This is a genomic window from Streptomyces sp. NPDC086989 (assembly GCF_044745505.1).
Lineage (GTDB): Bacteria > Actinomycetota > Actinomycetes > Streptomycetales > Streptomycetaceae > Streptomyces.
In genome coordinates this window covers 65499-122325 of sequence record NZ_JBIVAL010000019.1, presented here as the reverse complement: position 1 = coordinate 122325, position 56827 = coordinate 65499, and the positions used below count along the sequence as shown (strand labels likewise).

Genomic DNA, 56827 nt, shown 5'->3' with positions numbered 1-56827 from the left:
GGGAGGGCTTTCGTCATTCCGACTCAGACTTCTGGGAGTCCGTGGCGTCGGACGCGTCGGACGCGCCCGTGGCGTCGGCGACGTCGGGGCCCGCCGCGCGGACCTGCTGGACCTTGGCCAGGGAGTCGCGGAGTTCGGTGAGCCACTCGTCCGTGTTGCGCCCGACGAGTCGGACGCACCAGGCGAGGGCGTCGGCCCGGCTGCGGGCGACGCCGCCCGCGACCAGGGTGTCGAGTACCTGGCGCTCCGGCTGGCGCAGACGCGTCATGACCGGGACCGCCAGGTGCGTGAACAGGATGCGGTCGTCGCCGGACTGGACGGCCCAGGCGACCTTGCGGCGGTAGAGCTCCTCCGCCTCCCGTGCGACCTCGATGCGCTGTTCGCGGGTGCGTTCGCGGAACTCCTTGACCGACTCGGTCGCCGGGATGGCGCCGACGACCGTGATCTCCTCGCGGTCGACCGTCACGTCGATCAGGGACTCGTACACGTCCACCGGGAGGCGGTCCGCGAACCACGTGCGAAGCTGCTCGCTCTGCTCGGCTGTAATCATGTAATCAACGTTGCATCCGGCCCCCGCTTGATCGCAAGGGAATCGTGTTCGCTCTCAGCCCATCGAGCGGTACCGGTGGATCAACGAGACCGCCATCGCGCCCTCGCCGACGCCCGACGCCACGCGCTTGACCGAGTGGGCCCGGACGTCTCCGGCCGCGAAGACGCCCGGGACGCTGGTCTCCAGCGGGTACGGGGCGCGCTCCAGGCTCCACTCCGCCGGGAGTTCGCCGCCGTTCGCGATCAGGTCGGACCCGGTGAGGACGAAGCCGTACTCGTCCCGCTCGACCACGCCCGACAGCCAGTCGGTGTGCGGGCGGGCGCCGATGAAGGTGAACATGAAGCGGGCCGGCACCCGGGTGTCCTCACCCGTCGTCGCGTCGTGCAGGGTCAGCTCCTCCAGGTGCTCCCCGCCGTCCAGCCTGACCACCGTCGTGCGGACCTTGACCTCGATGTTCGGGGTGCGGTCGATCTCGTCGATCAGGTAGCGGGACATGCTCGCGTCCAGCGATTCGGCGCGGACCAGGATGGTCACGCGGGCAGCGTACTTGGCGAAGTGCACCGCCGCCTGCCCGGCCGAGTTGGCGCCGCCCACGATGAACACGTGCTGCGAGATGCACGCCGAGCTCTCCGTCGTCGCCGCGCCGTAGTAGAGCCCCGCGCCCTCGAAGCGGTCCGCGCCCGGGGCCTCCAGGCGGTTGTACGAGACCCCGGTGGCCAGCAGCACCGTCTCGGCGCTGATCTCCGTGCCGTCGGCCAGGGTCAGGATCTTCGCCGGGTCGTCCCGGGTCAGCGAGACCACCTCCACCGGGTGCAGGATCTCGGCGCCGAACCGGGAGGCCTGGATGGTGGCGCGCCGGGTCAGGTCGCCGCCGGACAGGCCCGAGGGGAAGCCGAGGTAGTTCTCGATCAGGCTGGAGGTGCCGGCCTGGCCGCCCGGGGCGCGGGAGTCCAGCATCAGCGTCGACAGGCCCTCCGAAGCCGCGTAGACACCGGCCGCCAGGCCCGCGGGGCCCGCTCCGACGATGACGCACTCGTAGTGCGGGCGCGAGGCGGTGGTGGCCAGCCCGAGGCGCTGGGCGAGCTCGGTGTCGGACGGCGCGGAGAGCACCGCCCCGTCCGGGAAGCGGACGAGGGGGAGGGCCGCGTCGGGCTGGGCGGCGATCAGGGTCAGGGCCTCGGGGTCGCGCTCGACGTTGAGGAAGCGGAACGGCTGGCCGTTGCGGGTGAAGAAGTCCCGGACGGCGTGGGTGCCGGGGGCGACGAGGTGGCCGGCGACGATGATGCCGTCGTAGGCGGGGCGGTAGGTGGCCAGCCAGTCGGAGAGCAGGTCGTCCAGGACGGGGAAGAGCCGCTCGTGCGGCGGGTCCCACGGCTTGAGCAGGTAGTAGTCCAGCCGGACCCGGTTGATGGCGGTGATCGCCGCGTCCGTCTCCGCGTACGCCGTGAGCAGGACGCGGCGGGCGTCCGGGAAGCGGCTGACGGCCTCCAGGAGGAACTCCACGCCGGTCACGTCGGGCATCCGCTGGTCCACGAGGAACAGCGCCGGGTCGTGGCCGCGCTCGTCGAGGGAGTCCAGGATCTTGAGCGCGTCGGCGGCGGAGGACGCGCCGAGCACGCGGTAGCGGTCGCCGTACGCGCTGCGCAGGTCGCGGCGGACCGCCCGCAGCACCTGCGGATCGTCGTCCACGGCCAGGATGACGGGCTTCCTGCTCTCGGCGCGCTCGGCCGCGGCCGCCGTGGCGGGGGCGGTGGCGCTCTCCGGGGCCGCGCTCACGCCGCGTCCAGCATCAGCTTGTCGGCGTAGCACCAGGCCCAGGTCTCGCCGGGCTCGTGCGAGGCGGCGATGGGGTGCTCGGTGGTGCGGTAGTGCTTCGTGGCGTGGCGGTTCTTGGAGGAGTCGCAGCATCCGACGTGCCCACAGCTCAGGCACATCCTCAGGTGCACCCAGGTGTCGCCGAGGACGAGGCACTCCTCGCAGCCCTCGGTGCCCGGCTTCACCGGACGTATCTGATCGGTGTGTGTGCACAACAGGTCCGTCGTCATCGTCCCCGTCCCTCTCCTCGGTCCTTCGCGCACCCGTGATTCACGGCGCGTCCAGACCATAGGGCGGGGCCCCCGTAATGGTTCAGCGATTCGGCCGAAGTCATGAAGTCTCGCGGCTACTTCATGACCTCCGGAAGTGACTACCTGAGGTGCCCCTGCGACCTGCCCGCCTACCTCACGAAGTCGCGTACGGGCGCTTTGACGGAGCCCTCGGGCACAAGCAGTGTGGTGGACGCCAACGACAACAGGCGGCGCCTGGAGGAATCCGTGAGCAGAAAGATTCTGGTCATTGTCTCCGAACACGGTTACTGGGCCGAAGAACTGATAGGCCCCGTATCGAAGTTCGATGAGCGGGGCTACGAAGTCGTATTCGCCACGCCGACCGGAAAGCGTGCGCACGCTCTTCCGCCGAGCCTCGACGCGAACTTCATCGACCCTCCACTGGGACGCTCGGTCACCACCGAGGAGAACGCCCGGCTGGGGCGGGAGTTCGAGCAGTCGAGCCGGCTGGACTCGCCGCTCGACATCGAGGCGTGGGTCCCGGAGCGCCCGTACACGAGCGACGAGGGCTATCTGCGCAAGCTGGAGCAGTACCACCGTGATCTGGACAAGCTGGAGTCGGACATCGCCGGCTACGACGCGGTCCTGATCGTCGGCGGCAGCGGCCCCATCGTCGACCTCGCCAACAACGAGCGGGTGCACGCCCTCATCCTGGCCTTCAAGAAGGCCGGCAAGGTCGTGGCGGCCGAGTGCTACGGCGTGGCCTGCCTGGCCTTCGCCCGGGACTGGGGCGACCGCAGGAGCATCATCTGGGGCAAGCACGTCACCGGGCACTGCAAGGAGTACGACTACAAGGACGGCACCGGATTCCTCGGTACCGACTTCAACATGGGCCCGCCGCCGTACCCGCTGGAGTACATCCTGCGCGATGCCACCGGGCCGCGCGGGGCGTACCACGGGAATTTCGGTCACCCGCTTTCGGTGATCGTCGACTACCCGTTCGTGACCGGCCGTTCCACCCCCGATTCGTATCTCACGGGGCAGAAGATCGTGGAAGTCCTGGAGGAAGGCCTCACCCGCTACGGGTGGTGATCCAAAAACCCGTGGAAACGAGGGGGATTTCGATGAGTTCCGAAGCCACTCCCGGACGGGAAAGGCTGATCGAGCAGTTCAAGGCCGACGGCCTGAATGTGATGTTCGGAAATCCGGGGACGGTGGAACAGGGATTCCTCGACGCGGTGGACGCGGCGGAGGACTTCCATTACGTCCTCGCCCTCCAGGAGACGGTGGCCGCCGGCATCGCCGACGGCTACGCCCGGGCCACCGGCGGCGCGGCCCTGCTCCAGCTGCACTCCGGAGTGGGGCTGGGCAACGGCATCGGGATGCTCTACCAGTCCCTGCGCGGCCACACCCCGCTCGTCGTGGTCGCCGGTGACGCCGGCGTCCGCTACGACGCGATGGACGCGCAGATGGCGTCCGACCTGGTGGCCATGGCGAAGCCGGTGACGAAGTACGCGACGCGGGTCACCGACCGGCACTCCGTACTGCGCACCATCCGGCGGGCCGTCAAGATCGCCCTGACGCCGCCGCGCGGTCCGGTCTTCGTGGCGCTGCCGATGGACGTGCTGGACGAGCTGAACTCCGAGCCCGTCCTGCCCGCCGCGGTGCCGCTCACGGACGTGGCGCCCTCGCCGGCCTCGGTGGGGCGGGCGGCCGAGCTGCTGGCCTCCGCGGAGCGGCCCGTGGTCCTCGTCGGGGACGGGGTCTCCCTCTCCGGGGCCCAGCGCGAACTGGCCGCCGTCGCCGAGCTGCTGGGCGCCGACGTGTACGAGGTGGACTCCTCCGAGGTGAACATCGCGGCCTCGCACCCGCTGCGCCGCGGTCAGACGGGGCACATGTTCGGCCCGCACAGCAGGGAGCTCGTCGCCGCGGCGGACGGGGTGCTGATCGTCGGCACCTATGTCTTCCCCGAGGTGTTCCCCGAGCTGGAGAGCCCCTTCCGGGCCGGTGCCAAGGTCGTCCACATCGACCTGAACGCCTACGAGATCGCCAAGAACCACCCGGTCGACCTGGGGCTGGCCGCCGACCCCCGGCAGGCGCTGCACGCCCTGGCCCCCGTGCTCGAGCGGCTGCTGACCCCGCAGCGGCGGGCGGCCGCGGCCGCCCGGCTCGACGCCCGCACCCGGGAGCGGGCGCTGTCCGCCCGGTCCGGGGAGGCCGACCAGGACGGCACGCCGATGGCCGTCTTCCTACGGACCCTGGCCGAGCGGACCGGCGGGGACCTGATCGTCTTCGACGAGGCGCTGACCACCTCGCCGCTGGTCACCCGGTATCTGCCGCCCGAGCGGCCCGGGGACTACCACCTCACCCGCGGCGGTTCGCTCGGCGTGGGCTTCCCGGGGGCGGTCGGGGCCAAGCTGGCCCGTCCGGACCGCCTCGTCGTCGGCTTCGCGGGCGACGGCGGGTCGATGTACACGTACCAGGCGCTGTGGACCGCGGTCCGGCACGGCATCGACGCCAAGTTCGTGGTCTGCAACAACCGCAAGTACCGGCTGCTGGACGACAACATCGCCCAGTACTGGCGGGAGCGGGACATTCCGCAGCACGGCTTCCCGGGTTCCTTCGACCTCTCCCACCCCGAGATCGACTTCGCCGGGCTGGCGCGGGCGCTCGGCGCCGAGGGGGTGCGGGTGGAGAAGCCGGACGAGGCGGTCGCCGCCGTGGCCCGGATGCTGGAGCACCCCGGACCGTTCCTCGTCGACGTACAGATCTGACGCACCGCACCGCACACCACCACGGACAGGAGGAGACCGCATGCCCGCCGAGCGGCTGACCGAGGACGCGATCCGCACCTTCGCGGAGAACTGGTACGTGGCCCTGGACCAGCACCTGCCGCAGGAGCAGGTGCTCGCCCTCATCACCGAGGACCTGGAGTTCAAGGTCCCCGAGGACACCTTCCTCGGACACCAGGGCTTCGGCCGCTGGTACACCGCCGTCACGAACCGCTTCTTCGACGAGGTCCACACCGTCACGAAGGTGGAGCCCGTCATCGAGGGCGACCGGGCGATCGTCCGGGTCCTCGTCAACTGGCAGGCCAAGATCTGGGACCCGCCGGCCGCCCGCAGCCAGTGGCTCGGCTTCGACGCCGACCAGACCTGGACGGTCGTGGCCGGCCCCGACGGACCGCTGATCAAGCAGTACACCGTCAACGACCTGGCTCCGATGCCCGGTTCCGCCTCGCTCTGAGCGCCGGCGAAGGAGAAGCGACGATGACCGAAGTGACACGGGAGCGGGTCGAGGCGGCCTACGCCGCCCTCGGCTCCGGCGACCGGGCCCGCATCCTGGAGTACTACTCCGAGGACCTGCGCTGGCTGGTGCCGGGCAACCACCCGCTGGCGGGCTGGTACGAGAGCCTGGACGCCTTCCTGGAGCTGATGGGCCAGACGCACAAGCTCACGGGCGGCACCTTCCGCATGGACATCCAGGCCGTGCTCGTCGGCGAGGACTGCAGCGCCGACGTGTGCCGCAACGTCGCCGTGCGGGACGGCGCGGACGAGGCGAGCGGGTCCCCGTACGAGCGGATGGACTACCCCGTCTTCCACTTCATGCGGTGGCGGGACGGCCGGATCATCGAGGGCCGCGACGGGCTCTTCGGGGACTCGGCGACCGCCTTCAGCCAGTTCTGGGCGCCGTTCGCGCCGGACGGAACGCGCAGGGACCGATAGGGGGAGGAGCGCGATGAGCGCTGTGGACGCACGACAGATCCTTGAGAAGTACTACGAGTACGCCAACGCCGGGGACTGGGACCGCTGGTGCGACCTGTTCGCCGACGACCAGGTCATGGACGAGCAGCTCGCCGGCCACATCGAGGGCCTGGAGGTCCTGCGCTCGATGATGAAGGGCATGGGCACGATGTACCGGGTCTTCCGAAACGAGCCCGTGCACTTCCTCGTCGACGGGGAGAAGGCCGCGGCCGTCTCCCACCTCAGCGCCGTCAGCGCCTCCGGCGAGGCGATCGAGGCCGAGGTCATGAACTTCTTCAAGATCGTGGACGGAAAGATCGCCTACATGGCGAACTACCACGACACCGTCCCCTTCCAGGTGCTGGGCCAGGGCTGAGGGGGCCGGGACGTGGCGATCGCAGAGAGAGAAGAGTACGACTACGTCATCGTGGGATCCGGCACCGCGGGCAGCGTCCTCGCGAACCGGCTCTCCGCGGACCCGGACGTCTCCGTCCTGGTCCTGGAGGCGGGCGGCAACCGCATCCCGCCCGAGGTGGACGACCCGTCCTCCTGGTACAAGCTGCTCGGCGGGCCCGTCGACTGGGGCTACACCAGCGTCCCGCAGCCCGGGCTCGACGGCCGCCGAACGTACGAACCGCGCGGCAAGGCCCCCGGCGGCAGCAGCAACCTGTACATCATGATGCACATCCGGGGCCACGCCTCGGACTTCGACAACTGGGCCTACCAGGGCGCCGCCGGCTGGGCGTACGAGGACGTCCTGCCGTACTTCGCGCTCCTGGAGGGCCAGGAGGACGCCACCGCCGCCACCACCGGCACCCGCGGACCGCAGCGCATTACCAACGCCGGGCAGCACGGCCCGAACCCGGTCTCCCGCGCCTTCATCGACGCGGCGGTCGAGCTCGGCCACCAGGAGATCGCCGACTTCAACACCGACGGGCCCCGGCGCGGCCTCTTCGGCACCGGCTGGCACCACATCGACGTCGCCGACGGACGCCGCCAGGGCACGCTGGCCGCCTATCTGGAGCCGGCCCTGGACCGCCCCAACCTGACGCTGCGCACCAGCGCGCAGAGCACCCGGCTGCTGTTCGACGGCGACACCTGCACGGGCGTGGAGTACGTGCAGTCGGCGCCGCCGGCCGAGTTCCCCGGCCGGACCGTGCGCGACGGCCACAGCGCGAGCGCCGAGCCGGGGCCGCACTCCGTACGGGCCCGCCGCGAGGTGGTCGTGGCGGCCGGGGCGATCGAGTCCCCGAAGCTGCTGCTGCTCTCGGGCATCGGCAACCCCCAGCAGCTGCGCGAGCACGGCATCGAGACGGTCGCGGCGCTGCCCGGCGTCGGCGAGAACTTCCACAACCACGTCCTGACCGGGCTGATGGCCGAGGTCACCCAGGAGCTCCCGCCCCCGGCGCAGAACCTGTCGGAGAGCGCTCTGTTCCTGTCCTCGCAGCCGGGCCTGCCCGCCCCCGACCTGCAGATCGCCTTCGTCCACGTGCCGTTCGACGTGATCGTCGGCAAGGACCACCCGAACACGGTGAGCATCCTGCCCGGCGTCGTGCGGCCCGTCTCGCGCGGCTGGATCAGGCTCGCCAGCGCCGACCCGCTGGCCCACCCGCTGATCAACCCGAACTACCTGGGCGACCGCTGGGACCTGGAGCGGATGGTGCAGGGCATCAAGCTGGCCCGGGAGATCTTCGCGACCTCGGCCTTCTCGCCCTGGTACAAGCAGGAGCTCCAGCCCGGTCCCGGCTTCGTCTCCGACGAGGACCTGCGGACCTTCGCGAGGCAGAAGTCGGAGAGCTACCACCACCAGGCCGGCTCCTGCCGCATGGGCATCGACGACCTCGCCGTCGTCGACCCCGAGCTGCGGGTGCACGGCGTACGCAACCTGCGCGTCGTCGACGCGAGCGTGATGCCCGCCGTCCCGTCGGGCAACTGCCACACCGCCATCGCGATGATCGCCGAGCGCGCGGCGGACTTCCTGAGGGGGGTGTCCCGTGCCTGACGCCGTGCTGCGCGAGGGTGCGCTGAGCGGGACCCGGATCGCGGTCCTCGTCGAGAGCGACTTCTACGAGCCGGAGATCTTCTACTACCAGCACCGCTTCGCCGAGGAGGGCGCCGAGGTCGACTTCCTGACCCGGTTGTGGGGCAATGACTCCATCACCTTCTCCGGCCACGAGTACCGGGCGCCGTTCACCGCCGACAAGTCCCTGGAGGGGCTGAGCGACGAGGAGCTGCGCCGGTACGCCGCGATCATCGTGCCCTCGGGCATGGTGGCCGACCGGCTGCGCTACACCGAGGACGTGGACGTGCTGGCTCCGGCGACGGAGCTGCTGCGGCGGGCCTTCGAGGAGCCGACGGTCCTGAAGGGGATCATCTGCCACGGCATGTGGCTGGCCTCCTCGATCCCGGACAAGATCCGGGGCCGCAAGGTGGTCTGTCACAACAACCTCATCGGCGACGTCCGCAACATGGGCGCCGAGTACGTCAACGAGGACGTGGTGGTCGACGGCGACCTGGTCACCGGGCGTACCGGAGCCCACCACCACCTCTTCGCACGCCGGATCATCGAGCTGGTCGCGGCGGGGCGGGGCCGGGGGGCCGGCTGATGCCCGGCGCCGGGGAGCGCGCGATGGTCTGGTCGCACGTGGGCCTGAACTGCACGGACCAGAAGACGACCGAGGAGTTCTACACCCGGTACTTCGGCTTCACCCGGGCCCGGGTGGTCGACCTCGGGGAGTCGCAGATCGTGTTCCTGCGCAAGGGGGACGCGTACCTGGAGCTCTTCGCGGCCGGCACCGAGCCGGCCCGTACCGCGCACGACGACGGGCCACAGGCCCCGGGCCGGATGCGCCACCTGGCCTTCCAGACCGACAGCGTGGACGCGTTCCTGGCCGAGCTGGGCGACGCGGCCGAAGTGACCCTGGGGCCGCTGGACTTCGACGACTTCATCTGCGGCTGGCGGACCGTGTGGGTCCGCGATCCCGACGGGGTGATCGTCGAGGTCAGTCAGGGATTCGAGGACGACCGCTCACACGACAAGGACGGTGCATGACATGGCGGACGCCGTGAGCTTCTCCTTCTCCGACACCATCGCGGGCTACGTCGGCCGCTTCGACTCCGGGTCCCGCCTGCTGCGGCTGAAGACCTCGGACGGCCGCGAGTTCGACGTCTCCCTCGCCGGGGACCCGAGCGCCGAGCTGGTCCGCAACCTGGACGAGCCGTACATCGACGCCTCCGGGCACATCGACGAGATGCTCTCGCCGGGCCGGTTCCTCTTCGTCTACGGCGTGCACTACCCGGAGCACGGCGGGCGCTTCGACGCCAAGCGCCTGGTGTTCCTGGGCCGCGGCGCCGAGGACTACCGCTTCGAGGAGCCCAGCTGGTGGGTCAAGCAGATCGAGTCGCTGGCCGACTTCTACAAGCGGGCGCAGTTCGGCGAGGGCCCGGTGGACTTCTCCGAGTACCGCACCGAGATCCGGCTCGGCGGCGACAAGACCGCCAGCCACGTCCAGGAGACCGACACGATCTCCCGGCTGGTCTACGGCATGGCCTCGGCCTACCTGCTGACCGGCAAGGACGAGTACCTGGAGGTCGCCGAGCGCGGCACCGAGTACCTGCGCAAGCACATGCGGGTCGTGGACAGCGAGGAGGACGTGGTCTTCTGGTACCACGGCATCAGCGTCGACGGGGACAGCGAGCGCAAGCTGTTCACCTCGGAGTTCTCCGACGACTACGACGCGATCCCGATGTACGAGCAGATCTACGCGCTGGCCGGCCCGATCCAGACCTACCGCGTCACCGGTGACGTCCGGATCAAGAACGACGCGGACGCCACGATCCGGCTGTTCGACAAGTTCTTCCTGGACCGCGAGCAGGGCGGCTACTACTCGCACATCGACCCGATCCTGTTCAGCGCGGACCACGAGTCCCTCGGCGAGAACGCCGAGCGCAAGAACTGGAACTCGGTCGGCGACCACGCCCCCGCGTACCTGATCAACCTGTACCTGGCGACCGGCGAGCAGAAGTACGCCGATTTCCTCGAGTACACCTTCGACACCATCGCGGACAAGTTCCCGGACTACAAGAACAGCCCCTTCGTCCAGGAGCGCTTCTTCCGCGACTGGTCGCACGACACCGCGCACAGCTGGCAGCAGAACCGCGCGGTGGTCGGGCACAACCTGAAGATCGCCTGGAACCTGATGCGGATGAATTCGCTGAAGCCGAAGCCGGCCTACGAGGAGCTCGCCCGCAAGATCGGCGAGATCATGCCGGCCGTCGGCAGCGACGTGCAGCGCGGCGGCTGGTACGACGTGGTCGAGCGGGTCAAGGAAGGCGACCAGGAGACGTATCGTTTCGCCTGGCACGACCGCAAGGCCTGGTGGCAGCAGGAGCAGGCGATCCTGGCCTACCTCATCCTGAACGGCACGGTCGGCGGCGACGCCTTCCTGCGCGAGGCCCGGCAGGCGCAGGCCTTCTACAACACGTTCTTCCTCGACCACGACGAGGGAGCCGTCTACTTCAACGTGCTCGCCAGCGGTACGCCGTACCTGCTCGGCACGGAGCGGCTCAAGGGCAGCCACTCGATGTCCATGTACCACTCGGCGGAGCTCTGCTACCTGTCCGCCGTCTACAACAACCTGCTCATCAACGGGCGGGAGATGGACTTCCACTTCAAGCCCGACCCGACCAACCTGCCCGACCGCGTGCTGCGCGTCTCGCCCGACCTGCTGCCCGCGGGATCGGTGCAGATCGCGTCCGTCGAGATCGACGAGAAGCCGTACCGGGACTTCGACGCGGACGGTCTGACCGTCAAGCTGCCGGACGTCCAGGGGCGGGTCAAGGTCAAGGTCCGGCTGCGCCCGGTGACTTCATAGCGCTCAACGGGGGGCGCCCCGACTAGAGGGGAAAGCAATGTCTCTGAACGTCAAGGAACGCCGCAACAAGGGCGGTACCGTCCTCGTCGCCACCGGCGAGATCAACAGTGAGACCTCCGGACAGCTGCTGCAGGCCCTGCTGCCGCTGGTCCGCGAGGGCCGGCCGCTGCGCATCGACCTCACGGCCGTCACGTACGTGTCCAGCGCGGGCCTGCGCACCCTGCTCGTCGTCTACCGCGAGGCCCAGCACGCCGGGGTCGCGGTCACCCTGTACGGGGTGAGCGAGGAAGTCCGGTTCGTCATGTCGGCCACCGGCTTCCTCGACTTCTTCGAGACGGGCGAGGCGGCGGCCGCCGAGGCCAAGTCGCGGCCCAGGCAGACGGCGAAGGCCGGCTCCGTCGCCGGCGTGGTCGCACCATGACCGAGGCCCGCTCCGAGCAGGTCCTGCGCGTCGACGCGTACCCGACCCACGAAGTGGGCGGGTACCGCGTCCGCGCCGGCAAACCGTTCCCGTTCGGGGCCAACGTGGTCCCCGGCGGGGTCAGCTTCTCCGTCTACTCCGACCAGGCGACCTCCATGACCCTGGTCATCTTCAAGCGCGGAGAGCCCGAGCCGATGGCCGAGCTGGAATTCCCCGAGGAGTTCCGCACCGGCAGCGTCTTCGCCATGACGGTCTTCGGCCTCGACCACGAGAACATCGAGTACGGGTACCGGGCCGACGGCCCGTACGACCCCGTCACCGGCCACCGCTTCGACGCCCGGCAGGTCCTGTCCGACCCGTACGCCCGGCTGATCGCCGGCCGCGACGTGTGGGGCGTGGAGCCGGACCGCAGCCGCGGCTACCAGTACCGCTCGCGCGTCTGCCTCCAGGACTTCGACTGGGGCGACGACACCCCGCTGCGGCTGCCCGCCGAGGACCTCGTCGTGTACGAGACCCACGTGCGCGGCTTCACCCGGCACCCCTCCTCCGGGGTCACGGCCCCCGGCACGTTCGCGGGGCTGCGGGAGAAGATCCCGTACCTGAAGGAGCTCGGGGTCAACTGCATCGAGCTGCTCCCGGTGTTCGAGTTCGACGAGAGCGACAACATGCGCTCCAACCCGGAGACGGGCGAGCACCTCTACGACTACTGGGGCTACAACACCATCTCGTTCTTCGCGCCCAAGGCCGGCTACGCGGCCACCGGACGCTACGGGATGCAGGGCGACGAGTTCCGCACCCTGATCAAGGACCTGCACGCGGCCGGCATCGAGGTCATCCTCGACGTCGTCTTCAACCACACCGCCGAGGGCAACGAGCAGGGCCCGACGATCTCCTTCAAGGGGCTCGACAACGCCACGTACTACATGCTCACGCCCGAGGGGTACTACTTCAACTTCAGCGGCACGGGCAACACGGTCAACTGCAACCACCCCGTCGTGCGCAACTTCGTGCTCGACTGCCTGCGCCACTGGGTCGCCGATTACCACATCGACGGCTTCCGCTTCGACCTCGCGGCCATCCTCGGCCGGGACCTGGACGGCACTCCGCTGCCCAACCCGCCGCTGCTGGAGATGCTCGCCTACGACCCGGTCCTGAGGCACACCAAGCTCATCGCCGAGGCCTGGGACGCGGGCGGCCTCTACGAGGTCGGCAACTTCCCGGCGTACGGCCGCTGGGCGGAGTGGAACGGGAAGTACCGCGACACCGTGCGCAGCTTCCTCAAGGGCGACCCCGGGGTGACCGGGGACCTGGCCACCCGGATCGCCGGCTCGCCCGACCTGTACTCCACCCGCGGCACCTCCGCCTCGGTCAACTTCCTCACCGCCCACGACGGCTTCACCCTGGCCGACCTCGTCTCGTACAACGACAAGCACAACGAGGCGAACGGCGAGGGCAACAACGACGGGGCCAACGACAACAACAGCTGGAACTGCGGTGCGGAGGGGCCGACCGACGACCCCGAGGTCAACAGGCTGCGCCTGCGGCAGATGAAGAACGCCCTGGCGATCCTGTTCACCAGCCAGGGCATCCCGATGCTGCTCGCCGGCGACGAGGTGGCCCGCACCCAGCAGGGCAACAACAACACCTACTGTCAGGACAACGAACTCTCCTGGTTCGACTGGGACCAGGTCGACGAAAACGCCGAACTGCTCCGGTTCACGCGGGAGATGATCGCTTTCCGCGGGCGCCACCGCGAACTGCGCTCCACCTCCCACCCCACCGGTCAGGTCCGCGAGATCCTCGGCCTGCCGGACATCAGCTGGCACGGGGAGCGGGCCTGGCAGCCCGACTGGTCGGCGGACAGCCGGCTGCTGGCCGTGGCCCGCTGCGGCACCGGTGACGACGACGTGGTGTACGTGGCCATGAACGCGCACTGGGAGGCGCACGACCTGGAGCTGCCCGTGCTGCCGCACGGGCGCAGCTGGCACCTGTTCGCGGACACCGGGGCCGAGGCCCCGCACGACATCCGCACCCCGGGCGGTGAGACCGAGCTGGACAACGCCGGCAAGTACCTGATCGGGCCGCGCTCGGTCGTGATCCTGGTCGGCCGGACGCCCGATCCCGAGCTCTAGGAGCACCTGCCCGACCGAACGCCCCAACCGAACGGCCGAAGGAGACCTCACATGCCGCTTTCCGTGTCCCTGAGCATCGAGGGCGACACCACCGTGATCGAGCTGGCGGGCGAGCTGGACGCCAACACCGCTCCGGACTTCCACCAGACCATCGAGAAGGCCGCCGGGCACGGCACCGGCACGGTCGAGATCAGGATGGCCGGTGTCGGCTACATGGCCAGCGCCGGACTGCGGTCCCTGGTCTTCGCCCAGCAGAAGGTGGCGAACCACGTGACCATCAAGGTGGTCGGCGCGATCGAGCCCGTGTCCCGGACCATCCGGACGGCCGGGCTGGACCGCAGCATCGTGCTCTCCGATGAGTGAATCGCATGAGTGAGATGGTCGAACTGGCGAGGACGCCCGCCGAGCTGGAGGTGCCCGCCACGCTGGGGGCACTGGGCGACATCGCCTCGTTCGTCCTGCGGCTGACCGGCATGGCGGGGCTGGGCAAGGGCCCCTCGTACCGGATCCGGCTGGCCGTGGACGAGCTGGCCACGAACATCGTGATGCACGGGTACCGGGGCGGCAACGGGCGGATCACCGTCCGCGGCCGCTCCGGTCCCGGCCGGGTGCAGATCTCCATAGCGGACTCCGCGCCGGCCTTCGACCCCGTCGAAGGCTGTCTGCCCCCCGCCCCCGGGACTCCACCCGAGCGGCGCAGGGTCGGCGGACTCGGCATCCACCTGGCGCTGACCAGCGTGGACGAATTCAGCTACGTACGCAGGGACGGCCGCAACATCAGCACGCTGACTGTGAACGCCGAGGGGACGGACCCATGCCCTCCACGACCGTGATCATCCTTGACGAGTACCCGCCACCGCCGCTCGAGCTGCTCGACGCGCTGCGGTCGATGGACGCGGAGCTCGTCACCCGCACCCTGAGCGAGCTGCGGAGCGGCCCGCTGGACGGGCTGCCCGTCGCGGACGTACTGCTCGTCCCGGCCGAGGCCGACGGCGAGTCGGTGCGCCTCGCGGTGCGGCGGCTGCGCCGCTGGGCCGGGGCACCCATCGTGGTCGTCTGGACGGTGACGGAGTTCGCCGCGCTGGAGGCGCACGTCCGGCTCGGCCACGACTACCTCGTACCGCCCTTCCTGCCCACCCTCGTCGGGGCCCGGCTGCACAGCTGCTCGGAGCGCGCCGGACTCGGCCGCAACCTGCGCGAAGCCGATGCCCGCGCCGAACTCATGGGCTATGAAAAGGAGTTGGAGATCGGCCGGGAGATCCAGGCGGGCTTCCTGCCCGAATCGCTGCCGGTCCCCGAAGGCTGGGAGATCGACGTCCGGTTCCGGCCCGCCCGGCAGGTCGCCGGGGACTTCTACGACGTCTTCGAGATCTCCCGCGGGCGCCGCATCGCCTTCGTCGTCGCCGACGTCTGCGACAAGGGGGTCGGCGCCGCGCTGTTCATGGCGCTGATCCGCTCGCTGCTGCGGCACACCGCGGAGAACAGCGGGCTCCAGCACCTGGTGGCCGCCGGACGGGCGGGCGGCAGCCGGCGGATCCCGGTGGTGGGCGCGACACCGCTGCTGAACGCGGTCACCGCCACCAACGGCTACCTGACCCGCAACCACCTGAGGCAGGGCTACTTCGCCACCCTCTTCTTCGGCGTGCTCGACCCGCTGACCGGCAGCGTCGTGTACATCAACGGGGGCCACAACGCACCGCTGCTGCTGCGCGCCGACGGCGGCGACCCGCTCGCCCTGGAGGTCACCGGACCCGCCGTCGGGGTGCTGCCGGACTGCGTCTACACCCTCGGCTACGCCCAGCTGGACCCCGGCGACACCCTGTTCGTGTTCACCGACGGAGTTCCGGAGGCCCGCTGCCCCAGCGGCAGCTTCCTGGGTGACGAACGGATGCTGGAGCTGCTCGCCGGCCCCCCGGCGAGCGGCAGGGAGGTGGTCGACCGGATGGACACCGCCGTACGGGAGCACACCGGCACAGCCGAACAGCACGACGACGTCACCATGCTGGCCCTGCACCGGCCACGCGCGGCGCGGGGGCCGCACGCGGACGGTGCCGGGCACCGGGTGGTGGCCTAGATGACCCGGACCATCGTGGTGCACTCGCACCGCGGGGGCACCGGGAAGTCCTCGGTACTGGCGAACCTGGCCCTGCTCATCGCGGGCGGGGGACGCCGGGTGGGGGTGGTCGACACGGACATCCAGTCGCCCACCCTGGACCTGCTCTTCCGGCTCGGCCCGGGTCCCTCCCTGGCCGACTACCTGCTCGGACGCTGCGAGATCGAGGCCACGGCCCAGCAGGTCGGCGTGCCCGGGCTGTACGTCGTACCGGCCCGGACCGGGACGGCGGCCCTGCGCGAGCTCATGACGAGCGGCTACGACGTGGGGCTGCTGCCGGAGGGCTTCGACCGGCTGGCCGGGCACCACGCGCTCGACGTGCTGCTGCTCGACACCCACGCCGGGCTGAACAACGAGTCGGTGACCGCCATGGCGAGCGCCGACGTGCTGATGATCCTGGCCCGGGCCGACCGCATCGACCTGTCCGGAGTCGAGGAGACCATCGCCCTGGCCGGAAGGCTGGCCTGCCGGCGGGCCCTGGTCATGAGCATGGCCCCCGAGGGCGTCGACGGCGAGCACCTGCGCCGCCGAGCGGAGGAGGTGTACGGCGCCCCCCTGGCCGGAATCCTTCCTTATGTGCCGGAAATGGCCGCCCTGTACGGCGAGCGCATATTCGCCGAAGCGCATCCCGACCATCCCCTGGTCGGTGAATTCCGCACCATCATCTCGGCGTTGGACGCACCTCACGAAGTATCGCGCGCCTGACGCTCCCCCCCTTACGCCCCCTGCGGGGGGCGTGTTGAATCGGCAGCGATTCCAGAACAAGGAGAACAGTCATGAAGATTCTCGTCGTCATGACGGCCAAGGCAACGCTCCATCTGTTGGACGGCGAACAGCATCCCTCGGGTTTCTGGGCCGAGGAATTCGTCGTTCCCTACACCCTCTTCAAGGCCGCAGGCCACACCGTGGACGTGGCGACGATCGGGGGCCGGGCCCCCACGGTCGACCAGACCAGCATCGACCCCCAGTTCCTCCAGTGGGTCCGCCCCCAGGGCTCGCCGGACGAGGACGCGGCCAACGCCGCCGAGTACGTGAGAGTCATCGAGAACACCCCCCAGCTCCGCACCCCCATCGCCCTGGAGTCCCTGGGTGAGAAGGACATCGCCGAGTACGACGGCATCTACGTCAGCGGCGGCCACGGCGCGATCGGAGACCTGCCCCACTCCGCCGAACTCGCGCAGGTCCTGCGCTGGGCCATCGCCCAGGACAAGCCGCTCGCCACCGTCTGCCACGGCCACACCGCGCTGCTCGCACTGCGCGACGGCGAAGGCCGCTGGCCGTTCGAGGGCTACCGGATGACGGCCTTCTCGCACAGCGAGGAGATGGTCACCAACATGGCGGGCCGGCTCCCGCTGATCCTCGAGGCCGAGCTCACCCGGCTCGGCGCCCGCTACGAGAAGGCCGAGAAGATCTGGGACTCCCACGTGGTCGTCGACCGCAGGCTCACCACCGGCCAGAACCCGTACTCCTCCAAGGCCCTTGCCGAGACGTTCCTGACGCAGCTCGCCAAGGGCTAGAACGCCCCCGCATCCGACACCGGAAGGCAGCCATGACCAAGCGCGCGCTCAGCGACCAGCCCTTGGCCAACCCCGGGAAGCTGTTCATCGGCGGCACATGGGTTCCGGCCCAGGACGGCCGTACCGAGCCGGACATCAGCCCCGTGGACGGACAGGAGATCGTACCGGTGGCACAGGCCACCGCCGCCGACGCGGACGCGGCCGTCGCCGCCGCCCGCCAGGCGTACGAGGAAGGTCCCTGGAGCAGACTCTCCGCCCAGGAGCGCGCGCTGAGGCTGAACCGGGTCGGTGAGCTCATCGAGCGCGACCTGGAGGAGATAGCCCTGCTGGAGACGGTGGACATGGGCAAGCCGTTCGCCTTCTCCAGCACGGTCGACGCCCCCATGGCCGCCCAGCTCATGCACTACTACGCCGGCGCCGTGACCCGGGTCGACGGCTCCTCGCGGGCCCCGGCCGGCGGGCAGCTCGCGTACACCCTGCGCGAGCCGCTGGGCGTGGTCTGCGCGATCACCCCGTTCAACTTCCCGCTGCTGCTGTCGATGACGAAGATCGCACCGGCGCTGGCGGCGGGCAACACGGTCGTCCACAAGCCCTCCCCGGCCACCCCGCTCACCGCGCTGAAGATCGCCGAACTCTTCCAGGAGGCGGAGATCCCCGACGGCGTGCTGAACGTGATCACCGGACCCGGCGTGGAACTCGGCGAGACCCTGACCGACCACCCGGGCATCGACAAGATCGCCTTCACCGGCTCCACCGCGGTCGGCCAGTCGATCATCCGCAAGTCGGCGGGCACCCTGAAGAAGGTGACGATGGAGCTCGGCGGCAAGTCCGCCAACATCGTCTTCGCCGACGCCGACCTGGACGCCGCCGAGGAACTCGCCTTCTTCGGCATCTACTACAACAAGGGCGAGATCTGCACCGCCGGCTCCCGGCTGCTGCTCCAGCGCCCGATCCACGACGAACTCGTCGAACGCCTGGTCCGGCGGGCCGCCGCCCTGAAGCCCGGCGACCCTCGCGACCCCGAGACCCTGTTCGGTCCGCTGGCCCACCGCGGGCAGTTCGACAAGGTGAGCTCGTACATCGAGATCGGCGAGAAGGAAGGCGCGGTCCTGCGCACCGGCGGCACCGGCTGGACCCCGGACGGGGCCTCCAGCCAGGGCCTGTACTTCCTGCCGACCGTCTTCACCGGCGTCGACAACGGCATGCGGATCGCCCAGGAGGAGATCTTCGGTCCGGTGCTGTCGATCATCCCCTTCGACACCGAGGACGACGCGATCCGGATCGCCAACGACAGCGCGTACGGGCTCGCCGCCGGAGTCCACACCAAGGACCTGAGGCGCGCCCACCGGGTGGCCTCCCAGATCAAGGCCGGCACGGTCTGGGTGAATTGCTACAACCAGTACGACCCCTCCGTGCCGTACGGCGGCTACAAGGCCTCCGGATACGGCCGCGAGTGCGGACCGGAATCCCTGGAGAGCTACACCCAGACCAAGTCGGTCTGGATCGGCATGGACTGAGTGCCCGTACGGGCTGACCGACCGGGCACCGACGGAGTAGGAGCGGCAATGCGCACAGGCATCATCGGCACCGGGCGGATCGGTTCCACCCTCGCGCGGATCCTGGTGGCGGCCGGGCACGAGGTCGTGCTGGCCAATGCCCGCGGACCGCAGTCGATCGGCCCCTTATTGGCCGAACTGGGCCCGGCGGCCTCGGCGGCGTACCCCGCCGAGGTCGCCGACCGGGCCGACCTGCTGGTGCTGATGGTGCCGCACGCGAGCGTCCGGGGACTCCTGGCGCCCGCGTCCGTGGAGGGCAAGGTGCTGGTGGACGCCACCAACACGTTCAGCGGCGCGGGCGCACCGCCGGACCCGGACGGGCGCACCTCCAGCGAACTGGTCGCCGACTGGTACCCCGGCGCCCGGCTTGTGAAATCCCTGAACACCATGCATTTCGAGACTCTCGCCGTTGCCGGACGCGCCTCCGTGACGAAGTCCAGGGGGAGCGCCGCGGGGGGCGAACGCCTTGCCCATTTCACGGCGGGTGACGACGAGAAGGCGAAGGAAATCGTCGCGGGAATCATCTCGGATTTGGGATTCGCCCCCGTCGACACCGGCTCGCTGCACGCCGGAGGAATTCTCCAGCAGCCCGGCGGGCCCCTTTACAACCGGCCGCTCACGGAAGCGCAGGCGCTGGCATGGATATCTCACTGAACGTGAACGGAAGACCCGAGCAGTTCTCGGCCGAGCCGAACGAACTGCTGGTGGAACGGCTCCGCGACGGCCTCGGGCTGACCGGCACCAAGGTCGGCTGCGACACCGGCCAGTGCGGCACCTGCGTCGTCCAGCTCGACGGCCGCTCGGTCAAGAGCTGCCTGATCCTCACCGCGTCGGCCGCCGGCTCCCGGGTGACCACCATCGAAGGTGTCACCACGCGCGGCGGCGAACTCACCGGCCTCCAGGAGGCCCTGCGCCAGGAGCACGGAACCCAGTGCGGGTTCTGCACCCCCGGCATGGTGATGGCCCTCGGTGAACTCGTCGAGACTGCGCTCAACGACAACGCCGCGGACCGCGAGGCGCCGACCGAGCCCGAGATCCGCGAGTGGCTCACCGGCAACCTGTGCCGCTGCACCGGCTACCACAGCGTCGTACGGGGCGTGCAGCGCGCCTGCTCCGCCGCCCGGGCCGAGCTGCCCGAGGAGACCGGCGAGGGCGCAGCCACCGTCTCGGCGTCCGCCCGGTCCACCGCGTCGGCCTCCGCGTCCGGCAAGGAGGTGTGAGGGAGATGACCGCAGTGACGGGGGAGGTTCCCCTCCAGGGACCGGGCCTGCTCGGTCAGCCGCTGGACAGCCGCGAGGATCCGCAGCTGCTGCGCGGCGAGGCCACGTACGTGGCCGACATCGACCTCCCGGGCACCGCCCACATGGCGATCCTCGGCAGCCCGGTGGCCCACGCGAAGATCCTCTCCATCGAGACCAAGGCCGCCGAGCAGATGCCCGGTGTACTGAAGGTGGCCACCGCGGCGGACTTCACCGACGTGATGCCGCTGCCGTGCATCTGGATCCCCGGCGGTGTCGAGAGTCACTTCCCGCCGCACCCCTACGGGCTCCCCGGCGCCCGCCCGGTCCTGACCGGCGACACCGTCCGGCACGTCGGCGACCCGATCGCCGTGGTCGTCGCCGAGACCCCGCGCCAGGCCGCCGCCGCGCTGGCCGCCATCGCCGTCGAGTACGAACCGCTGCCCGTGGTCACCCGGGCCGACGCGGCACTCGCCGAGGGCGCGCCCCAGCTGCACGAGGCCGTACCGGGCAACCTGAACGCGTACTGGACCTGTGGCGACAAGGACCGCACCGAGGCGGCCCTCGCCGAGGCCGAGGTCAAGGTGGAGCTGGACCTCGTCAACCAGCGCACGATCAACAGCCCGATCGAGCCGCGCGGCGCGGTCGGCGACTACAACGCCGCCACCGACGAGTACACGCTGTACGCCTCCACCCAGGGCCCGCACAACCACCGGTTCCTGCTCGCCGCGCTGGTCCTCGGCATCCCCTTCAACAAACTGCGGGTGATCGCCCCGACCGTCGGCGGCAGCTTCGGCACCAAGGGGTACCTCTACCCCGACATGGCGCTGGTCCTGCTGCTCTCCAAGGCGCTGCGCCGGCCCGTGAAATGGGTGGACACCCGCACCGGGCTGATGAACTCCACCGTCCAGGGCCGCGACCACCGCCAGCACGTGGTGCTCGCCGGCACCCGCGACGGCCGGATCACCGGCCTGTGGGCCACCAGCTACGCCAACCTTGGCGCCTACCCCTCCACCATCGGCCCCGGTGTCGCCACCGCCCTGATGGGCCGCTCCATCAGCGGCATGTACGACATCCCGGCCGCGTTCTGCGAGGTGTACGCCGCCTTCACCAACACCGTCTCGCTCGGCGCCCAGCGCGGCAGCGGGCGAGCCGAGGCGGCCTTCCTGATGGAGCGGCTCGTCGACCGGTACGCCTCCGAGATCGGCATGGACCCGGCGGCCGTCCGGCGCAAGAACCTGGTGCCGAAGGAGAAGTTCCCGTACGACAACGGCCTCGGCTGGACGTACGACTCCGGGGACTACCAGCTGAACTTCGACAAGGCGATGGAGCTGTCGGGCTACGCCGACATGCCCGCCCGCAAGGCCGAGGCCCGCACCCGCGGCAAACGGCTGGGCGTGGGCCTGGCCACCTACGTGGCCATCTGCGGCGTCGGCCCCTCCACCCGGATGTCCCAGGAGGGCATGCTCGGCGGCACCTGGGAGAGCGCGAACATCCGCGTCCACCCGACCGGCGAAGTCACCGTCACCGTCGGCTCCGCCTCCACCGGACAGAGCCACCACACGGTCTTCGCGCAGGTCGCCGCCGACGAGCTCGGCATCGACCCGGCCACCGTCCAGGTGTACGAGGGGGACACGCTCAAGGCCCCGTACGGGCAGGGCACGTACGGCTCGCGCTCCTACAGCATGGCCGCGCCCGCCGTCGCCCTGACCGCCCGCAAGATCAAGGCCAAGCTGGTCAAGGCCGCGGCCGTGTTCCTCGGCATACCCGAGGACAAGGTCGTCTACGAGGGCGGGGCCGTCCACGAAGAGGGCAACCCGGAGAACACCAAGACGTTCGCCGAGCTGGCGATGTCCATGTGGTACGGCTGGGGGCTGCCCCACGAGATCGAGCCCGCCCTCGACGAGACCACCCACTTCGACCCGCCGGACTTCAACTACCCCTTCGGCACGCACGTCGCGGTCGTCGAGGTCGACGAACTCACCGGCGAGACCGAGGTGGTGGCGTACACCGCCGTGGACGACGCCGGCAACATCGGCAACCCGAAGATCGTCCTCGGGCAGATCGAGGGCAGCATCACGCACGGCCTCGGCCAGGCGCTGATGGAGGCCGCCGTATACGACGAACAGGGCCTGCTCATCAGCTCCGACCTGACCACGTACGCCCTGCCGCGCGCCGCGGACGTGCCGTTCTTCACCCTCGGCAAGACCACCACGCCCACCCCGCACAACCCGCTGGGCGCCAAGGGAGCCGGCGAGATCGCCACCGTGCCGCCCGCCGCGGCCGTCGTCAACGCAGTCGTCGACGCCCTGTCCGACCTGGGCGTACAGCACATCGACATGCCGCTCACCCCCGAGAAGGTCTGGCGCCGCCTGAGAGGGGAAGCCCAGTGATCCTCACCGAGTTCGACTACGTCCGGCCCGTCGGCCTCGAAGAGGCGCTGGCCCTGCTCTCCGGCACCCGGGGCGCCCGGGTGCTGGCCGGCGGCCAGAGCCTGCTGCCCGGGCTGCGCACCGGGGCGACCGCCGCACGGCTGCTCGTCGACGTACGGCACCTGGAGGAGCTCCGCGGCATCGAGTCGACGCCCGACGGGCTCCGGATCGGGGCGCTGACCACGCTCGCCGAGCTCGCCGCCCATCCGGCCGTCCGGGCCGAGGCCCCGGAACTGGCGGCCGCCGCCCGGGCCAACGGGGACCCCCAGGTCCGCAACCTCGGCACCGCCGGCGGGAACCTCGCCGCCGACGGGCGCGCCACCGACCTGCCGGTCGCGGCGATCGCCGCCGACGCCCGCATCGAACTGGCCGGACCCGGCGGCCGGTCGACCCTGACCGCAGAGGAGTTCGCCGCCTCCGCCGTGCCCGCCGGGGCCCTGGTCACCGCACTGCTGGTGCCCGCCGCCGGGCCGGGCGCCGCCTTCGAGAAGTCCGCGGACCGGGCCACGCGCTACCCGGTCTGCGCCACCGCCGTACGGATCACCCCCGACGGGCCGCGCATCGCGGTCACCGGGGCCACCGCCCGCCCGCTGCGGCTTCGCGGCGTGGAGGACCGGCTGCGCGGGGGCCCGTACACGACGGAGGCCGTGCTCGCGGCCTTCCGCGCCGAGCCCAGGGAGCTGTTCGTCCCCGGGCGCGGCACCTCGGCCGAATACCTCGGCCATCTCGCGGGGGTGCTCGCCGCCCGCGCGCTGCAGAGGGCAGAGCAGGCCCTCGCCTGACAGCCCACCACGGGGGAGTTGACGCAGTGGCCGAATTGTCCAGGACGACCACGGGGAAACCGGTGCAGCCGGCCGCCCAGGCGGCCGCGGCGCCCAGAGGCTCCGGCTTCTGGGTGGTCGGGGCGGTCCTCGTCCTGCTGATGCTCTCCTCCTCGGTGCCCTCCGCCCTCTACGTGCTCTACCAGGAGAGATGGGGCCTGTCCTCCGGCATGATCACGGTGGTCTTCGCCCTGTACGCCGTCACCGTGCTCATCGGGCTCCTGCTGTTCGGGTCCCTGTCGGACACCCTGGGCCGGCGTCCTGTGCTCGGCGTCGGCCTGGTCCTGGCGATCATCTCCATGGGGATGTTCGCCGCGGCGCAGGGGCTCGGGCTGCTGCTCGCCGCCCGCGCCGTCCAGGGGCTGGCGGTGGGCCTGGCCACCGGGGCGATGGGCGCCGCCCTCCTCGAACTGGCCCCGCGTTCACGGCCGGCGCTCGGCGCGCAGGTCAACAGCGCGGGGCCGACGGTGGGCATCGGGCTCGGCGGGATCGGGGCCGGGCTGCTCGTCCAGTACGCGCCCGCCCCGACCGTGCTCAGCTACCTGCTGCTGGTCGCCGCCTTCGCGGTCACGCTGGTGGGGGTGGTCCGGATGCGTGAGAGCGCTCCCGGCGCCCGCTCCGGCGGGCGGCTGCGGATCTCGGCGCGCCGGATCCACGTCCCGGCCGCCGTGCGGGGCCGGTTCGCGATCCTCGTCCTGACGATCGTCGCGGTCTGGTCCGTCGGCGGCTTCTACCTCTCGCTCGGGCCGCACCTGGCCCTGTCCCTGCTCCAGAGCACCAACTATCTGGTCGGCGGGGCCACCGTCGCCCTGCTCGCGGGCGCCGCCACCGCCGCGCAGCTGCTGCTGGGCCGCACCGAGGCCCTGCGCACCGCCGTCCTGGGCCTCTGCGGGCTGCTGGCCGGGCTCGCCCTGGTCCTGCTCGCGCTGGGCTTCGGGTCGGCGACCGTGTTCCTCGTGGCCACGGCCGTCCTCGGCGCCGGCTGGGGCGCGGCGTTCCTCGGCTCCTTCCGGGCGCTGAGCGCGCTGGCCGATCCGGCGCACCGCGGTGAACTGACCGCCGCCGTCTACGTCTTCGCCTACCTCGCGATGAGCGTGCCGGCGGTGCTCGCCGGAATGCTCACCAACATCCACGGCCTGCACCGCACCTCCGTCGGCTTCATGGCCGCCGTCGCCGGGGTGTGCGCGCTGGCCCTGTTCGTCACGCTGCGGCTGGCCGCCCGCACCCGGGCCGAAGGGAGCACGACATGAAGGCTGCCGACATGGACGCCGCCGAGCTGCGGTCGGCCCTGCTCGGGCTGGAGATCTTCGCCGGGCTCACCGCGGACCAGCTGGACTGGCTGGTGTCCGTCTCCGAGCCCCGGGTCCTCGCCGACGGGGAGGTCCTGTTCCGTGACGGCGAGGAGGCCACCGGCTTCCACGTGCTGCTCGAGGGCGGCCTGGTCGTCACCAAGGTCGTCGACGGCCGGGAGGAGGTGCTGACCCGGCACTCCACCGAGGAGGGGAGCGCCGCCGCCGAGGAGCACGACGGCAAACCCTCCGCCGCGCACCGCTTCACCGGCGAGCTGCCGCTGCTGACGGACGGGGCGTACGTGGCCACCGCCGCCGCGAGCGGGCCGGCCACGACCGTCGTCGCGTACCCGAAGCCGGTGTTCTTCGAGATGCTGACCCGCTGCCACGGGGTGGCGGCCGTGCTGATCCCGGTGCTGGCCTGGCGGATCAAGTCCTCCGAGGTGCAGGCCCGCAAACGGGCCACCGTCGAGGCGCTCGGCACCCTGGCCGCCGGCCTGGCGCACGAGCTGAACAACCCGGCGGCCGCGGTCGCCCGGGCCGCCCAGGAGCTGGCACCGGCCCTGGAGGGGCTGACCCGGACCGCCCAGGCCTGGGGCGCCGCCGCGACGGGCGCGGAGCGCTCCGTGTTCGACCGGCTGGCCGAGGAGCTCGACAAGCTGCCGCCGCCGGTCACCACCGACCCGCTCGCCCAGGCCGACGCCGAGGAGGAGATCACCGACTGGGCCGAGGAGGCGGGCACCGAACGGCCCGGGCTGCTCGGCTCGGGGATCTCCGACCTCGGGCTGGAACTGGGCTGGCTGCTGGAGCGGCTGGAGGGGATCGGCGAGCCGGCCCTGCCCTCGGCCCTCGATCACCTGGCGGCCCTGCTGGAGATCCGCTCGCTCGCCGCGGAGCTGCGTGCGGCGGGTCCGAGGATCTCCCAACTGGTCGCCGCCACCCGGGATTACGCCAATCTCGACCGGGCGCCCGAACAGCGCTTCGCGGTGGCCGACGGGATCGAGAACACGCTGGTCGTGCTGCGTTCCAAGCTCGCCGGCATCACCATCGTGCGTGAGTACGAGCCCGGCCTGCCCGAACTGACGGGCTATCCGAGTGAGTTGAACCAGGTGTGGACCAACCTGGTCGACAACGCGGCCGAGGCCATGGAAGGCGCCGGCACGCTGACCCTGCGGGTCCGCGCGGAAGGGGTCTGCCTGGTCGTCGAGATCGCCGACACCGGGCGGGGCATCCCCGAGGACTCCCTGCCGCGGATCTTCGAACCCTTCTACACGACCAAGGACGTGGGGAAGGGCACGGGCCTCGGGCTGCACCTCAGCTACCGCATCGTGACCCAGCGCCACAACGGCTCGATCACGGCCCGCTCCCGTCCCGGCGAGACCCGGATGGTCGTCCGGCTGCCGCTCACCGGGGCGGCCGCCTGCGCAGAAACACCTGATGAACCCACCTCCACCCGCTCCACCACCCGCCCCACCACCCGTTGAGAGAATGGAGTCGACATGGCCAAGTACGACATCTCCAAGCTGCACCCGGTGTTCGTCCGCCAGATGGAGGCGCTGGCGGCCCTGGACATCGAGGCGGTGATGAAGAACTACACCGACGACGCCGTGCTGCTGCGCTTCGAGGGCGTCTCGGTCGGGATCGAGGCCGTGCGGGAGACGTTCACGGGCTACCTGACGGTGAAGCCGACCCTCGTGGAGCTCCAGGAGTACATCGAGACCGAGGACACGATCTTCTACCGCGCGATCATGAACCTGAACGGCGAACCGGAGCACGCGTTCGGGACACTCGTGGTCCGCGATGGCCGGATCTGGCGCCAGACCGCCGGTTTCGGCGGCTGACCAACGATATCTGGGTAGCGTGTGCGGGGAGGGCGAAGGCAGCGCCCTCCCCGCTCGTGCAAGCCGTCCACGGAGATCGGGGCGGATGCCGGCGAAAATGGCAAAGGGGAGGTCATGGAACGCGAAACCGGACGTGTCGAGGCATTCAGTGACGGGGTATTCGCCATCGTCATCACGATTCTGGTTCTGGAACTGAAGGTTCCGAAAGAAACGGGATCGGACTTCTGGCACGGCGTGTGGGAACAGTGGCCGCATTACGCCGCATACGTGGTGAGCTTCCTCATCATCGGCGTGATGTGGGTGAACCACCACACCATCTTCAGTCACCTGAAGCGGGTGGACCGGCAGCTGTTGTTCCTGAATCTCCTGGTGCTGATGGTGGTATCGGTGATTCCCTACACCACCACCGTGCTCGCCGAGCACCTCGTCGAGGAAGGCGGCTCCGCCAACGCCGCGGCGATCCTCTACAGTTCGGTCACCGTCGCCTACGCGCTCGCGTTCCTGGCCTTCTGGTGGTACGTCACCCGGGTCGGCCACCTCTTCCACGAACGGGTGGACAAAGAGGGTGCCCGGGCCACCCGCGTCCGCTTCGGCCTCGGCGCCGTGGCGTACCCCTTGACCGTTCTCCTGTCCTTCTTCTCCGCACCGCTCACTCTCGTCGCACACTTCCTGATCGCGCTCTACTACGCGGCGAACCAGATCCCGATCCCCCTCGTGGTAGAGGAAGAGCGGCTCGAATCTGCGAGCGACCTCAGGAAGTAGCCGCCGGGGCCTACGGCCGTTCTGTACGGTCAAGTAGGGTATTGGATCTAGTGGTCGCGGGGGAGGCCCAGATGGCTCGCGTAGTTCTGCCGGAGGATTCCACGAAGGAAATCTCCGAATTGATCGACGTCCTGATCTCTCTTTTCTTCGAATCCTTACCCCGGCGGGACCAGCGAAACTGGGCCCGCGTTTATCTGAACGGCCTCGTGCGGACCAGTGGGAAGAAAACAATCCGCAACATCGCCGGAACAGGGGCCAGCTCGGTCGAACAGAGCCTGCAGCAGTTCATCAGCAAGTCCCCATGGGACTGGACCCCGGTACGCCGCTCCCTCGCCCAGTACCTCGAACGCACCGCCCAGCGTCCACTCGCCTGGGTGGTCCAGCCCATGGTGATCGAGAAGGCCGGCGACCGCTCGGTCGGCGTCGGGCGCCAGTTCGTCCCCCAGCTCGGCCGCACGGCCAACTGTCAGCAGGCCAGCGGCATCTGGCTCGCCTCCAGCGAGGCCAGCTTTCCCGTCGAATGGACCCTCACCCTCCCCGGGCCCTGGACGAACGAGCTGATGCGCCGCCGACGGGCCGGCATCCCCGACACCGCCCGCTCGCTCACCCCCGCCCAGGACGCCGTACACGCCGTCCAGCGGATGGCCGCCGGCTGGCAACTCCAGCGCCGGCCGGTGGTGATGGAGGTCGCCAACACCGACATCCCGCAGAGCATCGAGTCCTTCGCCCTCCAGGACATCCCCTTCGTCTTCAAGGTCGACGGCTCGCTGCCCGTCTCCTTCGGCGGTGCCGGCAGGCACAAGCCCGGACCGCACACCGCACCCGCCCGCGAACTCATCGACTCCCTGCGCTCCCAGCGGCGCGCCGTCGAATGGACCCGGCACGGCCGCGCCGAAGGAGCAGTGACCCTGCTGACCTCGGCCGCCATCCTCGCGACCCCCGGCGAGGACCGGCCCGCCCCCCTGCCGCCCACCCCGCTCCTGCTCGTCGGCGCCTGGACCGAAGCCGCCCTGCTGCCCTCCGAGTTCTGGATCACCAACATCGGCGACCGGCCGCTGGCCCAGCTCTTCCTGCTCGCCAAACTCACCGACCGGGTATCCCTCGATTTCACCGAGACCTGCGAACCCGTAGGCATCCGTGATTTCGAGGGCCGCTCCTTCCGTGGCTGGCACCACCACGCCACGCTCGCGAGTGTCGCCCACGCGTCGAAACTGCTCGGCGCGCGCGGCAGGGTCCCCGACGGATTCCCCGCCCCCGGCCGGCCCGCGCCGCTCGGCGTGGCGGGGCACGTGTCCCGCCCCGGGGTGCCCGGACCCGTACCGCGCACCGGACCGCCGCCCGTGCTGCCGCCCCGGCCGCTGATCCCCGGCCAGAGCGCGAGACGCGAGTACATCCGCTGATGCTCGACATCGCCGAGGAACTACGCGCGTGGTGCGCCGCCCGCCGGGAATTCGCCCTGGCCACCGTCGTCGCCGTCAGCGGGAGCGCGCCGCGCGGCCCCGGCGCCTCCCTCGCCGTCGACACAGGGGGCACCGCACTCGGCTCCATATCCGGGGGCTGCGTGGAATCCGCCGTGCACGAGCTCTGCCTCGATGCGATCTCCTCCGGGGAGGGCGGCGTGCACCGCTTCGGCTACAGCGACGACGACGCCTTCGCCGTCGGCCTGACCTGCGGGGGAGTCCTGGACGTGCTGGTCACCCCGGTACGCGGGCACGACCCGGTGCGGCCCGTCCTCGGCTCCGTGCTCGACGCCGCCGCCGCAGGGGCCAGGGCCGCGCTCGCCCGGGTGGTCTCCGGCCCGCCGCCGCAGCTCGGGCGGGCCCTCGCCGTCCACCCCGACGGATCGTACGAGGGCTGCCTGGGCGGGGGGACGGCCCTGGACCGGGCCGCCGCCCGCCGGGTACGGGACCTGCTGCTGGCCGGGCGCACCGGGACCGCCGAACTCGGCACCGCGGGCGGACTGTGCGGGCAGCCGCTGACCCTGCTGGTCGAATCCGCCGCCGAACCGCCCCGGCTGATCGTCTACGGGGCCATCGACTTCGCCGCCGCCCTCGCCCGGATCGGTGCCTTCCTCGGACACCGGGTCACCGTCTGCGACGCCCGGCCCGTCTTCACGACGCCCGCCCGCTTCCCCGACGCCGACGAGGTGGTCGTGGACTGGCCCCACCGGCACCTGGCCGCGGAATGGGAGGCCGGCCGGGTGGACTCCCGTACGGCCGTCTGCGTCCTGACCCACGACGCCAAGTTCGACGTACCGCTGCTCGCCCTCGCCCTGCGGCTGCCGCTGGGATACGTGGGAGCCATGGGATCGCGGCGCACCCACACCGAGCGCGCTCAGCGGCTGCGCGACGAGGGGGTGCCGCAGGACGCGCTCGCCCGGCTGCGCTCACCCATCGGGCTGGACCTCGGCGGCGCCACCCCCGAGGAGACGGCCCTGGCCATCGCCGCCGAGTTCACGGCGGCCCGGTACGGCGGATCGGTTCTTCCGCTGAGTCACCGCCTGGGCCCGGTGCACGCCGGCCGCTCCGGCTCCGGCCTCTTCCGGGACCAAGGTCCCGTAGGAACAGACCACAGGGCCCGGTATGTCCTGGACGATCAGCCCGGGCGGCATTGATGCCGGGCCGTGGGAGAATGAAGTACGTGCGTTTCCTCGGCCACTCCGCCGGGGCCGTAGCCGGATCCTTCGATCGACTGGGATGTTCAGCACGTGCGTTTCCTCAATGACCAGAAGCCGCCGTACGACCTGACGTACGACGATGTGTTCATGGTGCCGAGCCGCTCCGCGGTCGGTTCCCGCCAGGGAGTGGACCTCTCCTCCCCCGACGGCACCGGCACCACCATTCCGCTCGTCGTGGCGAACATGACCGCCATCGCGGGCCGCCGCATGGCCGAGACGGTGGCCCGCCGCGGTGGCATCGTGGTCATCCCGCAGGACATCCCGATCGAGGTCGTCACCGACGTCATCTCCTGGGTGAAGACCCGCCACCTCGTGCTCGACACCCCGATCACGCTGGCGCCCACCCAGACCGTCGCCGACGCGCTGTCCCTGCTGCCCAAGCGGGCCCACGGCGCCGGTGTCGTCGTCGACGCGGACGGCCGCCCCATCGGCGTCGTCACCGACCACGACCTCACCGGCGTGGACCGCTTCACCCAGCTCTCCGAGGTCATGTCGAAGGAGCTCCTGCTCATCGACGCCGACATCGACCCCCGCGAGGCCTTCAACCAGCTCGACGCCGGCCACCGCAAGCTGGCCCCGGCCGTCGACAAGGACGGCAGGCTCGTCGGCATCCTGACCCGCAAGGGCGCGCTCCGCGCGACGCTGTACACCCCGGCCACCGACGCCGACGGCAGGCTGCGCATCGCCGCGGCCGTCGGCATCAACGGCGACTTCGTGCAGAAGGCCAAGCAGCTGCTCGACGCGGGCGTGGACACGCTCGTCATCGACACGGCCCACGGCCACCAGGAGTCGATGATCAACGCGATCAAGGCCGTGCGCGCGCTGGACCCGCAGGTCCCGATCGTGGCCGGCAACATCGTCGCCGCCGAGGGCGTCAAGGACCTCATCGACGCCGGCGCCGACATCATCAAGGTCGGTGTGGGCCCCGGCGCCATGTGCACCACCCGCATGATGACCGGCGTGGGCCGCCCGCAGTTCTCCGCGGTGCTGGAGTGCGCGGCCGAGGCCAAGAAGTACGGCAAGCACGTGTGGGCCGACGGCGGCGTCCGGCACCCGCGCGACGTGGCGATGGCGCTGGCCGCCGGCGCCGCGAACGTGATGATCGGCTCCTGGTTCGCCGGTACGTACGAGTCCCCGGGCGACCTCCAGCAGGCGGCCGACGGCCGCTTCTACAAGGAGTCCTTCGGCATGGCGTCGGCGCGCGCCGTGCAGAACCGCACCTCCGAGGAGTCGGCGTACGACCGGGCGCGCAAGGGCCTCTTCGAGGAGGGCATCTCCACCTCGCGGATGTTCCTGGACCCGGCCCGCCCGGGCGTCGAGGACCTGATCGACTCGATCATCGCGGGCGTCCGCTCGTCGTGCACCTACGCGGGCGCGGGCTCCCTCGCGGAGTTCGAGGAGAAGGCCGTGGTCGGCGTCCAGTCGGCGGCGGGCTACGCCGAGGGCAAGCCGCTCCACGCCAGCTGGAGCTAGTGCACTCCGGTGGCCCGGGCCCGTCCCCAGCGGACGTGGTCCGGGCCACCGCCTTTTGCGCGGGTCCGTCCCCAGCGGACGTGGTCCGGGCCACCGCCTTTTGCGCGGGTCCGTCGCGGCCCGCGTGCGGAGCGGAAACCGTTCACCGGGGACCGTTCGGCGTGCCGTTCGACCGGTCGGCGCAGGCCGGGCGCGGATACGCCATGCGGCGGATCACTCCGGGCGCCGGGTGGGCCACGCTCAGGTCCTCCGACCTGGAAGGGGCACCCCGTGACCAGTACCCTCTGCCGCCGCACCGACGCGCACGCCCTCGCGCGCCTGCACAGCGAACACGGCAAGGCCCTCTACGGCTTCCTCCTCGGTCTCACCTCCGGCGACCGGCACCGCGCCGAGGACCTCGTCCAGGAGACCCTGTTCCGCGTCTGGAAGAACCCCGAGGCGCTGGAGAGCGGCCACGCGTCCATACGGCCCTGGCTGTACACCGTCGGCCGGCGCCTCGCCATCGACGCCCGGCGGGCCCGCCGGGCGCGGCCCGCCGAGGTCGGGCCGGAGGCCCTCGACGCACACGCGCCCGCCGCCGACGACCGGACCGAGCAGGCCGTCACCGGCCTCGACGTCCGCGACGCGCTGAGAGCGCTCAGCCCCGAGCACCGCGCCGTGCTCGTGCAGATCTACTTCCGCGGGTCGTCGGTGTGCGAGGCGGCCCAGGCGCTCGGCGTCCCGGTCGGCACCGTCAAATCGCGTACGTACTACGCCCTGCGGGCCCTCCGCGAGGCCATGCCCGGCTACGGCCCCGGCCCCGGCCCCGGCCCCGGCCTCGGTCCGGGTCCCGGTTCCGGCCGCCGCGCCGCCGCCTGAGCGGCCACCGCGGCCCGCGAGCGGACCTGCAGTTTCGCCAGGATGTGCGACACGTGCGTCTGGACCGTCCGCGTGGACAGGAAGAGGGTGCGCGCGATCTCCGGGTTCGAGCGGCCCTGCGCGACGAGCAGCGCCACCGTCACCTCCGCCGGGGTCAGCGCCTCCCACCCGTTCGCCGGCCGCCGCCGCGCCGCACGGCTGCCGCGCCGGACGCCCAGGCTCCGCAGCCGGGCGTCGGCCCGCGCGGTGTCCCACCGCGCGCCCGGCCCCTCGTACGCGGCCACCGCCCGGGTCAGCGCCGACCGCGCCGCCGCCAGGTCGCCGTGCCAGGCCCGGGCCACCGCGAGGTCCTCCCACGCCTGGCCCAGCACCAGCGGCCCGCCGGCGAGCTCCGCCCGCTCCCGTACCCGCGCCAGCAGCTGCGGGTCCTGGGCGAACAGGCCCCGGCAGCGCAGCAGGGCCAGCGCCGGGCCCGGATACTCGGCCAGCGCCCCCGCCGTCCGCCCGCAGGCCGCCACCGCCGCCCGGGCCGTGGCCGTGTCCCCGCACTCCAGGGCCAGCCGGACGAGCTCCGACAGCGCCCAGGGCCGCTCGTACGTCATCGCCTCGTCCGGGTTCTGCGCCAGCATCGGCAGCAGCTCGCGCACCGCGTCCGCCGGCCGGCCCGCGCGCTCCGCCAGCAGGGCCCGGGCCAGCAGCACGTACCCGCTGTAGCGGCGCGCCGCCGCGGCCGTGAAGGCGTCCGGAGGCAGTCGGACGAGCTCGGCCCCCGCCGCAGCGCACTCGTCCCGGTGGCCCAGGACGAGCGCGCGCAGCCCGTGCACCACCACCGGCAGCCAGCCGTCCGACACCGGCAGGCCGTCGGCCCGTGCCAGCCCGTCGAGGGCCGCGTCCCAGTCGCCGAGCCGGTAGTGGAACCCGGCGAGCAGCGCCTCGGTCACCACCAGCCGCCCCGTAGAGCGGGTGGCGAGCGCCAGCTCCCGCGCCTCCCGCAGCGCCGCCGCCACGGGCTCCGGCTCGTCGAACCGCAGGTGCCCCTCGGCCTGGTTGGCGAGCAGCAGCAGCCGTACGTCGTTGGCCACCGGGCTGCGGCGGGCCCACGCGATCCCCTCGGCGACGTGGCGCAGCGACTCCCGGCCGCGGCCGAGGTGGAACAGCGCGAAGGCCATCGCGTGATGGGCCTCCGCCCCGCACAGCGGATCGTCCAGCCGGGCCGCCTGCGCCACCACCGGCACGGCCAGCGTATGCGCCTGTGCCGCACAGCCCAGTTCGGCCAGGGCCAGGACCCGGCAGGCCTCCAGCCGCAGCCGGAGCGCGGGGGAGGGGACCCCCTCCTCCAGCGCGTCCTCGGTGACGGCCAGCGAACGGGCCATGTCCCCCTGGATCATCAGCGCCGACACCAGTTTGAAGGCCAGCACCGCGCGGGCCCCGGGCTCCGTGGCCCGCTCGTGCAGGGTGACGAGGAGCTCCGCCGACTCGGGGCGGCGCAGCAGCAGGGCGGCGTCCGCGAGGCTGCCCTCCAGGGCCTCCCGGTCCGCGCAGTCGGCCCGGGCGACGGCCCGCTCCAGCAGCTCGGCGGCCGCCGCGGGCGCCTCCGCGATCAGGGACTGCGCCGAGTCCGCCAGCCAGTGGACCGCCCAGCGGTCCAACGCCCCGCCGGCCAGGAGCTGTCCGGCGGTCCGGGCCGGATCGTGCCCGGCCTCGGCCAGTGCCCGGGCCGCGTCCTGGTGCAGGGCGGACCGGGCGGCACGGGGCAGTTCCGCGTACAGGGCGCGGCGCAGCGCCGGCTGCCGGAAGCGCAGCCGCTCGCCGGTGTCCTCCAGCAGCCCGGCGAGGAGCGGCTCCTCCAGCTCGGCCAGCACCTCCCGGGCGGGCCTGGCCAGGACGAGGGCCAGCTCGCGCGGGGTGAAGGCCGGGCCGAGCAGCGCCGCGTGCCGCAGGGTGGTGTACGCGGGCCGGGAGAGGTAGCCGAGGCCCCGCGGGAGGGAGGCGGGCGGCTCCGGCAACTCCCCTTCGGGCACGAGCAGTTCGGCAACCGCCTCGACTGCTCGCCCGTCCCCGTCGTCGCGGCCCGCGCCCCCACCGCCGACCGGGGCGGGATGCCCGCCGGTGACCTCGATGAGGTGGGCCCACTGCGTGGTCAGCTCCCGCAGCAGGCGGGGGTTGCCACCCGCCCGGGCGGCGGCCCGGAGCAGGCGTGGCCCGGGCTCGGCGCCCAGCATCCCGCGGAGCACCTCGGCCGTCTCCGCCCCGGTCAGCGGCTCCAGCCGGACGGTCCGCCCGCCGGGCCCGCCCCCCAGCTCGGCGCACAGCTGCTCCACCTCCGGGCGGCGGGGCAGTGGCCGCCGGGCCGTCGCCAGCAGGAGCGGCAGCCGGTCCGCCGCCTGGGCCAGGCGCCGCCACAGCAGCAGCGTGGCGGGGTCCGCCCAGTGCAGGTCGTCCAGCACCAGCAGCAGCGGGCCCCGCGCACACCGCGCCTCGACCCCGGACACCAGCAGGTCCGTCGCGGCGAGCCACGCCCCGCCGGGATACGCGGCCTCCCGGGCCTCCCGCAGCAGGGCGACCACGGCCGCCCGGCCGGGGCCGTCGGGATGCAGGCAGTCCAGCGCGGCCCGCAGCGGCAGCCCCGCCGTGAACGGGTCGGCGGCCCCGTAGCGCACCCGGCAGCCCAGCGCCGCCGCCTCGGCCAGGGCCTCGCGCACCAGGGCGGTCCGCCCCGCGCCGGGCTCGCCCTCCACGACCAGCCGGCCCCCGCGGCCCCGCGCGCCGCCGCTCACCCACTCCCGTACCCCGTCACGCTGCTGTTCCCGCCCGGCCCGCACGTCGGTGAACCTCCCCAGACCGTCCTCCGGCTCAGTAGCGGCGATGCTGCTCACCGGGCAGCGAACTGTGTACCCCGGCCCGGTACTTGGGGATCCGGAGGGTGATCTTCATGCCCGCTCCGACCCCCGTCTCGATCACCGGGCCGTACGCGTCCCCGTACACCTGCCGGATCCGCTCGTCCACGTTCGTCAGTCCGATGCCCGACGAGGATCCGCCCCGCTCCCCGGCGAGGATGCGCCGCAGCACGGCCGGGTCCATGCCGACCCCGTTGTCCTCGATGGTGATCACGGCCTCCGCGCCGGCGTCCCGGGCGGCGATCGTGATCAGGCACTCCTCGGTGGAGTCCTCCAGGCCGTGCTTGACGGCGTTCTCCACCAGGGGCTGCAGGCACAGGAAGGGCAGCGCCACCGGCAGCACCTCGGGTGCCACCTGGAGCGTCACCTTCAGCCGGTCTCCGAACCGGGCTCCGGCCAGCGCCAGGTACTGCTCGATGGAGCGCAGTTCCTCGGCGAGGGTGGTGAACTCGCCGTGCCGGCGGAAGGAGTAGCGCGTGAAGTCGGCGAACTCCAGCAGCAGGTCCCGGGCCCGCTCCGGATCGGTGCGCACGAACGAGGCGATCGCTGCGAGGGAGTTGAAGATGAAGTGCGGGGAGATCTGCGCCCGCAGCGCCTTGATCTCCGCCTCCATCAGCCGGGTCCGCGAGCGGTCCAGCTCGGACAGCTCCAGCTGGACGGAGACCCACCGGGCGACCTCCGTCGCGGCCCGCACGAGCACCGCCGACTCCCGCGAACCGTACGCCACGAGCGCGCCGAGGACCCCGTCCTCGCCGGTGAGCGGGGCGACGACCGCCCACTTCAGCGGGCAGTCGGGCCGTGTGCACCCGGTCCGTACGCTCTGGCTGCGCCCCGAGTCCAGCATCACCGTGACCCGGGCCATCGCCCGCCGCTGGTGGTGGTCGGCGCCCGGCCCGTCCCAGGCCAGCACCGCCCGGCGGTCGGTGAGGCACAGCGCCTCCGTGCCGAGCAGCGAGCGCAGCCGCCTGGCGGCCTTGCGGGCGGCGTCCTCGGTGAGCCCGGCGCGCAGCGGGGGCGCGGCCAGCGAGGCGGTGTGCAGGGTGTGGAAGGTGGCCCGTTCCACGGGGGTGCCGAGGGAGGGGCCGCTCGCCCGCTCGCCGCGCCGGGCCTGCCACCGGCCGCCGGCCCAGCCCAGGCCCGTCAGCAGGGCGGCGCCCGCCACCGACAGCACCGAGAGCACCGCTCCGGTCACGGAGCACCGCCCACGCGGGCCGTGGCCCCCGCCGCCGCGCGCCCGGACCCGCAACCTCCGGCGCCGGTCACGCTCTCCGGGAGGTGCAGCCGGGCCAGGGTCGCCGCCGTCCCCGCCGGGATCCGCGACCGGGTGGCCAGCGAAACGAGCACCATCGTCAGGAACCCCAGCGGCACCGACCACGCCGCCGGCCAGGCCAGCAGCGTGTGCGCCCAGCCCGCAGGGGGCAGCCCCGCCCGGGTCGCCAGCGCCGCGCCCAGCGCCGCCCCGCCCCCCATGACCAGCCCGGCCACCGCACCCGGCGGGGTCAGCCCGCGCCACCAGATGCCCAGCACCAGCAGCGGGCAGAAGGACGAGGCCGACACCGCGAACGCCAGCCCCACCGCGTCCGCCACCGGCACCTCGGCCAGCAGCATGCTCCCGGCCAGCGGCACCAGCATCGCCGCCGGCACCGCGATCCGGAACGACCCCACCCCCCGTGCCGGCAGCACGTCCTGGTGGAGCACCCCGGCCACCGCCATGGTCAGCCCCGACGCCGTCGACAGGAACGCCGCGAACGCGCCCCCGGCCAGCAGCGCCCCCAGCAGGTCGCCGAGCACCCCGCCCAGCATCCGTTCCGGCAGCACCAGCACCGCCGCGTCCGCGTCCCCGGTCAGGGCCAGTTCCGGCGCGTACGTACGGCCGAGCACCCCGTACACCGGCGGCAGCAGGTAGAAGGCGCCGAGCAGCCCGAGCACCGCCAGGGTGGTGCGCCGCGCGTCGCGGCCGTCGGGGCTCGTGTAGAACCGCACCGCGACGTGGGGCAGGCCCATCGTGCCGAGGAAGGTGGCCAGGACCAGCCCGTACGTCGCGTACAGGCCCAGCGCCGGCCGGCCCCCGCCCAGCGGCTCGGACCAGCGGGCGGCATCCGGCCCGGACGTCGCCCGGGTCTGCGGAACCGGGGTGTCCGCGGCGAACTCCAGCCGCGCCCGGGCCCGTACGGAGTGCTCGCCGGGCTCCAGCGTCAGTGGCGCGCCCGAGTAGGACCGCCCGTCGACCTGCCCGGTGACCTTCAGCGCCAGCGGCGCGTCCAGGGACAGCCTGACGTCCTCGGCGAGGGTGACGGCGGTGTGCTCGCGGAACACCGCCGGGGCGTCGAAGGAGGCGCGCGGCGCCCCGTCCCCGGCCCAGGCGGCGAGCAGGAAGAACGCGGGCACCAGCAGCGCGGTCAGCTTCAGCCAGTACTGGAACGCCTGCACGAAGGTGATGCTCCGCATGCCGCCGGCCGCGACGGCCGCGGTCACGACGAACGCGACGACCACCCCGCCCACCCAGTGCGGGGCCCCGGTCAGGATCTCCAGGGTCAGCCCGGCGCCCTGCAGCTGAGGCATCAGGTACAGCCAGCCGACCCCGACCACGAACAGCACCGCGACCCGGCGCACCGCCTGCGACTCCAGCCGCGCCTCGGCGAAGTCGGGCAGCGTGTACGCCCCCGAGCGCCGCAGCGGGGCGGCCACCAGCGCGAGCAGCACCAGGTATCCGGCGGTGTAGCCGACGGGGTACCAGAGCATTTCGGGCCCCTGGAGCAGCACCAGACCGGCCACCCCGAGGAAGGAGGCCGCGGAGAGGTACTCCCCGCTGATCGCGGCCGCGTTGAGCCGGGGCCCCACCGTCCGCGAGGCGACGTAGAAGTCGGAGGTGGTCCGCGATATGCGCAGGCCGAGCGCGCCGAGCAGCACCGTGACCAGGACGACGACGGTGACCGCGGTCAGCGCGTACGTCTGGTTCAACGGTCGGTCCCTTCGGCACGGGGGAGGAGGGGGTACCGGAGTCTACGCACGCCCGCGGACCGGGCAACAGGCGTGAACCGGGCCGATCCCGGGGTCTCCCACCGGCCGAAAAGGGGTGTCAGTGCGCGGGGTCGCGGTGCTCCGCGCAGTCCCGCAGCGCGATCTCCAGCTCCACGTACGAGTCCTCTGCGCGCCGGAACGCCAGTGTCAGGGCCGCCTCCGCGCGGGGCGGCAACTGCTGCCGGACGCCCTCGTTGGCCTCGTACAGCACGTCGGCCCAGCGCGCGGCGGCGCTGCGCAGCCGCGCGAGCAGCACCTCGGCCTCGGCGGGCCCGGCGGGCCGGGTACGGGGCAGCACGGCCAGCGCGTCGAGCAGCGCCTGGATCTCGGCCATCCGCACCCCCCTGCTCGTTGCCGCCGCCCGCTCCTTCCGGACCGGCGGCTCCACGATAGGTCCGGGCCGGGCCGGCCGAGGGCGCGCGGGGCCGCCCTGCGACCGACGGCAGCGGCGGGGCGCCGTACGCCCCGTGCGGTGCGACGAACGGCGCCCCCGCACGCCGGACGGTCGCCGCCCGGCCGGACGGTCACCGCACGCCGGACGGTCGCCGCGCGTCCGGCGGCGCACCGCCGGGCCGGGCCCGCGGCGCCGGGTGGCGGGCCTGGGCACCGGTGTCTGGCTCCGCCGCCGGGGCGGCGGCCCCCGCCGGGCCGGTGCACCGGCCCGGCGCTATCCGGTCGCCTGGCGCATCAGCAGGTCCCGCAGCTGGCGCGCGTGGCGGCGGCTGACCTGCAGCTCGGCCGATCCGACGCGGACGCTGGTGGTCCCGGCGTCCAGCCGGAGCTCGTCGATGCGGCCCAGCGCCACGAGGTGCCGGCGGTGGATGCGGACGAAACCGCGGGCCGCCCAGCGCTCCTCCAGCGTGGAGAGCGGGATGCGGACCAGGTGGCTGCCCTCGTCGGTGTGCAGCCGGGCGTAGTCGCCCTGGGCCTCGACGTACGCGATGTCGGCGATCGCCACGAACCGGGTGACGCCGCCCAGTTCGACGGCGATCTGGTCCGGGGTGCGCTCGGCGACGGTCACCTCGGGAGCGGGGCGCCGCTGCACCGGGATGCTCGGACCGGCCGGCTCCGCGGGCCCGGCTTGCTGAGCGGCGGTCCGGCCCAGCTGGGCACGGGCCCGCCGGACCGCCTCGGCGAGCCGCTCGGGACGGACCGGCTTGAGGACGTAGTCCACGGCCTTGAGGTCGAAGGCCTGGACGGCGAATCCCTCGTGGGCGGTGACGAACACGATCAGCGGCGGTTGCGCGAACCCGGCCAGCAGCCGGGCGATGTCGAGGCCGGTCAGCCCCGCCATGTGGATGTCGAGGAAGACGACGTCGATGCCGTCGGGCCCGTCGGGGCCGGTCTCCAGGGCCCGGGTGATCCGCCGCAGGGCCTCGGTGGCGTCCGAGGCGCCCTCGGCGCTCAGCACCCGGGGGTCGGAGCGCAGCAGGTAGAGGAGTTCCTCGAGGAGCGGCTTCTCGTCGTCGACGGCCAGTACGCGCAGCATGCGGTGGAGTCTAGGGACGACGGCGCCGGGGTGGAACGGTGCGCGGCCCGCCTGCCGGGGGGAGGGGGCAGGGGGCCGCGCGGTCCGTCGGTGGGGGGAGGGGGGAGGAGGCGGTCAGGAGGTGATCAGGAGGTGGTGATCAGCTTGCCGTCGGGGGAGACGGCGTACCAGGTGCCGCCGACGCCCTGCCCGTTGATGTCGCCGGCCTTCTTGTCGCCGGTGAAGGTGTAGACGGGCCAGCAGTCGATCGCCTGCTGCTTCATGCCGTCCGGGCGGTCCAGGACGGAGTAGCCCTTCTCGACGATGCCCTTGGCGTTGGCCTTGTCCACCGGGGGCACGACCGGCCACTTGGCCACGCAGTCGCCGGTGCAGTTGGAGGCCATCGGCCAGGCGGTGTCCTTCTTGAACCGGTAGACGGTCATGCCGTTGCCGTCGACGATGTGCTCGCCCAGCTTGGGGTCCTTGGCCACCGTCAGGGCGCCGGCGGCCTGGCCCGCACCGGCCGGTGCCGCGGGCGCCGCGGGCGCGGCGGCGGCCTTCGCGGCCTTCTTGCCGTCGGGGGCGAGCGCGAACCACGTGCCGCCGACGCCCTGCCCGTTGGTCTCGCCCGCCTTGGTGTCCTTGCTGTAGCGGTACACGGGCCAGCCGCCCACGGTCAGCTGCTTGCTGCCGTCGCTGCGGACCACCTCGCCGAGCACCGACGGGTCCATGCCCGCGGCGGCGGTGGCGTCACCGGCCGGGACCACCGGCCAGGTCTTCGCGCAGTCCCCTTCGCAGTTGGACTTCGGCGGCTTGGCGGTGTCCTTGTCGAAGCGGTAGAGGGTGAAACCGGCGCTGTCGGCGAGGACGGAGCCGAGCTGCTCGTTCTGGGCGATCGCCAGCTGGCCGGCGCCCTTGGCGCTCGCGCCGGCGGCGGATCCCGCGCCGTAGTCGGAGCCGTAGTCCCCTGCTGCGGCGGGAGCCGCGGCCGCGGCACCGGCGGGCTTCGCGTCGGCGGCCTTGGTGTCGTCCCCGCCGCAGGCGGTCGCCGTGAGGGCGACGACGACTGCCACGGCCGCCAGGGTGGTTCCGCGCTTGATGCCCATCTGATCTCTCCCACGTTCGGTGTCTCCGTGTCCGCCGCCCGTCTCCGGTGCGCCGGCAACTGTGACAAGGACACGCCCTGTCGGGGTCGATCTGTTCAAGGCGGTGTGTGTGGGCTGTTTCACTCACCCCGCGCCGAACCCGGCGCGGCGCAGAGCCGTGACCACAGCGAGGCCGAGGACCTGGTGTCCGCCGTCGTTGGGGTGCAGCCCGTCCTCCAGGTGCTGCGGTCCCAGCAGGTCACGGCCCGGCAGCAGGACGAGACGGTCGTCCCCGGCGGCGATCCGGTCGCGGACGGCCCGCTCCATCGCGTCGCGCAGGGCGCCCAGGGTGGCGCCGAGCCGGTTCGGGGTGCGCTCCGCGTCGGGCCGCAGGACGGGGGAGAGCAGCAGCAGCGGGGTCCGCGGGTGCCCCTGGCGGACCAGATCGAGGAACGCGCGGGTGGTCTCGTACAGCAGTGGCACCGAAAAGGGCACGCGGGACCAGCAGTTGGTGCCGAACGCGAGGGTGAGGACGTCCGCGGGGAGGCTCGCGATCTGCTCGGCGGTGGCGAGTTCCCCGCGGGCGGCGCCCGCGTACCCGAGGTTGACGGTGTCCCAGCCCAGGGCGCGGCCGGCGACGGCGGGCCAGCCGTGGGCGGGCCGGGTGGACCACCAGCCCTCGGTGATCGAATCGCCGTGCACCACCCAGCGCGGTGCCGGCGGCGCCGGGGCCACGGCCCCGCCGATCCCGCGCAGGCCGAGGATCAGCGGGGACTGCGCCTCCGGCGGGTGGACGGTGAACGGGCCGGGCCCGCCGGGGAGTTCGATGCGTACGACGGCCTCGGCCGCGGGTTCGGTCCAGACCTCGCGGACCACCCCGTGGCGGTCCCACAGGGCGAAGCCGTGCGCCAGGTCGCGCAGTGCGTCGGTGGGGCCGGGCACGGTCGCCCGGTAGCGGATCTCCACCGCGTGCGCGCCGTGCGCCGTGAACTCCAGACGCACCCCTATCGGGAGGGTGGCCCGCTCCCCGGTGTCCCAGGGCAGCCGCATGCCGTCCGCCGGGTCGGCCCGGACCGGGCGCCCCTTGTCGAGCCAGGCGACTCCGCGCAGGAACGGTCCCGGGTCCAGCCAGTGCGTGGCGGTGCCCTCAGTGATCACTGCGCGCCTCCGGTCGTCAGGGGAGCCGGCTCCGGAGGGGTCGCGGCCCCGTCGCCGGCTCGTGTGACCCGTACCCCGGACGGGCACGTTCCACCGCCGCGGAGTGCAGGCCGTGCGCCCGGGCCGGTTTCCGGCCGGCATGCTGCGGCAGATCTGACGATGTGTCAATAAAGGCGGTCGGGGTGCCGTGCGCACTGATCGATCATCCGCGCGCAACAAAGGACCATCCAGGACAGATCCGCGCAACGATCGTGCGGCAATGTGCAAGGATGGTGCATTACGGGCGGTATCACTCAGCTCGTAGGCTCACTCGCTGTACGTGGAGTGGCGAAGACCGCCTGCTCGGCGGTCCTCCCCATGCCCAGGCTCTTGTCTGTGTCCTGTTCCGGACCGCTGCGGTCGATGCCTCAGTCCCCATCCGCAGTGTCCAAAGGAGTCCCCCCGTGCTCGATCAGGGCCAGGCACCCCCGCTCTCCCCGGAGACGCGCAAGCCCGTGAACCCGCTGATGCGCCGCAAGCCCGTCGAGCGGCTCGTCGCCGAGGGCGGGCAGGGTGACGGCGGCTCGCTGCGCCGCTCGCTCACCATGTGGCAGCTGACCATGATCAGCATCGGTGCCACCCTGGGCACCGGCATCTTCGTCGTCCTCGGCACCGCGGCTCCCAAGGCCGGCCCCGCCGTGACGATCTCCTTCATCCTCGCGGGCCTGACCGCGCTCTTCTCGGCCCTCTCCTACGCCGAGCTGGCCGGCTCCGTCCCGGTCTCCGGCTCCTCGTACTCGTACGCGTACGCCACCATGGGCGAGTTCATAGCCTGGATCTGCGGCTGGTGCCTGGTCCTGGAGTACGCCGTCTCCGTCGCGGCCGTGGCCGTCGGATGGGGCCAGTACCTCAACGAGCTCCTCGACGGGACCATCGGGGTCACCATCCCCGGCTCGGTCTCCGCGCCGCTGGGCGACGGCGGCTTCATCAACCTGCCGGCGCTGGTCGTCGTCCTGCTCTCGATGGTCTTCCTGATGCGCGGGGCCAAGGAGAGCGCCACGATCAACTCGATCATGGTCGCGGTGAAGATCGTCACGCTGCTGCTCTTCATCGGCATCGGCGTCATGGGCATCAAGTCCGGCAACTACACGCCGCTCGCCCCGCTCGGCGTCACCGGCATCAGCGCCGCCGCCTCCACCCTGTTCTTCTCGTACATCGGCTTCGACGCCGCCTCCACCGCCGGTGAGGAGGCCAAGGACCCGAAGAAGGACCTGCCGCGCGCGATCATGCTCTCGCTGGGCATCGTCACCGTCCTCTACGTCCTCGTCGCCTTCGTCGCCGTCGGCGCCATGCCGTGGCAGGACTTCGAGGGCACCGAGGCCGCGCTCGCCCAGATCATGACCGACGTCACCGGCACCAGCGTCTGGGGCGTCGTCCTCGCCGCCGGCGCCGTGATCGCGATCTTCTCCGTCGTCTTCGCCGTCCTCTACGGCCAGACCCGCATCCTCTTCGCGATGTCCCGCGACGGCCTCGTCCCCAAGGTGTTCGCCAAGGTCGACGAGAAGACCGGCGCCCCCCGCGCCAACGTCGTCCTCGTCTCGCTCTTCTGCGGCGTCCTCGCCGCGTTCATCCCGCTGGGCAAGCTCGCCGACGCCACCAGCATCGGCACCCTCTTCGCCTTCGGCCTGGTCAACGTCGCCGTGATCATCCTGCGCCGCACCAAGCCCGACATGCCGCGCACCTTCAAGGTGGCGCTCTTCCCGGTCACGCCGATCCTGGGCTTCCTCGCCTGCGGCTACATGATGTTCAGCCTCGATACGGCCACGTGGATGGTCTTCGGTGGCTGGATGGCCGTCGGCCTCGTGGTGTACTTCAGCTACGGCATCCGCCGCTCCCGACTGGCCACGGATGAAGTGGCCACAGCAGAAATGTGATCCACCCGCAGTGCGACTGAACGATCTCGACGAACGCATCGTGCACGCCCTCGCCGAGGACGCCCGCCGTTCCTACGCGGACATCGGCTCCGAGGTCGGACTCTCGGCCCCGGCCGTGAAACGGCGCGTGGACCGGCTGCGGGCCGAGGGGGCCATCACCGGCTTCACCGTCCGCGTCGACCCCGCCGCCATGGGCTGGGAGACCGAGGGCTTCATCGAGATCTACTGCCGCCACAACACCTCGCCGGACGACATCCGGCGAGGCCTGGAGCGGTACCCCGAGGTGGTGTCCGCGTCGACCGTCACCGGTGACGCGGACGCCCTCGTCCAGGTCTTCGCCTCCGACATGCGGCACTTCGAGCGCGTACTGGAGCGCATCGCGGGCGAACCCTTCGTGGAGCGCACCAAGTCGGTGCTGGTCCTCTCCCCGCTCCTGCGCCGCTTCACCTCGGGCGCCCCGGCCTGACCGCCGTCCCGCTCGAACACCCCCTCGAACACCGCTGCGCCCCGGCATCACGATGCCGGGGCGCAGCGGTGTTCAGGCGGCGGGAGCGGTACGGGCCCCCCGCGGGCGGCATTCAGGCGTGCCCGGCACTCGCGCGGGCCGCGGCGGTGCGGTGGCCGGCGGCCGACTCCAGCAGGGGCCGGCGCTCCTCCTCCGTCAAGCCGCCCCAGACCCCGAAGGGTTCACGGGTCCGCAGCGCGTGCTCCAGGCACGCGGCACGCACCGGGCAGACCGCACAGACCCGCTTCGCGGCCTCGTCGCGGCCCTCCCGCTCCTCGCCCCGCTCGCCGGCCGGGTGGTAGAAGCGTCCGGGGCCCAGGTTCCGGCAGGCGGCCCGCAGCTGCCACTGCCAGTGGTGGTGGGCGGCGCCGGGCAGCCGGGAGACGTCGGTCATGACAGTTCCAGTTCCTTTCGCGTGACTCGGCATGTCCCCGCGTGTGACCGATCCGCGCGTCCCGAAACCTGCCGTCGTGACCCGGCCGGGCGCCGCCCCCCGTCACATCCGCGCGTCCGGGGTGCGGACGCCGATGAAGTCCGGGCGGCGGCGGAGCGTGAAGCCCATGGACTCGTACAGGGCGATGGCTCCCGTGTTCTCCGCCGCCGCGTGCAGGAACGGGCGGTCGCCGCGTTCGCGGATCGCGGCGGACACCGCCCGGATCAGGCGGCCGGCCAGGCCGCGGCCGCGGTGGTCGGGGTGCGTGCACACCGCGCTGATCTCCGACCAGCCCGGCGGCCGCATCCGTTCCCCGGCCATCGCGACGAGCCGGCCCTCGTGCCGGATCCCGAGGTAGGTGCCCAGCTCGACGGTGCGCCGCGCGAACGGTCCCGGCTTCGTGAGTTCGACCAGCTCCCGCATCTCCGGTACGTCGGCCGGCCCCAGCAGGACCGCTTCGGGCGCCGCCTCGGCCCGTACCGCCCCGCCGTCCATCTGCACGCCCGGTATCGAGACCTCCGTCGTCCACCCCGCGGGCGGCGTCGGCAGGCCGGTGACCCAGACCGTCTGTCCGGGCCCGGCCAGCGCTGCCAGATCGGCCCAGGCCCCGGGGTCCTCCGGGTCCGCCAGCGCGACGAACGGAGAGGTGTCGGCGACGTACCGGGCCGCCAGCCCCCGCGGCCCGGTTTCGGCGAAGGCACTGCTCGGGCCGCTGAGCGCGGCCCAGACCGGATTGTCGAGGACGTGCACGGGCATGGCTCGCGTGGCCGTGTGGGTGTCGGGCGCCATGGGGTGGGGAACTCCTTCCCTCGGGTACGGGCGCAGGACCGTCCACCACCTTCTTGACGGCCCCGCGCACCGGCACGAGACTGCTGGTGACGACGGTCACGAGAGTCAGCGTCAGTCGCGGGTGGGTTTATGCCCCAGGGGCGGGACGGAGCCGGTGAGATGGCCAGGACGGCGGGAGCACGGGCGCGGATCCTCCGCCGCTGGTGGCTGACCCGGCGCCTGCACATCGACCTGCTGCGCGTGTGCAGCGCGTTCGGCGCGGGCGCCTAGCCGCTGCCCGTCGCGTACGCCGCGCAGGGCCGCCTTGGGCCCCAGCCACAGGGCCGGGCCCGGGCCGGACCGCCCGACCGCCGGCCGGCCGCCTGACCCGCCGGACGCCCGGTCCTCCGGCCCGGCGGTCCGGCAGTCCGTCCGGCACCCCCGGCCGGGCTCCCGGCGTCCGGTGCGCCGCCCTGCCGCACCGGCCCGCCGCGGCGTACGCAGCCCCGCACCACCCCCGTGACCCGGCGCGCGCCATGCCGCCGGGAGGTCTGACACGCCCTCGTCCCGCTCCCCAGGAGAGTCATGCTGCCCATGGTCCTGCCCCGAACCGGTCCGGCCCCCGTCCTGCGCGGCCGCATCGGCGCCGGCTTCTCGCCCGTGCCGCACCGCTACCGCCTCTACCTCTCCGCCGACTGTCCGGGCTCCGTGCGCGTCGCGGCCGCCCTCGCCCGGCTGGGCCTGGAGGGGGCCGTCGCCACCACCCTGCTCGGGCCGCCGGCGACGTACGCCGCGCTGCGCCGCGCCTACGAGGCCGCCGGACACCACTACGACGGCGCGCTCGCCGTACCCGCCCTCTGCGACACCTGGAGCGGCCGCGTCATCGGCAACGACACGGAAGATATCCTCGACGACCTGAGGCGCCTGCAGGCCCACCCCGCCTTCCGCGCCGACGCGTAACCCGTGGCGGGAGGGGAACCCCGGGGCCCCGCGCAACGAATCGCCGCCCGAGCCGTCAAACACGCAACGAATCGATGCGCGGAGCGCAACGGTCACGGCTTGTCGGGGTCGAACGCGCGAACGTACCTTCAATAGGACCCCCACCCCTCCTGCCACAGAGGTACGCCCATGCCCCCGCTGCGCACCGCCCTCCTCCAGAGCTCCGGACGGCTCGGCGACACCGCCGAGAACCTGAAGGCGCTCGACGAGGCCGCGCAGCGCGCCGCACAGGCGGGCGCCGGGCTCCTCGTGACCTCGGAGATGTTCCTGACCGGGTACGCGCTGGAGGTCGCGGACGTCGCCGCCCTCGCCGAGGCCGCCGACGGCATGTCGGCCCGCGCCATCGGCGAGATCGCCCGCCGCCACGGCGTCGCCGTCCTGTACGGCTACCCCGAGCGCGAGGGCGACACGGTGTACAACGCGGCCCAGCTCGTCGGCCCGGACGGGGTCCGGCTGGCGAACTACCGCAAGACCCACCTGTTCGGCTGCTTCGAGCAGGAGGCCTTCACGCCGGGCGACACCCCCGTCGTCCAGGCGGACCTGGGCGGACTGCGCATCGGCATCATGATCTGCTACGACGTCGAGTTCCCGGAGAACGTCCGGGCCCACGCCCTGGCCGGCACCGACCTCCTCCTGGTGCCGACCGCGCAGATGCACCCGTTCCAGTTCGTCGCCGAACAGCTCGTCCCCGTACGGGCCTTCGAGAACCAGATGTACATCGCGTACGTCAACCGCACCGGTCCGGAAGGCGAGTTCGAGTTCGTCGGACTCAGCTGCCTGGCGAGCCCCGACGGGGCGACCCGCACCCGGGCCGGCCGCGGCGAGGAGCTGGTGATCGGCGAGGCCGATCCCGAGCTGCTGCGCGCCTCGCGCGAGACCAACCCCTACCTGCGCGACCGCCGCCCCGGGCTCTACGCCTCCCTCGTCTGACCCCGCCTGCGCCCTCCCCCCTGCCCCACCCCCGCAAGGAGCCGTACCCCATGACGTCCACGGTGCCCACCACCGCCGTCCCGCACAGCGACGGACAGCCGCCGATCACCATGTTCGGCCCGGACTTCCCGTACGCGTACGACGACTTCCTCGCCCACCCGGCGGGCCTGGGCCAGATACCGGCGACCGAGCACGGCACCGAGGTCGCCGTCATCGGCGGCGGCCTGTCCGGCATCATCTCCGCCTACGAGCTGATGAAGATGGGTCTCAAGCCCGTCGTCTACGAGGCGGACCAGATCGGCGGCCGGCTGCGCACCGTCGGCTTCGAGGGCGCCGGCACCGAGGGTCTGACCGCGGAGATGGGCGCCATGCGCTTCCCGCCCTCCTCCACGGCGCTCCAGCACTACATCGACCTCGTCGGCCTGGTCACCGAGCCGTTCCCGAACCCGCTCGCCGAGGCCACCCCCTCGACGGTCGTGGACCTCAAGGGCGAGACCCACTACGCGGAGACCATCGCCGACCTCCCGCAGATCTACCGCGACGTCGCCGACGCGTGGAACGCCTGCCTCGACGAGGGCGCCGACTTCTCCGACATGAACCAGGCGATGCGCGAGCGGGACGTCCCGCGGATCCGCGAGATCTGGGCCAAGCTCGTCGAGAAGCTCGACGACGAGACCTTCTACGGCTTCCTCTGCAAGTCCGAGGCCTTCCAGTCCTTCCGCAAGCGCGAGATCTTCGGCCAGGTCGGCTTCGGCACCGGCGGCTGGGACACCGACTTCCCGAACTCCATCCTGGAGATCCTGCGCGTCGTCTACACCGAGGCGGACGACCACCACCGCGGCATCGTCGGCGGCTCGCAGCAGCTGCCGCTGCGCCTGTGGGAGCGCGAGCCCGAGAAGATCGTCCACTGGGCGCAGGGCACCTCCCTGTCCTCCCTGCACGAGGGCACCCCGCGCCCGGCGGTGACCCGCCTGCACCGCACGGCCGGCAACCGCATCACGGTCACGGACTCCTCGGGCGACATCCGTACGTACCGCGCCGCGATCTTCACGGCGCAGTCCTGGATGCTGCTGTCCAAGATCGCCTGCGACGACTCGCTGTTCCCCATCGACCACTGGACGGCGATGGAGCGCACCCACTACATGGAGAGCTCGAAGCTCTTCATCCCGGTGGACCGCCCGTTCTGGCTGGACAAGGCCGTCGACGACGCAGGGAACCCGACGGGCCGCGACGTCATGTCGATGACCCTCACGGACCGCATGACGCGCGGTACGTACCTCCTGGACAACGGCCCGGACCAGCCCGCCGTCATCTGCCTCTCGTACACGTGGTGCGACGACAGCCTGAAGTGGCTGCCGCTGTCCGCGAACGAGCGGATGGAGGTCATGCTCAAGTCCCTCGGCGAGATCTACCCGAAGGTCGACATCCGCCGTCACATCATCGGCAACCCGGTGACCGTGTCGTGGGAGAACGAGCCCTACTTCATGGGCGCGTTCAAGGCGAACCTGCCGGGCCACTACCGCTACCAGCGCCGCCTGTTCACCCACTTCATGCAGGACCGCCTCCCCGAGGACAAGCGCGGCATCTTCCTCGCGGGCGACGACATCTCCTGGACGGCGGGCTGGGCCGAGGGCGCGGTCCAGACGGCGCTGAACGCGGTCTGGGGCGTCATGCACCACCTGGGCGGCTCGACCGACGCCACCAACCCCGGTCCGGGCGACGTCTACGACGAGATCGCCCCGGTCGAACTGCCGGAGGACTGACCTCCGACGGCCACCGCCCGGAGCGGCCCCACCCCCGCCGCTCCGGCCCCGTGACCACGGGCCGCCCCCGCGTACGCAGCGCGGCGGCGGCCCGTCTTCATGTCCGGCCGTCCTGTCCGGCCGTCCCTGTTCCGGCCTTCATGTCCGGCCTTCCCGTCCGGTCTTCCCGCCTTCATGTCCGGCCCGGCGTACGGGCCCTGCGGCCCGGAGGTCAGGACGTCGGGGTCAGCAGACAGCGGCCCACCAGGCCGACGCCCGCGTCCAGGGAGTCCGTGAACTCCTCCGCCAGGTCGGGGGAGCGGCGCAGGGTCCACAGGAGGCGGGCCGCCGACCAGGCTGCGCCGCGGGCCCGGTCCAGGCTCCACGAACCGAGCAGGTGCGTCAGCGGATCCGCGACCTCCAGCAGGTCCGGGCCCGGCATCAGGTCCTCCCGGATGTGCTCCTCCAGGGAGACCAGCGTGTCGCCGACCCGGTCGAAGTCCGCCTCCAGGGCCCGTGGTTCGCAGTCCAGGGCCCGGCAGGTGGCGACCACCGCGAGCGCGAGATCGTGCCCGATGTGCGCGTTGATCCCGGCCAGGGCGTGCTGGAGCGGCCGGACCCCCGGGTGGCGGCGGTACTGGAGCAGCGGACGCCAGCAGGCCGGGGCCCGGTCCGCCTCCACCGCCGTCAGGTACCGCTCGGCGAAGAGCACGCTCAGCGCCTCGGCCCGTCGCGGCGTCGGGAACTCCCCGTGGGAGATGCGGTCGTGCAGGGTCTCCGTCACCGTCAGGTACACCCGGTTGAAGACGGCGACACCGTCGTGTGCGGGGAGCCGGTCGTCCAGGGCGCGCATCCGCGCGAGCACCGCTTCCATGAGAGGCAGCGTCGCAGTCGGCGGTGCGGATCCGGGGAACTTGGCCGTGTGCTTCGCCGGTTCGGGCGAACCGGGCTCAGGGGCGGGCGCCCTGCACGGGCCGTTGCGCGCCGGCCGCGTCCGCCCCGGCGGCGTACGCCGCGGTCCCCGGGTCCGGCAGCGGTTCCCGTTCCCTGAGGTGCGCGGGCGCCAGGTACCGCAGTGCGCGCTGGCCCGTGGTCACCACGACGGGCGGACATCCGCCGGTTCGTCCCGGTCTGCGCGTGCGGAACCCGCCGTCACCGGCTTCTGCCGCAGCACCGCGGCCCCCGCGACCAGTGCGAACGCGAGCAGGGTGACCAGCCCGAAGGACATCACGAGCGAGGTCGCGTCCGCCACCGCCCCGATCGCCGACGGCGCGATCAGCCCCGACGTGTACGTGATCGTCGCGACCCCCGCGATGGCCTGCGCCGGGGCCGGCCCGCTGCGCGCGGCCGCCGCGAAGGCCAGCGGGACCACCACCGCGATGCCCAGTCCGATCAGTCCGAAGCCCGCCATCGCCGCGGCCGGCTGGTGGACCGTCACCACGGTCAGCCCGCCCGCGGTGGCCAGCACTCCGCCCGCCCGGACCGTGCGCACCGCGCCGAACCGGTCCACCACCCGGTCCCCGGCGAGCCGGGCGAGGGCCATGGTGAGTGCGAACGCCGTGGTGGAGGCCGCCGCGAGACCGGCGTCCGTGTCCAGGACGTCCCGCAGGTACACCGCGGACCAGTCCAGGCTCGCGCCCTCCGCGAAGACCGCGCAGAACCCCATGGCCCCGATCAGCAGTGCGGACCTCGGGGGCAGCGCGAAATGCGGCGGCGCCTGCGCCTCCGCGGCGCTGTGCAGGTCCAGCACCCCCCGTACGGCGACCAGCCCGGCCGCGGTCAGGGCGAGCGCGGCGACCAGATGGTGCAGCCGGGCGTCGCCCCCGGAGTGGGCGGCGACCGTGCCCGCCGCCGAGCCGAGCAGCGCGCCCACGCTCCACATGCCGTGCAGCGAGGACATGATCGAGCGCCCGATCCGGTTCTCGGTCTCCACACCGAGCGCGTTCATCGCCACGTCCGACATCCCGGCGGTCGCCCCGTAGACGAAGAGGACGAAACACAGGACGGCCAGGTTCGGGGCGAGGCTCGGCAGGATCAGGGACAGGGTCCACAGCGAGAGCAGCCCGCGCAGCGCGGCGCGGGCGCCGAAGCGGTGGTTGATCCGGCCGGCCAGCGGCATCGCGACCGCGGCGCCCAGCGCGGGGAAGGCCAGCGCCAGGCCCAGGGTGCCCGCGCTGAGCTGTGCGTGCTCCTGGATCCAGGGGATGCGGGTGGCGAAGGAACCGGTCACGGCACCGTGGGTGCAGAAGACGGCGGCGATGGCGATGCGGGCCCGGCGCAGGCGCGCCGGGCTGAGGTCTGTTTCCCCTGTCATGGCGATTAAACTATCAGGGACCCTGCCTGATAGTTAGTGCGGACGAGGTACCTAAGATGGGCGCCGTGACTCCTGCCAAGGTGCTGACCCCCGCCGCTCCGTCGCCCGCGTCGCCGAGCACGGCCCGTGCCATCAACGACCGGCTCGCCCTGCGGTTCCTGCAGGAGCAGGGGCCCCTGACCGCCACGCAGCTCAAGGCGATGACGGGCCTGTCCCGCCCCTCCGTCGCCGATCTCGTCGAGCGGCTGACCCACGCCGGGCTGATCGAGGTCGTGGGGGAGTCGGGCGAGCAGCGCCGCGGACCCAACGCGCGGCTGTACGGGATCGTGGCCGGCCGCGCCTACCTGGCGGCCCTCGACGTACGGACGGACAGCGCGACCGCGGTCGTCGCGGACCTGCTGGGCCGCCCGCTGGCCCGGGCGGCGCTCCCGGTGGACGCCGTCGACGAGGCCGTGACCCGACTGGAGGCCCTCGCCCGGAAAGCCGGCGCGGACCGGCTGCACACCGTGGTGGTCGGCGCCCCCGGCCTGGTCACCCCGGCCGACGGGGAACTGCGCAGCACCGTCGGACTGCCGTCCTGGCACCGGGACCTGGTGGCCGCGCTCCAGCGGAGGCTGCCGGCCACCGTGGTGGTGGAGAACGAGACGAACCTCGCGGCCCTCGCCGAACAGCGCGTCGGCGCCGCGCAGGACCTGGACTCCTTCGTCCTGCTGTGGCTCGGCGCCGGCGTCGGCGCGGCGGTCGTCCTGGACGGCCGGCTGCGCCGCGGAGCCTCGGGCGGCGCCGGCGAGATCGGCTTCCTCCCGGTGCCGGGCACGGGCCGGCTGCCCTCCGCCACGGACTGCGGGGGTGGGTTCCACGCCCTGGCCGGCCGGGACGCGGTGGCCTCGCTGGCGGCCTTGCACGGCTACACCGGGCCGGTCGAGGAGGCGGTGGCGGGCGCCGCAGGCGAGGCCTTCACGGAGGCCCTGGCCGAGCGGCTCGCCCTGGGCGCGGCGGCCGTCGCGGCCGTACTGGACCCGGGCTGCCTGGTCCTGGCGGGCGGGCTCGGCCACGCGGGCGGCGCCGGCCTCGCGGACGCGGTCGCCCGCCGGCTGGCCGCGCTGACCCCCGTGCCGATGGAGGTCCGCGCCACCGCACTCGGCGACCCGGCGGTGCTCGCGGGCGCCCGCCTGGCCGCCCGCGAAGCCGCCCAGGCGGACCTCTTCACGCCCTGAGCCGCCGAGCCGGACGCCCTACCGGACGCCCTACTCGTCTTCGCCGACGGCCTCGTCCTCGCGGAACCTGCGCCAGAGGCGGGTGCGGTGCAGTACGTAGAGCGCACCCGCCAGGAAGAGCACCTGGAGGCCCACGGCGAGTGCCCAGAAGATCGCCCTGCTCTCCAGCTCGTCCGACAGGTAGGCGAAGTTCATGCCGAAGAACCCCGTCACGAAGGTCAGCGGAAGAAAGATCGTCGAAACGATCGCCAACCGGTTGATCACCCCGTTCTGCTCGCCCGACACCAGGGAGGAGTAGGTGCCGAAGCCCCGCCGGGCGGCCTCCTGGAGCGCCTCGATCTCCGTGAGCACCACCCGCGACGTGCGCTGGTACTCACGGGCGAGCCGCTGGCGCTCCTCCGGGAAGTTCCGGTTCAGCACCCGGCGCGTGATGAACTCCTCCGCCGCCTGGTGGTAGGGGAGGAGCGAGTGGTGCAGCTGCGCCGCGGTCCGGCGCAGCCGCGCCAGGCGGTACAGCTGCTGGGGGTCCCGCCGGCGAAACATCTCGTCCTCCAGCTCCTCCACCTCCAGCAGGGCCTGGACGGCGGAGCGCCGGTAGGTCTCCAGCGCCTCGCCCAGCATCAGGAACAGCGTGGCCACGGCGTCGGGCGGCCTCTCGCGCGGGAAGCGGGCCACGCACCTGTCCACCAGCCCCGCCGGCCCCCGGTGCACCGTGAGCAGGTACCGCTCGGTGGCCACGACGTGCAGGTGGACGACCCGGCCCGCCTCGATCGCCGGGACGACGAACGCGGCCGCGTCACCGAGGAACTCGGCGCGGGCGGTCTCCCGCTCCGCGCCGAGCCAGGGCAGGTCGTCGGCCTCCAGCCCGAGCAGGTCGGCGACCGGCTGCTCACCGGGCGGGGCCTCCTCGGGCAGCTCCGCGTCCACGAACAGGAAACGGGATGCCGCGAGCCGCTCACGGGCCTCGGACACCGGGGCGCGCCGCGCGATGCCCTCCGGCATGGACACCACCGAAACGATCATCGCCCCTCACCGTGGGTCGTACCGTGGGCCGAATGTGACGATCTCTCCCACAGTGTCCCCTGCCGGAGCCTGCGCAGGCGCTCGGAAGACTCCATCTGGCGGCCCGGCTCCCGGCAACGCCGGCCTCCCCGGCTCCCGGCAACGCCCCGGCCTCCCCGGATCCGGCCTCAGCCGTCGGCCCGGGACCCGGCGCCCGTCCCGGTCCGCAGGAATTCGGCGAAGGTGACCTTGCCGACCGCGTGGGACGGCGTCAGGTTGCCGCCGCGGCGGAAGGCCGCGTACGCCTTGCCCGCCAGCGGCAGCGCGAACACCCTGCGCCGGCGCCCGGTCGCCGCCAGACGGGCCCGGGCCAGCTCGACCAGCGTGTGGATCTCCGGGCCGCCCATGTCCGGCACCCGGCCCGCCGGGGCGGGGACGGCGAGTTCCGCCATCCGGTCGGCGACCTCGGCCACGGCGATCGGCTGCACCCGGACCCCCTTCGGCAGTGGCAGCGGCACCACGGGCACCTTCGCCAGCGCGTCCACCGCCATGGCCACCAGGTCATGGAACTGCGTCGTCCGCAGAATCGTCACGCCCAGCCCGGACTCCTCCAGCATCCGCTCGACCTTGTACTTCACCGTGTAGTAGCCGAACGGGATCACGTCCACCCCGACGATCGAGATGTAGACGACGTTCGTGACCGTCCCCGCCCGCCGGGCCGCCTCGATCAGGTGCCCGGCGGCCACGTCGTCTCCGCCGCGCGGACTGCTCGCGCAGTGCACGACCACCTCCGCGCCGGCCATCGCCGCCTCCAGCCCGCTGCCGTCCCGCAGGTCGACCGGATGGTCCTTCGCGTGCCGGCTCAGGACGCGTACGTCGTGGCCGGCCGCCCGCAGCCGGGCGACGACCGGCGTGCCGAGGGTCCCGGTGCCTCCGGTGACGAGGATCGTGCTCATGGTGTCCGTTCCTTCCTGAAGCCCTGAAAGGGTGCGTTCACCAGCCAGGACCGGACAGCCCTCAGAAACGTGACAGCTGCCGACGGAGGAATTCCAGCTTCTCCGGATTGAGCACCGTGCGCATCCCGCGGATCAGCCCGCCCTCGACCTCCACCTGCAGGACCGCCGCCCCGCCGACGATCAGCGCGGGCTCGCCGTTGACCTCCGCGAAGGAGACCGGCAGGTCCGCCGCGTACTTCCGCAGCGCGCCCACCAGGAACCGCGCCACCTTGTCCCGGCCAAGGATCGGCCGCAGGGCCGCCTTCACCACGCCGCCGCCGTCGGACACGTACCGCACGTCGGCGGTCAGCATGCCCTCCAGCCGGGCCAGGTCGCCGTCGCGCGCCGCCGTCAGGAAGGTCTCCACCAGGGTCCGCAGCCGCTCCGGATCGGGTTCGAAGCGGGGGTGCGGCGCCGCGGGCCGGCCCGCGGCCACCCGGGCCGCGGCCCGCCGGTAGAGCTGCCGGCAGTTGGCCTCCGTCAGGTCGAGCAGCCCGGCGATCTCCCGGTGACCGTAGGCGAACGCCTCGCGCAGCACGTACACCGCCCGCTCCACCGGCGTCAGCTGCTCCAGCAGCACCAGCAGGGCCAGCGAGACGCTGTCTCGCTGCTCCGCCGACTCCAGCGGGCCGAGCGTCCCGTCCCCGGTGAGCACCGGCTCCGGCAGCCAGGGGCCGACGTACTCCTCGCGCCGGGCGCGCGCCGAGTCGAGCCGGTTCAGGCACAGGCGGGTGACCACCTTGGCGAGCCAGGCCCCGGGGTGCTCGACGTCGCTGCGGTCGGCGGAGCTCCAGCGGAGCCAGGCGTCCTGGACGGTGTCCTCCGCCTCGGTGGCGGAGCCGAGCATGCGGTAGGCGATGCCGAACATCCGGGGCCGGTGCTCCTCGAAGTCCGCGACGGGTGCGGCGTCCTGTGTGATCACCGCAGCAGCCTACGAGGAGGCGTGCGGCGGCACGTGCGAGGACCCGGTGACCGCCGGGCCACCGGGTCCTCACGTCCGTTCACCCGAGGGGGGTCAGCAGGCGCCCTGGTCCTTCCAGACGCCCCACTCGCCGGTGGTGCCGGGCTCCTCGTTCTGCGTCCACCACTGGGCCTTCCACGTGTGGCCCTTGTGCGAGACGAGGTTCCCGCTGTTGTAGACCGTGCCCGCGACGTACGCCGGGTTCGTGCAGGTCCCGCCCGGCGGGGTGGTCGGCGGGGTCGTCGGCGGAGTGGTGGGCGGGGTGGTCGGCGGAGTGGTGGGCGGGGTGGTCGGGGGCTGGGTGGTGCCCGGTTCCACCACCGTCGTACCGCGCGCCAGGTCGCCGGCGAGGGCGTACGTGGTGCCGGAGATGTTCACCGTCCAGTTGGAGGGCGTGGACACCGGCAGGTAGTAGTTGAACGCCAGGTCCACCGAGGCGCCGGGGGCCAGCGTCTGCCAGGCCGGCAGCTTCAGCGAGACCCGCTGGAAGTCGCCCTTCAGGCCGCCGACGTTGGTGCCGCTGTGCCCGGTGGAGATCACCTTGGTGCCGAAACCGGACTGGTCGGAGGCATTGGCCGGGGCCGAGGTCCCGTAGTCGAACTGGAACTCCGTACCGCCGGGCAGCGTGCTCTTCGTGTTGTTGGTGATCTTGAGCTTCGGGGTGATCGGGTAGTTGGAGTCGCCCAGCTTGAACTCGGTGAACTCCGTCTTGATGTCGACCGCCTGGGCGGGCAGTGCGCTCCCTGCCTTCTTCGCGCCGTACGGGGAGGCCGCCTTGAACTTGTCGTACATCAGGGAGGTGAGGGTGTCGCCCGTCTCGTACTGGCCCTTGGCGGCGTTGTAGGCGTAGTCGCCGGCCAGCTCCCAGACCATCGTGCCGCCGATGCCCCTGTTCACCACGTAGTCGGCCTTGGCGGCGACGGACTGCTCGTCCTCCGTCGACAGGAAGACCTTCTTCTGGTCGTTCCACAGCCACGGCGCCACCAGCGTGGAGTCGTACTTGCGGACGTAGGTGCCGGTCAGCGTGGTGTTCGCCGGGAAGCCGTACTTCGTGACGTAGTCGCCGACGACCCCCTT

At 72.3% G+C, this 56827-nt stretch carries 54 protein-coding genes (1 of these 54 running past the window's edge); 35 read left to right on the top strand and 19 right to left on the bottom strand.

Going from position 1 to position 56827, the window contains the following annotated elements:
* Nucleotides 1–13: 13 nt before the first annotated feature.
* From ACIPK4_RS34315 to ACIPK4_RS34305, 3 genes are read right to left on the bottom strand one after another with little or no spacing between them, the layout of a single operon-like run.
* A complete protein-coding gene (locus tag ACIPK4_RS34315; RefSeq protein WP_376197913.1) occupies nt 14–550 on the bottom strand; it encodes a hypothetical protein in 537 nt (178 codons plus the stop codon).
* Between the two features lie 54 nt (nt 551–604).
* Nucleotides 605–2326 carry an FAD-dependent oxidoreductase gene (locus tag ACIPK4_RS34310; protein WP_402320267.1) on the bottom strand — a complete coding sequence of 574 codons (1722 nt, stop codon included), beginning with the start codon at nt 2324–2326 and terminating at the stop codon, nt 605–607.
* The gene (locus ACIPK4_RS34305; RefSeq protein WP_402320265.1) at nt 2323–2595 is read right to left on the bottom strand and encodes a UBP-type zinc finger domain-containing protein; all 273 of its coding nucleotides are present in this window, start codon (nt 2593–2595) and stop codon (nt 2323–2325) included. The genes ACIPK4_RS34310 and ACIPK4_RS34305 overlap by 4 nt, the downstream gene beginning before the upstream one ends.
* A 267-nt stretch (nt 2596–2862) precedes the next feature.
* On the opposite strand from ACIPK4_RS34305, the gene ACIPK4_RS34300 reads away from it, so the two are divergent.
* The 29 genes from ACIPK4_RS34300 to ACIPK4_RS34160 all read left to right on the top strand — a co-directional run bounded on the left by ACIPK4_RS34300 (nt 2863) and on the right by ACIPK4_RS34160 (nt 32342).
* Nucleotides 2863–3687 (top strand): type 1 glutamine amidotransferase domain-containing protein, encoded by an 825-nt coding sequence (locus tag ACIPK4_RS34300; protein WP_376197922.1) that lies wholly within the window; start codon nt 2863–2865, stop codon nt 3685–3687.
* 32 nt (nt 3688–3719) lie between these two features.
* A complete protein-coding gene (locus tag ACIPK4_RS34295) occupies nt 3720–5369 on the top strand; it encodes a thiamine pyrophosphate-binding protein (RefSeq protein ID WP_402320263.1) in 1650 nt (549 codons plus the stop codon).
* Between the two features lie 40 nt (nt 5370–5409).
* Nucleotides 5410–5841, top strand: coding sequence for a nuclear transport factor 2 family protein (locus tag ACIPK4_RS34290; RefSeq protein ID WP_402320260.1), 432 nt, complete (start codon nt 5410–5412; stop codon nt 5839–5841).
* A 23-nt stretch (nt 5842–5864) separates the two neighbouring features.
* Complete coding sequence (locus ACIPK4_RS34285; protein WP_376197929.1) at nt 5865–6320, top strand: nuclear transport factor 2 family protein; 456 nt, start codon at nt 5865–5867, stop codon at nt 6318–6320.
* Between the two features lie 13 nt (nt 6321–6333).
* A complete protein-coding gene (locus ACIPK4_RS34280; protein WP_376197932.1) occupies nt 6334–6714 on the top strand; it encodes a nuclear transport factor 2 family protein in 381 nt (126 codons plus the stop codon).
* Between the two features lie 12 nt (nt 6715–6726).
* Nucleotides 6727–8340: a GMC family oxidoreductase gene (locus ACIPK4_RS34275; protein ID WP_402320257.1), complete on the top strand. Its 1614-nt coding sequence runs from the start codon at nt 6727–6729 to the stop codon at nt 8338–8340.
* Nucleotides 8333–8944: a DJ-1/PfpI family protein gene (locus ACIPK4_RS34270; protein WP_376197938.1), complete on the top strand. Its 612-nt coding sequence runs from the start codon at nt 8333–8335 to the stop codon at nt 8942–8944. Before ACIPK4_RS34275 ends, ACIPK4_RS34270 begins: the two co-directional genes overlap by 8 nt.
* A 23-nt stretch (nt 8945–8967) precedes the next feature.
* Complete coding sequence (locus ACIPK4_RS34265) at nt 8968–9390, top strand: VOC family protein (RefSeq protein ID WP_402320254.1); 423 nt, start codon at nt 8968–8970, stop codon at nt 9388–9390.
* Nucleotide 9391: 1 nt separating this feature from the next.
* A complete protein-coding gene (locus ACIPK4_RS34260) occupies nt 9392–11212 on the top strand; it encodes an AGE family epimerase/isomerase (RefSeq protein WP_402320252.1) in 1821 nt (606 codons plus the stop codon).
* A gap of 37 nt (nt 11213–11249) precedes the next feature.
* Complete coding sequence (locus tag ACIPK4_RS34255; RefSeq protein ID WP_376197945.1) at nt 11250–11633, top strand: STAS domain-containing protein; 384 nt, start codon at nt 11250–11252, stop codon at nt 11631–11633.
* Nucleotides 11630–13765: a glycogen debranching protein GlgX gene (glgX, locus tag ACIPK4_RS34250; RefSeq protein WP_402320248.1), complete on the top strand. Its 2136-nt coding sequence runs from the start codon at nt 11630–11632 to the stop codon at nt 13763–13765. The genes ACIPK4_RS34255 and glgX overlap by 4 nt, the downstream gene beginning before the upstream one ends.
* Nucleotides 13766–13816: 51 nt before the next feature.
* Nucleotides 13817–14128, top strand: a complete 312-nt coding sequence (locus ACIPK4_RS34245) for an STAS domain-containing protein (RefSeq protein ID WP_352215546.1) — start codon at nt 13817–13819, stop codon at nt 14126–14128.
* Between the two features lie 5 nt (nt 14129–14133).
* A complete protein-coding gene (locus tag ACIPK4_RS34240) occupies nt 14134–14598 on the top strand; it encodes an ATP-binding protein (RefSeq protein ID WP_402320245.1) in 465 nt (154 codons plus the stop codon).
* The gene (locus tag ACIPK4_RS34235; protein WP_402320242.1) at nt 14580–15839 is read left to right on the top strand and encodes a PP2C family protein-serine/threonine phosphatase; all 1260 of its coding nucleotides are present in this window, start codon (nt 14580–14582) and stop codon (nt 15837–15839) included. The genes ACIPK4_RS34240 and ACIPK4_RS34235 overlap by 19 nt, the downstream gene beginning before the upstream one ends.
* The gene (locus ACIPK4_RS34230) at nt 15840–16583 is read left to right on the top strand and encodes a MinD/ParA family protein (protein WP_402320240.1); all 744 of its coding nucleotides are present in this window, start codon (nt 15840–15842) and stop codon (nt 16581–16583) included.
* 71 nt (nt 16584–16654) lie between these two features.
* Entirely contained in the window at nt 16655–17395 is a 741-nt protein-coding gene (locus tag ACIPK4_RS34225) for a type 1 glutamine amidotransferase domain-containing protein (RefSeq protein WP_402320237.1), read from the top strand.
* Between the two features lie 32 nt (nt 17396–17427).
* Nucleotides 17428–18912 carry an aldehyde dehydrogenase family protein gene (locus ACIPK4_RS34220; protein WP_402320235.1) on the top strand — a complete coding sequence of 495 codons (1485 nt, stop codon included), beginning with the start codon at nt 17428–17430 and terminating at the stop codon, nt 18910–18912.
* Nucleotides 18913–18960: 48 nt separating this feature from the next.
* Nucleotides 18961–19605 (top strand): NADPH-dependent F420 reductase, encoded by a 645-nt coding sequence (locus ACIPK4_RS34215; protein ID WP_402320232.1) that lies wholly within the window; start codon nt 18961–18963, stop codon nt 19603–19605.
* Nucleotides 19606–19607: 2 nt separating this feature from the next.
* A complete protein-coding gene (locus ACIPK4_RS34210) occupies nt 19608–20171 on the top strand; it encodes a (2Fe-2S)-binding protein (RefSeq protein ID WP_402320229.1) in 564 nt (187 codons plus the stop codon).
* Nucleotides 20172–20176: 5 nt separating this feature from the next.
* Nucleotides 20177–22582 (top strand): xanthine dehydrogenase family protein molybdopterin-binding subunit, encoded by a 2406-nt coding sequence (locus ACIPK4_RS34205; protein ID WP_402320226.1) that lies wholly within the window; start codon nt 20177–20179, stop codon nt 22580–22582.
* The gene (locus ACIPK4_RS34200; RefSeq protein ID WP_402320225.1) at nt 22579–23403 is read left to right on the top strand and encodes an FAD binding domain-containing protein; all 825 of its coding nucleotides are present in this window, start codon (nt 22579–22581) and stop codon (nt 23401–23403) included. The genes ACIPK4_RS34205 and ACIPK4_RS34200 overlap by 4 nt, the downstream gene beginning before the upstream one ends.
* A 26-nt stretch (nt 23404–23429) precedes the next feature.
* Nucleotides 23430–24692 carry an MFS transporter gene (locus ACIPK4_RS34195; protein ID WP_402320222.1) on the top strand — a complete coding sequence of 421 codons (1263 nt, stop codon included), beginning with the start codon at nt 23430–23432 and terminating at the stop codon, nt 24690–24692.
* The gene (locus tag ACIPK4_RS34190; protein ID WP_402320219.1) at nt 24689–26215 is read left to right on the top strand and encodes an ATP-binding protein; all 1527 of its coding nucleotides are present in this window, start codon (nt 24689–24691) and stop codon (nt 26213–26215) included. The genes ACIPK4_RS34195 and ACIPK4_RS34190 overlap by 4 nt, the downstream gene beginning before the upstream one ends.
* A 15-nt stretch (nt 26216–26230) precedes the next feature.
* Nucleotides 26231–26572: a nuclear transport factor 2 family protein gene (locus tag ACIPK4_RS34185; protein WP_030656331.1), complete on the top strand. Its 342-nt coding sequence runs from the start codon at nt 26231–26233 to the stop codon at nt 26570–26572.
* A gap of 114 nt (nt 26573–26686) precedes the next feature.
* The gene (locus ACIPK4_RS34180) at nt 26687–27334 is read left to right on the top strand and encodes a TMEM175 family protein (RefSeq protein ID WP_376197979.1); all 648 of its coding nucleotides are present in this window, start codon (nt 26687–26689) and stop codon (nt 27332–27334) included.
* Nucleotides 27335–27405: 71 nt separating this feature from the next.
* Complete coding sequence (locus ACIPK4_RS34175) at nt 27406–28734, top strand: IS701 family transposase (RefSeq protein WP_402320216.1); 1329 nt, start codon at nt 27406–27408, stop codon at nt 28732–28734.
* Nucleotides 28734–29948, top strand: coding sequence for an XdhC family protein (locus tag ACIPK4_RS34170; protein ID WP_402320213.1), 1215 nt, complete (start codon nt 28734–28736; stop codon nt 29946–29948). The genes ACIPK4_RS34175 and ACIPK4_RS34170 overlap by 1 nt, the downstream gene beginning before the upstream one ends.
* Before the next feature lie 93 nt (nt 29949–30041).
* Entirely contained in the window at nt 30042–31484 is a 1443-nt protein-coding gene (locus tag ACIPK4_RS34165; RefSeq protein WP_402320210.1) for a GuaB1 family IMP dehydrogenase-related protein, read from the top strand.
* A 270-nt stretch (nt 31485–31754) separates the two neighbouring features.
* Nucleotides 31755–32342, top strand: a complete 588-nt coding sequence (locus tag ACIPK4_RS34160; protein ID WP_402320207.1) for a sigma-70 family RNA polymerase sigma factor — start codon at nt 31755–31757, stop codon at nt 32340–32342.
* On the opposite strand, the gene ACIPK4_RS34155 is transcribed toward ACIPK4_RS34160, so the two are convergent.
* The 7 genes from ACIPK4_RS34155 to ACIPK4_RS34125 all read right to left on the bottom strand — a co-directional run bounded on the left by ACIPK4_RS34155 (nt 32270) and on the right by ACIPK4_RS34125 (nt 41971).
* Nucleotides 32270–35218 carry a LuxR C-terminal-related transcriptional regulator gene (locus tag ACIPK4_RS34155; RefSeq protein ID WP_402320204.1) on the bottom strand — a complete coding sequence of 983 codons (2949 nt, stop codon included), beginning with the start codon at nt 35216–35218 and terminating at the stop codon, nt 32270–32272. The genes ACIPK4_RS34160 and ACIPK4_RS34155 overlap by 73 nt on opposite strands.
* Complete coding sequence (locus ACIPK4_RS34150; RefSeq protein WP_402320201.1) at nt 35196–36431, bottom strand: sensor histidine kinase; 1236 nt, start codon at nt 36429–36431, stop codon at nt 35196–35198. Before ACIPK4_RS34150 ends, ACIPK4_RS34155 begins: the two co-directional genes overlap by 23 nt.
* The gene (locus ACIPK4_RS34145; RefSeq protein WP_402320198.1) at nt 36428–38200 is read right to left on the bottom strand and encodes a cation acetate symporter; all 1773 of its coding nucleotides are present in this window, start codon (nt 38198–38200) and stop codon (nt 36428–36430) included. Before ACIPK4_RS34145 ends, ACIPK4_RS34150 begins: the two co-directional genes overlap by 4 nt.
* 118 nt (nt 38201–38318) lie before the next feature.
* Complete coding sequence (locus ACIPK4_RS34140) at nt 38319–38594, bottom strand: hypothetical protein (RefSeq protein WP_329313009.1); 276 nt, start codon at nt 38592–38594, stop codon at nt 38319–38321.
* A gap of 333 nt (nt 38595–38927) precedes the next feature.
* The gene (locus ACIPK4_RS34135) at nt 38928–39749 is read right to left on the bottom strand and encodes a LytR/AlgR family response regulator transcription factor (protein ID WP_402320194.1); all 822 of its coding nucleotides are present in this window, start codon (nt 39747–39749) and stop codon (nt 38928–38930) included.
* A 125-nt stretch (nt 39750–39874) separates the two neighbouring features.
* Entirely contained in the window at nt 39875–40834 is a 960-nt protein-coding gene (locus ACIPK4_RS34130; protein ID WP_402320191.1) for an SCO0930 family lipoprotein, read from the bottom strand.
* A gap of 123 nt (nt 40835–40957) precedes the next feature.
* Nucleotides 40958–41971: a GDSL-type esterase/lipase family protein gene (locus tag ACIPK4_RS34125; RefSeq protein WP_402320188.1), complete on the bottom strand. Its 1014-nt coding sequence runs from the start codon at nt 41969–41971 to the stop codon at nt 40958–40960.
* Nucleotides 41972–42414: 443 nt separating this feature from the next.
* Here ACIPK4_RS34125 and ACIPK4_RS34120 point away from each other — a divergent pair, with 443 nt between their 5' ends.
* Complete coding sequence (locus ACIPK4_RS34120) at nt 42415–43884, top strand: amino acid permease (RefSeq protein ID WP_402320185.1); 1470 nt, start codon at nt 42415–42417, stop codon at nt 43882–43884.
* Between the two features lie 10 nt (nt 43885–43894).
* Nucleotides 43895–44350, top strand: a complete 456-nt coding sequence (locus ACIPK4_RS34115) for an Lrp/AsnC family transcriptional regulator (protein WP_007262967.1) — start codon at nt 43895–43897, stop codon at nt 44348–44350.
* Nucleotides 44351–44462: 112 nt separating this feature from the next.
* On the opposite strand, the gene ACIPK4_RS34110 is transcribed toward ACIPK4_RS34115, so the two are convergent.
* Nucleotides 44463–44783 (bottom strand): WhiB family transcriptional regulator, encoded by a 321-nt coding sequence (locus tag ACIPK4_RS34110; protein WP_402320181.1) that lies wholly within the window; start codon nt 44781–44783, stop codon nt 44463–44465.
* Nucleotides 44784–44885: 102 nt separating this feature from the next.
* Nucleotides 44886–45611 carry a GNAT family N-acetyltransferase gene (locus ACIPK4_RS34105; RefSeq protein WP_402320178.1) on the bottom strand — a complete coding sequence of 242 codons (726 nt, stop codon included), beginning with the start codon at nt 45609–45611 and terminating at the stop codon, nt 44886–44888.
* 564 nt (nt 45612–46175) lie between these two features.
* On the opposite strand from ACIPK4_RS34105, the gene ACIPK4_RS34100 reads away from it, so the two are divergent.
* From ACIPK4_RS34100 to ACIPK4_RS34090, 3 genes are all read left to right on the top strand, one after another.
* Nucleotides 46176–46550, top strand: coding sequence for a hypothetical protein (locus tag ACIPK4_RS34100; protein ID WP_402320175.1), 375 nt, complete (start codon nt 46176–46178; stop codon nt 46548–46550).
* A 168-nt stretch (nt 46551–46718) separates the two neighbouring features.
* On the top strand, nt 46719–47519 hold the full coding sequence (locus ACIPK4_RS34095; protein WP_402320172.1) for a carbon-nitrogen hydrolase family protein: 801 nt from the start codon (nt 46719–46721) through the stop codon (nt 47517–47519).
* Between the two features lie 50 nt (nt 47520–47569).
* Complete coding sequence (locus ACIPK4_RS34090) at nt 47570–49282, top strand: NAD(P)/FAD-dependent oxidoreductase (RefSeq protein WP_054220598.1); 1713 nt, start codon at nt 47570–47572, stop codon at nt 49280–49282.
* Nucleotides 49283–49493: 211 nt separating this feature from the next.
* Here ACIPK4_RS34090 and ACIPK4_RS34085 read toward each other — a convergent pair whose 3' ends face one another.
* The 3 genes from ACIPK4_RS34085 to ACIPK4_RS34075 all read right to left on the bottom strand — a co-directional run bounded on the left by ACIPK4_RS34085 (nt 49494) and on the right by ACIPK4_RS34075 (nt 51575).
* Nucleotides 49494–50135, bottom strand: coding sequence for a DUF5995 family protein (locus ACIPK4_RS34085; protein WP_402320169.1), 642 nt, complete (start codon nt 50133–50135; stop codon nt 49494–49496).
* 76 nt (nt 50136–50211) lie between these two features.
* Nucleotides 50212–50361, bottom strand: a complete 150-nt coding sequence (locus ACIPK4_RS34080; protein WP_402320166.1) for a hypothetical protein — start codon at nt 50359–50361, stop codon at nt 50212–50214.
* On the bottom strand, nt 50355–51575 hold the full coding sequence (locus ACIPK4_RS34075; RefSeq protein ID WP_402320163.1) for an MFS transporter: 1221 nt from the start codon (nt 51573–51575) through the stop codon (nt 50355–50357). Before ACIPK4_RS34075 ends, ACIPK4_RS34080 begins: the two co-directional genes overlap by 7 nt.
* Nucleotides 51576–51631: 56 nt before the next feature.
* Here ACIPK4_RS34075 and ACIPK4_RS34070 point away from each other — a divergent pair, with 56 nt between their 5' ends.
* Nucleotides 51632–52792 (top strand): ROK family transcriptional regulator, encoded by a 1161-nt coding sequence (locus tag ACIPK4_RS34070; protein ID WP_402320160.1) that lies wholly within the window; start codon nt 51632–51634, stop codon nt 52790–52792.
* Nucleotides 52793–52822: 30 nt separating this feature from the next.
* Here the strand turns inward: ACIPK4_RS34070 and ACIPK4_RS34065 are convergent, their stop codons facing one another.
* The 4 genes from ACIPK4_RS34065 to ACIPK4_RS34050 all read right to left on the bottom strand — a co-directional run.
* Entirely contained in the window at nt 52823–53815 is a 993-nt protein-coding gene (locus tag ACIPK4_RS34065) for a CorA family divalent cation transporter (RefSeq protein ID WP_402320157.1), read from the bottom strand.
* Between the two features lie 167 nt (nt 53816–53982).
* Nucleotides 53983–54750 (bottom strand): SDR family oxidoreductase, encoded by a 768-nt coding sequence (locus ACIPK4_RS34060; protein ID WP_402320154.1) that lies wholly within the window; start codon nt 54748–54750, stop codon nt 53983–53985.
* Between the two features lie 61 nt (nt 54751–54811).
* Nucleotides 54812–55711, bottom strand: a complete 900-nt coding sequence (locus tag ACIPK4_RS34055; RefSeq protein ID WP_402320151.1) for an RNA polymerase sigma-70 factor — start codon at nt 55709–55711, stop codon at nt 54812–54814.
* Nucleotides 55712–55804: 93 nt separating this feature from the next.
* Nucleotides 55805–56827, bottom strand: the 3' portion of a protein-coding gene (locus ACIPK4_RS34050; RefSeq protein WP_402320148.1) for a chitinase C-terminal domain-containing protein. The gene runs 1371 nt beyond the window's last position; the window shows 1023 of its 2394 coding nt (coding positions 1372–2394); the start codon falls outside the window, past its right edge; the stop codon is at nt 55805–55807.

Bases quoted from the DNA above. Each gene is read 5' to 3' on its own strand.
- ACIPK4_RS34180 (WP_376197979.1), top strand. From the start codon at position 26,687: ATGGAACGCGAAACCGGACGTGTCGAGGCATTCAGTGACGGGGTATTC.
- ACIPK4_RS34095 (WP_402320172.1), top strand. From the start codon at position 46,719: ATGCCCCCGCTGCGCACCGCCCTCCTCCAGAGCTCCGGACGGCTCGGC.
- ACIPK4_RS34225 (WP_402320237.1), top strand. From the start codon at position 16,655: ATGAAGATTCTCGTCGTCATGACGGCCAAGGCAACGCTCCATCTGTTG.
- ACIPK4_RS34220 (WP_402320235.1), top strand. From the start codon at position 17,428: ATGACCAAGCGCGCGCTCAGCGACCAGCCCTTGGCCAACCCCGGGAAG.
- ACIPK4_RS34175 (WP_402320216.1), top strand. From the start codon at position 27,406: ATGGCTCGCGTAGTTCTGCCGGAGGATTCCACGAAGGAAATCTCCGAA.
- ACIPK4_RS34105 (WP_402320178.1), bottom strand. From the start codon at position 45,611: ATGGCGCCCGACACCCACACGGCCACGCGAGCCATGCCCGTGCACGTC.
- ACIPK4_RS34315 (WP_376197913.1), bottom strand. From the start codon at position 550: ATGATTACAGCCGAGCAGAGCGAGCAGCTTCGCACGTGGTTCGCGGAC.
- ACIPK4_RS34100 (WP_402320175.1), top strand. From the start codon at position 46,176: ATGCTGCCCATGGTCCTGCCCCGAACCGGTCCGGCCCCCGTCCTGCGC.
- ACIPK4_RS34065 (WP_402320157.1), bottom strand. From the start codon at position 53,815: ATGATCGTTTCGGTGGTGTCCATGCCGGAGGGCATCGCGCGGCGCGCC.
- ACIPK4_RS34260 (WP_402320252.1), top strand. From the start codon at position 9,392: ATGGCGGACGCCGTGAGCTTCTCCTTCTCCGACACCATCGCGGGCTAC.
- ACIPK4_RS34090 (WP_054220598.1), top strand. From the start codon at position 47,570: ATGACGTCCACGGTGCCCACCACCGCCGTCCCGCACAGCGACGGACAG.
- ACIPK4_RS34230 (WP_402320240.1), top strand. From the start codon at position 15,840: ATGACCCGGACCATCGTGGTGCACTCGCACCGCGGGGGCACCGGGAAG.
- ACIPK4_RS34110 (WP_402320181.1), bottom strand. From the start codon at position 44,783: ATGACCGACGTCTCCCGGCTGCCCGGCGCCGCCCACCACCACTGGCAG.
- glgX (WP_402320248.1), top strand. From the start codon at position 11,630: ATGACCGAGGCCCGCTCCGAGCAGGTCCTGCGCGTCGACGCGTACCCG.
- ACIPK4_RS34190 (WP_402320219.1), top strand. From the start codon at position 24,689: ATGAAGGCTGCCGACATGGACGCCGCCGAGCTGCGGTCGGCCCTGCTC.
- ACIPK4_RS34285 (WP_376197929.1), top strand. From the start codon at position 5,865: ATGACCGAAGTGACACGGGAGCGGGTCGAGGCGGCCTACGCCGCCCTC.
- ACIPK4_RS34185 (WP_030656331.1), top strand. From the start codon at position 26,231: ATGGCCAAGTACGACATCTCCAAGCTGCACCCGGTGTTCGTCCGCCAG.
- ACIPK4_RS34205 (WP_402320226.1), top strand. From the start codon at position 20,177: ATGACCGCAGTGACGGGGGAGGTTCCCCTCCAGGGACCGGGCCTGCTC.
- ACIPK4_RS34295 (WP_402320263.1), top strand. From the start codon at position 3,720: ATGAGTTCCGAAGCCACTCCCGGACGGGAAAGGCTGATCGAGCAGTTC.
- ACIPK4_RS34130 (WP_402320191.1), bottom strand. From the start codon at position 40,834: ATGGGCATCAAGCGCGGAACCACCCTGGCGGCCGTGGCAGTCGTCGTC.
- ACIPK4_RS34085 (WP_402320169.1), bottom strand. From the start codon at position 50,135: ATGGAAGCGGTGCTCGCGCGGATGCGCGCCCTGGACGACCGGCTCCCC.
- ACIPK4_RS34170 (WP_402320213.1), top strand. From the start codon at position 28,734: ATGCTCGACATCGCCGAGGAACTACGCGCGTGGTGCGCCGCCCGCCGG.
- ACIPK4_RS34140 (WP_329313009.1), bottom strand. From the start codon at position 38,594: ATGGCCGAGATCCAGGCGCTGCTCGACGCGCTGGCCGTGCTGCCCCGT.
- ACIPK4_RS34265 (WP_402320254.1), top strand. From the start codon at position 8,968: ATGGTCTGGTCGCACGTGGGCCTGAACTGCACGGACCAGAAGACGACC.
- ACIPK4_RS34255 (WP_376197945.1), top strand. From the start codon at position 11,250: ATGTCTCTGAACGTCAAGGAACGCCGCAACAAGGGCGGTACCGTCCTC.
- ACIPK4_RS34235 (WP_402320242.1), top strand. From the start codon at position 14,580: ATGCCCTCCACGACCGTGATCATCCTTGACGAGTACCCGCCACCGCCG.
- ACIPK4_RS34215 (WP_402320232.1), top strand. From the start codon at position 18,961: ATGCGCACAGGCATCATCGGCACCGGGCGGATCGGTTCCACCCTCGCG.
- ACIPK4_RS34290 (WP_402320260.1), top strand. From the start codon at position 5,410: ATGCCCGCCGAGCGGCTGACCGAGGACGCGATCCGCACCTTCGCGGAG.
- ACIPK4_RS34075 (WP_402320163.1), bottom strand. From the start codon at position 51,575: ATGACAGGGGAAACAGACCTCAGCCCGGCGCGCCTGCGCCGGGCCCGC.
- ACIPK4_RS34070 (WP_402320160.1), top strand. From the start codon at position 51,632: ATGGGCGCCGTGACTCCTGCCAAGGTGCTGACCCCCGCCGCTCCGTCG.
- ACIPK4_RS34240 (WP_402320245.1), top strand. From the start codon at position 14,134: ATGAGTGAGATGGTCGAACTGGCGAGGACGCCCGCCGAGCTGGAGGTG.
- ACIPK4_RS34135 (WP_402320194.1), bottom strand. From the start codon at position 39,749: ATGCTGCGCGTACTGGCCGTCGACGACGAGAAGCCGCTCCTCGAGGAA.
- ACIPK4_RS34245 (WP_352215546.1), top strand. From the start codon at position 13,817: ATGCCGCTTTCCGTGTCCCTGAGCATCGAGGGCGACACCACCGTGATC.
- ACIPK4_RS34280 (WP_376197932.1), top strand. From the start codon at position 6,334: ATGAGCGCTGTGGACGCACGACAGATCCTTGAGAAGTACTACGAGTAC.
- ACIPK4_RS34305 (WP_402320265.1), bottom strand. From the start codon at position 2,595: ATGACGACGGACCTGTTGTGCACACACACCGATCAGATACGTCCGGTG.
- ACIPK4_RS34060 (WP_402320154.1), bottom strand. From the start codon at position 54,750: ATGAGCACGATCCTCGTCACCGGAGGCACCGGGACCCTCGGCACGCCG.